Here is a 57,291-nt window from a genome sequence, read left to right on the forward strand (position 1 = left end):
AATACCTTGACGAACCATTTCAATATCAGCATCAAGCATTTCAGCAATATTGGCTATTTCATTCATAAAGCTAATTTTGGTGGCCAACATACAATTGGCCGCATACTTGGTTAATTCTGCACTGCGTACATCCATAACGATGATTTTTTCATGGCTCCGATTGAATGGTGCATAAAGCTCGCGCATGATTTCTTTTGCGTGCTCACTATCTGTGCCAATGATGATTCGGTCAGGGCGCATGCAGTCTGCTACCGCTGACCCTTCTTTCAAAAACTCTGGATTAGATACAATGTCGAAAGTGAGATTTTCCAATCCACGTTGAGCGAGAACCTCCGCTACACGGGTTCTAACTTTGTCAGCTGTACCTACAGGTACTGTAGATTTATCGATGATAACTTTGTGACTTTCCATATGACTGGCAATAGTCTTAGCAACCGCGAGCACATATTTCAAGTCGGCGGAACCATCTTCGTCTGGAGGAGTACCAACAGCGATAAATTGTACATCACCATGCTTGACTCCAACGTTCGCATCAGTAGTAAATTTAATGCGTCCTGCGGTCTGGTTTTCTTTGATCAGCGATTCTAGACCTGGTTCATATATTGGAATGATCCCTTGCTTTAGGCGCTCCACCTTGGTTGTGTCGACGTCAACACAGATAACATCGTGACCAACTTCGGCAAGCACAGCGCCTTGAACTAGACCGACATAACCAATACCAAAAATAGTAACCTTCATCTTTATTTCCTTTAAAAATAGCAAGGCCAGTTTATTACTTTTACTGGCAAATAATACAAGTTCTCAACATTGGAGGTGGTTATCTGTACAAAACAATATAAAAGACAGGATAGCGAGAGTTTTTAGTTGTGCCTAGTGAAGGATAGGGGGTTAGAGTTTATTTAGAGATGATCGGCTGATTACTAATTAAAAACGCTACCGCCCCAGGATTATTCGCTAGTCCCTGAAAGCGGTAATATTTAACAAATTTCTCAAGCCCGCTGAAACGGAGAGTGCTGAGGGTTCGGCTCTGGGCAGGTAAACTGCTCCAGTCAAGTGTTATCAGATTTGTATTCGTAGTGATAGTATCCATAGGCGCCATAACCATATTTGGCCGATGCGCGCCTTTCTACGCCATTGAAAATTGCACCTTTAAGGCTAATGCCATTTTGAGCAAAGCGGCGGATAGTCAACTCCACTTCGCGGGCTGGGTTGAGGCCAAAGCGCGTCACAATTAAGTTAGTTCCAGACTGACGACCTACAATCGCTGCATCGGTAACTGCCAGCAGTGGCGGTGTATCCAAGATAATCAAGTCATACAGCGAACTGACCTGCTCTAAAAAGTTGCTGAAATTTGCATGCATCAGCAATTCCGAAGGATTTGGCGGAATCTGGCCTCGGCTAATAAAGTCAAAATTTTCGATCTCGGTTTTATGAATAGCGGTTGCGAGATCACAGCGTTTGACCAAGAGATCGGACAGACCATTTTCAGCGGGAGCGCTCAGCACTTTATGTAGATAGCCTTTACGCATATCCACATCCACCAGCAATACTCGCACCCCAGTTTGGGCGACCACTGCGGCGAGGTTAGCTGATACAAAGGTTTTTCCCACTTGAGGGCTTGGGCCCGAAATCATCAATCGATTGTTGGTGGCTTCAAGCATGGCGAAGTGCAGACTGGTACGCAGGCTGCGCAGTGCTTCTACTGCGAGGTCGGTCGGGTGACTGATGGTAAGCAATGGCGCGGCTCTGTTTGAACGGCCACGACCTCGTTCACTCTTATCCTCTTCAGCTTTTTGCAAGCTACTGTAAGGAACAGAAGCATAGACCGGAAGCCCCATTTGTTCGATCGCATCCGGGTTTTCAATCCCCCGGTTCAGGGCTTTTCGCAGTAGGACCAGCGCTATAGAAAGGAATGCACCTAGCAAAGTCGCGATCAGCACAATCAGTGCTTTTTTCGGTTTGACTGGTTTGGTCAGGTCCACGTCTGCGCTATCGATCAGGCGAACGTTGCCCACGGTGCCTGCACGCATCACATCCAGCTCCTGTGATTTATTCAGCAACTGGGTGTAGATTTCTGTGCTTACTTGCACATCGCGTGTCAGACTCAGCAATTCCTGCTGGGTAGATGGCAGGTTTTCTATTTTTTTGGACAACCCATTCTGTTTGCCCGTTAGTTCACCGATTTGAGTCAGCAAAGCCTGGTATGCAGGGTGCTGACGGGTGAATTTGCGGTCCATCTCGGCTTGCTGCATCTTGAGTTCGGAGATGCTGGTATCCAGCGCGACAATCTGGTCGAGTATTGCTTTGGTTTCCAGGCTGATATCGACGGATTTGCTACGTGTCTGATACTGATTAAGAGCGTTTTCGGCTTTTTCCAGATCCTTACGGACCTGGGGTAGCTGATCCCTTAGGAATTCAAGGCTTTGGGCCGCCTCGGCAGATGTGCGCTCAACATTCTGGCGGACATAAAGCTTGGCAATTTCGTTCAGAATGTTGATTGCGAGTTCGGGGTTTTTGCTTTCAAGTGAAAGCCCGATAATTCCAGATTCTTTACCGCGCTCGGAAATATCTAGGTTCTTTTGATAGTCCAGGATGCTGGTGAGGCGAGGGTTACGTACAATGCTGAATTGGGTGCCAGGGTTAGCATGCAGTGTTTCAACTTGAACCTTAATGCCGTCCTGCTCGTAAGCTTGACCAACTTCGCTATCGGCTAACGTGTTTCCATCATCGTCTTGCAGCGTAAAGCGACCGTGTTCGCCTGCTGTCAATGTCAACTCTTTACCCAGCAGGTTGTTCGGCAAATCGAGTTGAAAAATTTCCAGTTTTTCGCCACCCCAAGCAAAGCTATTCATGCCAAGCAATGGGGTCGCAATCTCATTAGCCGATTGTGGCTTGAAGTGCCGGGCCAAGAATTCGCCGACTAGAGGGAAACGATTTGGCTCGATGGTAGTGTCGAGGTTCAAGTTGTCAACCGCCTTCCCAATTATGGCGCGCGATTTAATCAACTCGATTTCGGTCGCCGAAGGAGATTCTTTGCCCAACATGCTGCTGACATCAGAAAAACCTAACATGTCGTTCTTTTTGGCTTCGACCTGAACCATTGCACTTGCTTGGTAAACAGGTGTAGCCAACAGCGCACTAGCAACCCCGACAGCCATAAAAGCGCCAGTAATGCTGGCAATCAGCCATTTATGGTCGACCAGTGTTCCGAACAGCCCAAGCAGGTCAATTTCGTCATCACTATCGTTGTCACGTGCGAGTGTTACTGGCGCTTGCTGCATAAGTCAGTTTTCTTTACCTGTTACTGCAATTCGAGAAAATGGCTCTCAACGTACGAGACGTTGGGCCCAGGCGTTTACAGCTTCTTCGATCAACGCATAAGCATGAACGAATGCAGGCTTACCTCGTTTATACGGGTCGTTGATTTCACGGTTGTCTTGCCACTTGCCAAGCAGGAGCACCTTGCCCCGGGCCTCAGGAGCGATCCGCAGCACGCCATCAATATGGCGCTGTTCCATGACAAGTATGAGATCGGATTCGCTGACCAGTGACGATCGCAACTGGCGAGCCTTATGGTCCTTCGGCGGGTGGCCGCGTTCCTGGAGGACTTCTTGGGCGGTCGGTTCAAGGGCGTGATCGACGAGGGCTCCCAAGCCAGCAGAGCTGATCTGAATGTCAGAATCAGGCTTGGCTTTGAGGATTGCGCCACGCAACAGGTGCTCTGCCGTAGGGCTACGGCAGATGTTACCAATGCACACGATCAATACCCTTTTGAACAAAGCGACCTTCCTTGTGCGGAGTCATCGGCGAAAGTGAGAGGCGCGGGAATGTAAGGTTCTGTGACAAGAGTGTCAAGCTCGAAAGCCCGAAGTTGCGGGGGCTTTCACCTTCTTGAAGGCTTTTGGAGTAGTGAAAAGCGCCACCATATTGCCATCTTGTAGCGAATCTCCACGGTTGAGTGTTTCGTTGCTTTAGATCACAGGCTGTCCTTTTTTTTGCGCCAACCTAGCTGGGTAGCGGGTTGCAGGAAAAGCGAACCTTTCTTGACTCTCACGGTCTGTTTCACGCTGGCGGTTTCGGGCCAGAGTGGGCTGCAACTTTGTGGTGCGATCGAAGGGGGAAGGGTGTTTTGAACGAGGCATTTTTATTTTCGACGAGTGGCGAGGTGGCGCTGGTGGATGATCAGGACGCCGCTTCCGAATGTAATCGTTTGGGACTGGCATATACCTCATTGATTACTGGGTATTCTCTTTAGATAAAAAATTATATTTGGCGTCAATAAGTTGCTGTTGGGGGTGATGTGCTGTCAGGGTGAGTTACAAATATATGGCTGACTGGTAAAAAAATGTGTCGCTGGTATACTCCGGCCTCGCAAAAAATGTAGCTGTACGCCGATGGATATAAGGCGTATGTAGTATTGAAATGTTGGGGCGGAAGTAAGGAAATGGAATCTACAACCAAGGTTTGGTATTTGATTCAGTGCAAGTCCCGACAGGAAGAACGCGCGGAAGAAAATCTGGTGCGGCAAGGGTACATTTGTTTCCGGCCACAATATCTTCGTGAGCGTGTTGCCCAAGGTAAGCGTTCGGTGGTCAAAGAATCGTTGTTTCCGGGCTATCTGTTCATTCACTTGGATGATCAGGATAACTGGGGGCCTTTGCGTTCTACTCGTGGTGTGCTGCGGGTGGTGGCGTTTGGTAATCAGCCACTGGCGGTGGCGGATGCCTTGATTGAGCAGTTGCGGCTGCAGGAAGCTCAAGCGGGTGAAATTGAGTTGCAGTTGGTGAGCGGCCAGGCAGTGCAGATTGTCGAGGGGCCGTTTGCCGATTTGCAGGCTATCTACCTGCGCATGGACGGGGACGAGCGGGTGGTGTTGCTGCTGAACTTGTTGCACCGTCAGCATCAGGTCACCTTGCCATTGCGGGGCATCACTAAGCACTGATGCATCCATCTGAGTGTCCACTACCTCAGTGAACAGCTTATCAAATTCGGGATTTCTACCATTACCAGGACATCGCACCAGGACGGTGTGATTTTTGAGAGCTCAAATGCCAAAGATTACTAGCAACGAATTGCTCTACAAGTACAGCCGTTCGGCAACCGACGATACTGCGAGTGTCGTGAAACGGCCAAGGTTCTTCAACGCGCGTGAAGGGCATGAGGTCGCGGATTACCTCAATACTTTCACAGCGTCCGACGGCTCTGAACTGACCGTGCGGCGTCGACAGGTCATCGAGTGGATGCTCAATGAGCATTTGCCGGTGACTCATCAAGAGCCAGACCATGCCCGCAAATGGGTGTTTGTAAACTACCCGCGTCTCAGAAACTATTTTCCAAAATAGTTATTCAGGGCGCCTCTGTCTAAGAGATGCCCTACGCATCGCGAATGCTTCGAATGCTTGCTCGGCTAGACCCCGAGGCTTATAGTCCGCCCGTCGCCCTCATGGCGATCGGGTTTGGCGACCCAGTGATAAAGGAATGCAACGGTGAGCACACTGGTTCTGCAGTGCACGGTTGCACCCGCAAAGCTGCTTTATGGCAGCTGTGCGCGGGAGGCCTTCGGGCCTGCCGGTTTATCCTTTTCCGGTTCGCCAACCTGCGTACAGCTGCCACCCTCGTTTGGCGACGAGGTGGGTGGTTCTTGCTACCAAAAAAGGACTTCATTCATGACTCAGTACATTCCGTTAACGAACAACTGCGATCTCCCTTGCCTCGCTATCGACAGCCACGCCCCGCTGGCTGATCTCCACAACAATGCCCTCCTGCGTATCCGAGTGGCCACCGAGCTGCTGGAGAGTTTTGCGCGTAATGAAATGATGGGGGCCGATGGTCAGGATTTACAGTGCGTCAGCCAGGCGGCGGCGTTGTTGCTGCGGGATGGGTGTGATGTGTTGGATGTACTGGGGCGGCAATTGAGGCAGGGGAGCGAGTAGGCCAGGAGTGGCAGTCTCCACGAATGATTATTTGATCGTTGGTCAATGTGTATTGGTTAATTGAGGCCTGTAAAGCGGCGTTGGCATTAACTAAGGAGACGCTGCATAAATAGCCAACCGCCCCCGACCCTTGGCACACTACACACCTTCAGCCAGCCATCCTCTTCGTGAGCCTCGTTACCCGACATGCAGAAGCCCTTCTCCGAACTCGAATACGCCGGCAAGAAAAAGCGAACGCGCCACGATCGTTTCCTGACTGATATCGAGCAGTTGGTGCCCTGGGCGCAGTTGGAGGCGCAGGTGGCGCCGTTCTACGGCGACACCACAGGCAGGCGCGGGCGCCCCGCGATTGGGTTGTCGCGCATGCTGCGCATGTATGTCGTGCAGCAGTGTTTCGGTTTCTCCGATGAAGGTACCGAAGATGCTGTTTACGACAGCCAGGCCATTCGTGGATTTATGGGCATTGACCTGGGCCGCGAGTCGGCACCGGACGCCACTACCTTGCTGCGTTTTCGCCGCTTGCTGGAAACCCATCAGCTGACACGGGTGCTGTTTGAAACGATCAACCAGCATCTGGCCAATCGTGGTCTGTTGCTCAAGGAAGGCACCATTGTCGATGCCACCCTGATCGCCGCACCGCCCTCGGTCAAGAACCGAGAAGGCAAGCGCGACCCTGAGATGCATCAGGTCAAAAAAGGCAATCAGTGGCACTTTGGGATGAAGGCCCACGTTGGCGTCGACGCCACGTCGGGGCTGGTGCACAGCCTGGTGGGGACAGCGGCCAACGTGGCCGATGTCACCCAGGTCGACAAGCTGCTGCACGGTGCCGAAACCTATGTCTCGGGAGATGCTGGGTACACCGGCGCGGCCAAGCGATCGGAGCATGCTGGACGGGACGTTATCTGGTCGATTGCAGCACGGCCAAGCAGCTACCAGCATCACGGCAAAGACAGCGTGCTGTACAGTGCCAAGCGCAAGATCGAATACGCCAAGGCGCAACTGCGTGCCAAGGTAGAGCATCCGTTCCAAGTGATCAAAGTGCGCTTCAATCATCGCAAGGTGCGTTACCGCGGGCTGGAAAAGAACACGGCGCAGTTGTTTAGTCTGTTCGGGTTGGCCAATCTGATGCTGGCCAAGCGGTATTTCCAGCGCACGGCGGGATAAATCCGTCTGAAAGGCGGGGTTGGCCCGCTAATTAGCAAAATGGGGCCTGAAATCGACCCCAGAAACGTGGAATAAGACCGGTAGGGCGAAAAAACCGGTTTGAAAATGGGGCTCGGTATGAATCGGTGATTTGTTCAGCGTCTCCTTAATGGGCCAACGACGCATCAGTTAGCGTTCGAGGAGTGTCATTGTCCGTGTGCCTGAAAATCTCAGAGAACATGGGTACAAGCACTTTGTTGCCATACTCACTTAGATGGTCATCATCCCGATACAATGGTCGATTGTTTCTGGTCCCATAACAGCGTCCATCCGAGCATAGGTATGGTAGGGGATCTAGGATTTTCACGCCACACTGGTCACGCGCGGCATCTTGTGCACGCCATATGAACGACTGACGTTTACTGTAATCGGTAAGGGTAACGTATATATCTTTATGTGTGCCTGATAATTCAGCTCGCGCCATACTCGTGGGGACATCAATTCCCATTTCTGGAATTGGACGAACTAGGTATACCGTGCGATCCTTCGCAATCTGGCATGCTGTATTAGTTAAATTTCTAGCATACTCTTCGAGAAATTCTGGTTCTGACATCTGGTACGGCTTTGAAAAGTAAACTTGCGGAGTGTTTTTCTGGATTATATTTTCATTAGCACCGAAAGCAAATTGAGCGTGACGATTGATGATCACAACAGGGACATCGTGAGGCACTGTGCCCAGTTTTTGGATAGCCCAGTCTACGAATGCGCCACATTGCTTACGCTCTGAACTATGTACCCCTTGAATTATGGGGCAAGCGCTGTACGACCACTCCATTACTCCAATATTAGGCGATGGTGCTGCTGACACTACGGCAGAAATAGTCGCATTAGCATGGCTGTCTCCCAATACAATTGCTTTTAAATCGTTCCCTCCGAAGGTACAGGATGGCGATGCAACCCCTGTCATTAGTAGGCACTCATCCCTGCGAGGGTTTTTATTCAGGGATTCGAGGCTAATGGCTTCAATCCGTGGATCAAGTCGCCCATTTATACCCTGATTAAAACCAACACCAAAACCCACCACAGCTACCGTCATAGTACAAATAAATAGCATGGCAGTGCCTTTGCTCAGGCTAAGGCTGTTTAGGTAACGACGAGTTGGGGACTCAACGAGGTGATAAGAAAGATGACCGAGCACTAATGTCAGCCCTAATCCCATAGCGATGGATGCAGGATTTGTCTGGTGTCCTAAATAGGCTAGGGCCACCACTATTGGCCAGTGCCATAGATACAACGAATATGAACGCGTGCCCAGCCACTGTGTCACTTTGTGGCCTGTCCAGAATGAGCTGGAGCGAGCCGCCAACAATACCAGTAACGTCCCAATTACAGGTACCAAAGCTCGCCAGCCAGGCCAGCTTGATGAGGAATCAAATCCGACGATGGCTCCGATAATTAGTGCGAATCCGGCAGCTTCAATTGCAGCGCGCATGCTGGCAGTCAGGACTTGGCGGTTCGCTAGCAGATAGACCAGCCCTCCGGCTAACATTTCCCAAGCGCGAGTGGGTAGCAGGTAGAAGGCCGCACTTGGCTTAATTGGCGTGATGATTACAGATAGGGCAACTGATGCCATCAGGCCGACTAGCATTACCAAAGTTACGGCTTGACGGTTTGGCCGCCACTTCCATACAGCAAAAAGCACTAACGGAAGAAGTAGGTAAAACTGCCACTCCACCGCAAGCGACCACGTATGCAACAGCCATTTGTCGTGGGATTGAGTATCGAAGTAGCCGGCTTCCCGCCAGAATTGAATGTTGGAGAGGAAGGAAACGCCGAATAAAGAATGAGTTCCGAGCATTTTGTAATCAAGTGGCAGTAACGTCCACCAACCAAGCACTAGCAGCACCGCGCACAGTACGATTAGCGCTGGCAAAATTCGGCGCGCTCTCGCCATATAGAACTTAAAAACGGAAAAATTTGACGTCTTGCTTTGTTCCAGACCCTCTACGACTATGCCCGTCATAAGAAAGCCCGATATGGCGAAGAATATATCGACTCCGACAAAACCTCCGGTAAATCCATTTACCCCAAAATGGAAGAGGATGACGGCAAGCACGGCCCAAGCACGAAGTCCATTTATATCGTCCCTGAAATTTTTACCCTTGGTTTTCATATTTTGGTTACTTAGTGTTTGTGATTTGATATGGCGATCTGGTACCCGTCCGCGGCGAGCTATGATGCCCGAATGGGCGTGCGCGGTGAAGCTGACTTCGTCGTAAGTTTTAAAGGACACGCTTCGAACACGGGATGGCGACGCACGCCAATAGTCCGAGACGTGTGCTGTTCAGGTGGAAATGCCGGTGCAGATGCCGTGCCGCGCGCCAGCACAGGGGGCGCCATGGGCGAGGCATGTGGAGCAATCCTGACATCCTGGAGAGGGCGGGGAGCGAATGCCGGCAGCGTATGAGGCATGAGCGCAAGCTGATTGATCAATGAGGGAATTCCCGACAAACAAATCGAAACCATAAGTTCGATTTGGTCTGGTGGATGCCGTGTTGGTGCAATTTCGAAAATCTGCTTTCGCTGCTAGGGACCTATGCTGCTCTGACGAAGGAATAGGTGCAGGCTCACCCCGTAAGGTCAGTGTCAGGTAGTCATGGGGGCTGAAATCTAGGGAGACGCTGATTAATTCAAAATCACATAATTGCCACCCTTATAAATCAAGGCTTCCAGGGCACCTTGGTTGCTAAAAATTGAATTAATCAGCGCCTCCCTAGTGTGCTGTTTTCGAAATAGCTTACCCATTCATCTGCGCTTCCATCACATCGCGTGCTCGCCGGATCTTGTTCAAAATCTCCTCTCCCTTTGCGTTCCAAACGTACCGGGTCGGTTGCGCGTTTCGTAATGCCAGGAAGGTGGTAATCGAACTTTCCAACTCGCGTACAGAGCCGAAACTACCGTCGCGCAAGAACACGGTAGTGTCCCTGAAAAACCGCTCGACCATGTTCATCCAGGAGCTTGAGGTCGGCGTGAAGTGCACATGGAAACGCGGATGTTTCGCCAGCCAAGCCTTCACTTTTGCATGCTTGTGCGTCGCGTAGTTATCCACGATCAGATGCAGCTGGAGGTGTTTGGGAGTTTCCTTGTTGATTTTCTTGAGGAACGCCAACCACTCCTGATGGCGGTGCTGGCGCTCGATGCTACTGATCAGTTTGCCCTGGAGATAATCCAGCGCCGCGAACAGCGTGACCGTGCCGTGGCGAGTGTAATCATGGGATTTTGTTTGGATATGACCGATCCCCAAAGGCAGCCCGGGCTGGGTGCGCTCCAAGGCTTGAACCTGACTTTTTTCGTCGCAGCAGAGCACCAACGCCTTGTCTGGCGGGGCCAGATACAGCCCGATGACATCCCAGAATTTTTCCTCGAACTGCGGGTCGTTCGACACCTTGAAGGTACGTGTCAGATGAGGCTTCAAGTCATTGGCAGCCCATAGCTTGTGGACGGTGGTCGCCGAGATGCCAGCGGCACGGGCCATGCTTCGGCAGCTCCAGCGGGGCTCGCCAATACGGGGCTTGGTGACCTGTTCGAGTACGCGACGGACCGTGTCGGTAGGAAGGGAGGATTTGCGTCCGCGGCCGGGCTTGTCGAGCAGGCCTTCTAGACGCAGCGTCTGAAAACGTTGGCACCAACAGGTGATCGTGGGGAGTGAGAAACCGGTCAAACGAGCGATTTCCACCCTTGAACAACCTTGGGCTGCCAGCAGGATCACTCGGGCGCGACGGCCGTCGCGCTGACTGATGGTGGCTGAGCGTACACGGCGGTTCAGTTCGGCCTGCTCTTCTGGGCTGAGGACAATCTCTTGGACGTTCACTTGCGTTCCCCCGAGCGCTGGATGATAGGGAGAGTGTAGCCAAGACCGCAGAAAAATTATTTCGAAAACAGCACACTAGGGACAGCATCGACTGGTAGTTCCTGGCCAGTCGCTCGTACCGTGTTGCTATCCGGCGCAATTGCTTCAGCTTCTGGAAAAAGCGCTCCACCAAGTTGCGAGCCTTGTAGATGTGTCGATCAAGGCTGCGAGGGTTCAGGCGGTTCTTTTTCGAGGGGATGATCGCCTCAGCGCCACGACGCTGGATGACCTCAACAAAAGCGTCTGAGTCATAACCCTTGTCAGCCAATACGGCCTCGAAGGTGAAACCCTCGATCAACGCTTCAGCCTGGCCATATTCCGAGGCTTGTCCAGGCGTTAACAGCAAGCGTACCGGATTGCCCAGGGCATCGAACGCCGCATGAATCTTGGTGCTCAGTCCCCCTCGGGACTTGCCCGTGGCCTCGATGTCCTGGGTTGTTTTTTTGCCGCACCGTGCTGATGAACTCGCACTATGCTGCCATCCACCATCAAGTGCTCCAGGTCAGCGTCAGCAGCAAGTGCATCCATCATCTGTACCCAAACGCCTTTACGTGACCAGCGACTGTAACGCACATAGACTCTATGCCAATGACCATAGGTTTCCGGGAGATCACGCCACGGCGAACCCGTACGAGCAATCCAGAGTACCGCTTCGACAAACTGACGGTTATCGCGGGCAGTGACGCCTCGATCATGGGCCTTGCCCGGCAACAAATTCTTAATCCGCTCCCATTGATCATCATGAAGAAGCCTATGGCGGCTCATCCGCTGCTCCAAATCGACTGGAGGTTACGGACTTTACCTGCTCAGTTCAAATGAGAACGCCCCCCTAGTGCGCGACGACAACATGGGGCTCCCGGCACCGAAATTACGCAACGACTACTACGACAGCTTGGCCGGGGCGCTCGTGCGATACCCTGTGCCGGACGCTGGGTTGGTGCTCCACCCCTCGGGTATTCCCGGCGGCGTGATCAGGACCGAGCACTGGCTGGGCTCAGATGCCGGGTGGGACGCACTGCTCAAAGACATCGAGGAGATCGCCGACGACAGCGACTTTGACGATGATGTCATCTGGAGCGCGCTGACGCCGGCAAGGACAAACTACAAGAACGTCGGACAGGGCCGCGCCTATAGCGAAGACCAATTCATCATTGTGTGGCGTGACACCCACGCGGCTTTCGCCGCGCAAATGGGCTTGCCGGCGACCTTTGCCCACGAGCTCGGACATGCGCTCGGCTTCGGCCATGCCAACTGCGCCGACCCCGGCAGCAAGCTCGACGCAGACGCCATCGACAAGAACTTGACGACCCACACCGAAGACGTGGGCCTGGATGTCAGCACCGTCTGTCATACCAGTGGGAAGAGGGGACCTGATGAGCTATTGCGGCGCCCAGGGTCGATGGACGTCGATCGGCTTATGGAACCGCTTATTCGATCTCTAGCGGAGATAGGAAGATGCGTTACTGGTACGTGACGGGGCAACTGGCACCGACAATACGCTTACGCTGAGGCGAGGGTATCTTGATGAGCGTCCGCGGCGGTCGCCAGAGCAAACCAGCCCTCTGCGCATCGAGTTTCTCGATGCCCAAGACGCGCTGCGCCTGGCGCATCCCCTCACCCTGCGCAGCTCCTGCGTAGACGGGGAGAGGCGGCAGGACGTATCGCGTTCGTTCCGCGAATGGGTGCCCTATCCGCAGGGCGTGGCCAAGGCGCGGTTTGTCTTCGGTGAACCGTACGTACGGTGGCGTGAGAGGACGGCGGATGTGAATCCGCCTCCTACTCGATCCTGAAATCCAGCAAAATCAAGGAAGAACCGAATCAACATGGCACTCGGCACCTATCCCGAGCTGTCTCTGGGTCAGTGCTCAACTTTATAGCCTGGTGGAAACAGCCAAAGCCAACGGCCAAGAGCCTTATGCGTGGCTGCGCCACGCACTTGAGCGCTTGCCGCTGGCCACTTCGGTAGAAGACTACGAAGCCCTGTTGCCCGTGGAACTGCACGCCAGAGATGCCACGGTAAACAGAAAGCCCATCTCATAGAAGGTGGGGTTTATGGATCGCATTGTTATGCTCGCTCTTTGCGCTGGCGTGGGTTGCTGTGACTGCCGGCGAGCACGGCTATCGCACAGAGCACAACCAGGGTTGCCGCGTTGGCCGGGATCTGCAGGTTGAAGTCGGTGCTGGAGTGGATCAGCAGGGCGATGATGCCCATGCTTGCGCCGAAGCCCACCCCGCTGCGGTACACCGATTCGCGCCGCCATTGCGCCCTGAGGGCATACCACAAGGCCAGCAGGATGAAGACCGCCAGCGGTAGGCTGCCCAATAGACCGAACTCGATAGCGAATTGAAGGTAGTCATTGTGCGCATGGTCAAAGTGCAGTCGGATGTCCTCGCCAGGGTATTTGGGGAATACCGCTTCGAAGCTGCCTGCGCCTTGCCCTACCAGTGGCCGCTCCTGCAGCAGCGGTATGGCGTAGCTGAAGACGTCATCGCGGATTTCGTTGGCCTGCTGGACAACTTCGCCATTGACTACCACGTCGTTCAGGCGGGTGTTGAGCACGCGGTCTTTGAGCTTTTCCAGGCCGAAGTACTGGCTGATCACCAATACATCGATAAGGATGATGCTGGCGAGGATCAGGCTGTTGCGCAGACGGCGCTCCTTCTCCAGCAGTACAAACAAACCGCCCACTAGAAGCAGACTGGCGAAGAATGCGCTGTTGCCCATCCGCGAGTGGGTCATGACCAGCGCGATGACCATCACCACTAACGCCAGACGCAAGCGCGCCTTGGGGCCCATCAGCAGCTCCAGGAAGTTGACCCAACTGAAGGGGCGGCCATCACGCAAGGCAAGCAGCAGACCGATGCCGCAGGCCAGCGTCATTTCCAGGTAGCCCGCCAGGTGGTTACGGTTGACGAAGGTGCCTGTGGCATCTCCGACGTAACTGGTTTTAGGACCTGCCAGTAGCCATTCCACGCCGGACAGGGTCATGAACGCGCCAAAAAAAGCCTGCAGGGTGCCACTGACCACCAGTGTGCCAAGCAGCAGGCTGAGACGTTTGCGGGTATGGAACAGGCTGACCACCAGCAGGAACAGCAGGCAGTAGGCCAGGCCGAGCACCAGGTACTGCAAGGTCGCCCCGTTATCCACGCTCAGCCCAGCTAGCCATTGCACCGCGACCCAGGCTTGGCTGAGCAGGAGCAGTGCAAGCAGGGGCAGGGCGGCTCTAAGTGTCTTGTTCCGGCTGCCTTGCGCTGCCGCGCCGCGCAGCTGGCCGATCGCCCAGACGCCGCCCAGGCCGCCCATCAGCAGGGCGAACAGTCCAACTGCCCATTCGCGATTACTGCCTAGCGGCAGCGGCAGCCATACCAAAACAAAGAGAATTGCGGCAAGCAGGAACCGGTCGAGGTGGTTGGCGGGTTGGGGCATGGGTAGGGCTGATCCGTTAGGTTTCTGGCAAGTAGCAAAAGCGCGCGAGGCGGATTTAAAGGCCGTGATTGTAGGGACTTCTGCCGCTGATAACCATGGTTTGGCGGGGGTTGTCGCTTTGATGTAAGCGGCTGGCCAAGTCACCTACCTGAACAGCACGCTAAAGCAAAGTCTGAGGGGTGTCGTTCCCTTGGCGTCAATTCTCCAACGATGTATAGTCGCGCACGAAATGGACCGGGTAGCGGGTATAAGATAGCGCCCGAAAGGTTGCATACAAGCCTGGGGCCTTGCCATTTACTCTTTAGCTCAATTTGCCTTCTTCACAGCGTGCTGCGCAGTGAAGGGGCGGTAGCGTTTCTGGAGCCTGGACCTTTACTCTGGCAAGGCGAAAGTTGTAGAAGTTACCCAGGAGTCAGCAAGGCAAGATGCCGGGTAATAATGGATTAACCTGTCAAATTTCATGACCTCTCCCTCGATACCGCCCACTACGCCAGCCACTGCGGGCCTCAAGTCGTCAGGGCTACGTAGCGCTGTGCGCGCGGAATCTAGGGGGGCTTCTGCAGTTGCGCAGTGGATGCAGTCAGTGGCAGGGCATGAATAACAACTTTTACAACACCCAAAACTGCCCACTACTCTCAGCAGAAGAGGAGCAGACTCCATGCAACATCTAACGAGGACGTTCGATATGCGTAAAACTCTTTTCAGCCTTTCCCTGGCGGTAGCATTGGCCTCTGGTCAGGCCTTCGCGGACCAAGCCACTCGGGACTCCAAGGTAGCCGGCAACGCCAATGCTCCGGCTGCTACCAGCTCCGGCAAAGGGCATGGTGCCACTCCTGCCACTCCTGCCACTCCTGCCACACCTGGCGGTCCTGGCGGTCCTGCCACTCCTGCCACTCCTGCCACTCCTGCCAGCCCTAACTAATCGGCTGACCTTCAGCTGAATCAACACCAATGCTGGTGCCCCGTGCGCCGGCATTTTTTTGCCTTTTCCACCGGCAAAATCAAGGAATACTGGGTTCTCGCATGAGCAAGAAATTCAACGCAACTTCACCGGCTGCCGCCGTTTCGGCTGTGCTCTGTATCAATGCCTGGGCCATTGAGCCGCAAAGCGTCAAGCTGTCCGATGGCCTGACCTTCACCCCCACCCTGCAAGTGAGTGAAAGGTACGACGACAACTTCCGGGCCGTGGAAGACAGCGAGGAATCCTCCTGGATTACCGGCATCACCCCGACCTTCGTACTCGGTGCCGAGGGCCGCAAGAGCGCGTACGCGCTGACCTACTTGGCCAAAAGCGACATCTTTCATTCGAGCCACACAGACGACAACACCGATCACCATCTGACCGCAGATGCCGGGTTTGAATTCGATGCGCGCAACCGTCTGAAGCTGAACAGCGGCTATCACAAGGTTGAAGAGACGGTCTCGGAAGAGCAGAACATCGAAAACGACAAGTACAGCACCAGCAACCTTGGTGGCGTGTACACCTATGGCGCCGAGCGCGCCCGTACCCAGGTCGATTTCGGCGCTAAATATCAGGAGTTGCGATACCAGAACGGCAACCACCTCAATGCCGACAAAGAGCGCGACACCACCGCGCTTAGCAGCACGTTCTACTACCGCGTGGCTCCCAAGACCCGCGCCCTGGTTGAAGCTCGTTACACCGAGTATGACTACGTCTCCAACGACCGCCTCAACAGCAACAACGTCGCCCTGCTCGGCGGTCTGACTTTGGATGCAACCGCCAAGACCAGCGGTACCGTCAAGATTGGTGGCGAGAAGAAGCGTTTCGACGACTCCAGTATCGACGACAAGAGCGGCGGCATGTGGGAAGTGGGTGTCAGCTGGAAGCCACGCACCTACTCGACCTTCAACCTGAAGACGCGCCGCGGGCTCGACGAAGGTCAGGATAACGCCTCCGCCATCGAGTCCCAGAGCACCACTCTGAGCTGGGGGCACGAGTGGCTCGACCGCCTGAGCTCCGACTTCAGCTACACCTACAGTGACCGGGAATACCAGGACATCAAGCGCGACGACAAGTTCGATACTTTCGGCCTCGGTCTGACCTATGAAATGCGCCGCTGGCTGGATGTGGATGTCGGTTACAAGTATTCCGAAAACGACTCCAGCGCACCTAACGAAAGCTTCGAACGCAACATCTACACGCTCAGCCTCACAGCCAGCCTGTAACCTTGCGTCCGTAGAATATAGGGGGGCTTCGCCCTCTTTTTACCCCGAGATATTCAGGAGCAACCGAGCCACATGGTCATTCGCATTTTTTTCAGCCTGATCCTTGGCATGCTGCTGATCAACAGCAGCGTCGTGCAGGCAGAGGGCAACTCCAAATACAAACTGGCTTCGGGTGATGTCATCCGCATCAATGTCTTCGGCGAACAGGATCTCAGCTTCGAAGCGCTCCGCCTTACCGATGCCGGCACCTTCTCCTACCCCTTCATCGGTGAAGTCCAGGCCAAAGGTAAAACCGCTGCCGAGATCGAACAGATGATCATCGACAAGCTCAAGGGCGACTATTTGGTCGACCCGCGCGTATCGGTCAGCGTCCTGCTGTACCGCGAATTCTTCATCAGCGGCGAGGTGAAAAAACCTGGTGGCTTCCCGTTTCAGCCCGGCCTGACGCTGCGGCGTGCCGTTGCCCTGGCCGGCGGCCTTACCGAGCGCGCCTCGGAGGGCCAGATCACCATCATCCACGACCACGATGCCAACCGTACCCCAGAGGCAGCCACCCTCGACACCCACGTCATGCCCGGCGACACCATCACCATCGACCAGGGTTTCTTCTAAGCATCAATCCGTCCTCCCGGCGAGCCTGGGCACAGGTCGCATGGCGCGGCCTGCCCCCCATCGGTGCCTGAGCGCCCTCAACTTTTTCAGAGTTTCCCCAAGCATGGAAAGTAACACTCATATCATCGAGCGCAATCTGATCGCCCAGCGCCAGGATGAGGGCGACGACGAGATCGACCTGCTGAAGTTGTGGCAGACCATCTGGCTGAGAAAGTGGAGCATCCTCACCCTGGTGCTGGTCGTCAGCATGGTCGCGACTCTCGCGGTTTTCGCCATCACGCCCATCTACCGCGCCGTAGCTACCCTGATGATCGAGGAGAAAGCCGCCAAGGTGGTGTCTATCGAGCAGGTCTACGGCCTCGAAGGGACGGGCAGCGAATACCTGCAAACCCAGTTCGGACTGCTGAAGTCGCGCTCCCTGGCCGAGCGCGTGGTGCGTCAGCTGAACCTGACCACCCACCCCGAGTTCGATCCGCGGCAGCAGCCCGAACCGCTGATCGACATCGGCGGCCTGCTGGCCAACTTCGACTTCAACAAGATCGTGCCGGCAACCCTGCCCGGTGACTTGGAGGAGGGGGTCGACCTCACCGAAGCGGAAATCTTCGATACAGTCACCAAGGACTTGATGGAGCGCATCAGCATTGAGCCGCAAGGCAAGAGCCAGCTGGTCAAGGTGCTGGTGGACATGGCCGATGCGCGCACGGCTGCGCTCGCCGCCAATGCCCTGGCCAACGGCTTCATCGAAAGCCAGCTGGAATCGACCATGAACAAGTCCATGACCGCCACCAACTGGATGAATAGCCGCCTGGGCGAGCTGCGCACCAAATTGAAAGATGCAGAAGACCGCCTGCAGGCCTATCGCGAAACTGAAGGCCTGGTCGATGTGGATGGCGTAGGCACCATCAGCGCCGCCGAGCTGTCCCTCACCGGCGAGCGCATGATCGATGCGCGCCGCCAGCGCGCCGAAGCCGAAAGCCAGTACCGCCAGGTCCAGGCCATGCGCGGCGGTGGCTGGGAACGTCTGGCCAGCGTTCCGGCTGTGCTGGGTCATCCGCTGATCCAGCAGTTCAAGGCGGAAGAAGCCAAGGCCAAGGCCAAGTTCGAAGAGTTGTCGCGCCGCTATGGTGCGCGCCACCCGGCCTTGGATGCCGCCCGCTCCGATCTGAACGCCGCCTCCGCCAGCCTGCGCGGTCAGGTCGAGCAGGTGGTCGCCGGTATCGAGCGCAACTATCAGCTGGCCGCCGCCAACGAAAATTCCCTGCAGGCCTCGTTCAACGCCAACAAGTCGCAGATCCAAGACATCTCGCGCAAGGAGTTCAAGCTGCGTGAACTGCAGCGTGAGGTGGATGGCAATCGCACGCTCTACGACACCTTCATGACCCGACTGAAGGAAACCGCCGCCACCTCCGACCTGGACAGCGCCAATGCCCGGGTGGTGGATCAGGCCGTAGTGCCGTCTGAACCAATCAAGCCGAAGAAATCGCTGATCGTCGCCATCGCCGCCCTGCTGGCCGGCTGCATCGGTGTGGGCCTGGCCCTGCTGCTGGACATGCTGAACAATACCTTCAAGAGCACCGAGCAGGTTGAAGGCCGCCTGAACATTCCGGTGCTTGGCATCCTGCCGTTGATGAAGAGCCAGGAGCGCAGCGACCTCGCGCGGCTGTTCACCACCGACAAGGACAAGACCTTCTCCGAGTCGGTCCGCACCATTCGCACGGGCGTTGTGCTCTCCGGCATCGACCACCCGCACAAGGTCACGGTCATCACCTCCTCCATCCCCGGCGAAGGCAAGAGTACCGTCTCGGTCAACCTGGCCTTCGCCCTCGGCCAGATGGAAAAAGTGCTGCTGATCGATGCCGACCTGCGCCGCCCGACCTTGGCCAAGAGCTTCGAGTTCCCGGTTGGTACTCCCGGCCTGGCCAACCTGATCGCCGGCACCGCCACGCTGGAGGAATGCATCAAGCATGTCGACGGCATTGACATGATCAGCGCCGGCACCGTGCCGCCAAACCCGCTGGAACTGCTCTCGTCGCCACGCTTCGCCAAGGCCATCGAAGTGCTCAAGAGCAAATACCAGCGCATCATCATCGACTCGCCGCCGACCCAAGCGGTGAGCGACGCGGTAGTTCTGTCGACCTTTGCCAACTCGCTGATCTACGTGATCAAGTCAGACTCCACGCACATCCCGTTGGTGGAGAAGGGCGTCGGCCAGTTGCTGCAGAACAATGCGCCAATCAACGGCATCGTGCTCAACCAGGTCGATATCAAGAAAGCCAAGAAGTATGGCTATACCTACGGCGGTTATTACGACTACTACGGCTACAGCAACGCCAAGAAAGCCTGAGTGACAGCCTGCCCTGGGAAAACTCTGAATTAGTCGTCATCCCCGCGTAGGCGGGGATCCAGAAGCAGCGTGGCACCTGGGTTCCCGCTTTTGCGGGAACGACGAGCAACCCGCACCACCCTGTAGAAACGCCACCCTGGCGCGAGACAACCAAGGGTTTCAATAGCAACCATGATCGACCTTCACAACCACCTGCTCCCCGGCATCGATGACGGTGCGCCTGACCTCGACGCCTCGCTGGCACTGGCGCGCATGGCCGTTCAGGACGGCATCACCCACCTGGTCTGCACACCGCACATCCACCCCGGCCGCTACGACAACAGCCCCGCCAGTATCCAGGCGGCGTTGGCTTTGTTTGTCGCTGCCTTGCAAGGGGCAAACATCTCTCTGCAGGTTGCTGCTGCAGCAGAAGTGCGCTTTGGCGTGGAGTTGATGGTCGGCATTGGCCAGGGAGCTATTCCTTTCTTGGGCGAATGGCGGGGCAAGAAGGTGCTGCTGCTCGAGTTCCCCCATGGTGAAGTGCCCTTCGGCGCCGAACGCCTGATCGCCTGGCTGCTGCAACGCAACATCGTGCCGATGATCGCCCACCCGGAACGCAACAAGGGCATCATGCGCACGCCGTCCAGCCTCAAGCCGTTCCTGAAGCAGGGCTGCCTACTGCAAGTCACGGCCTCATCGGTGGCGGGCCGCTTTGGCCCGGCCGCCCAAGAAGTTGCCCATGAGCTGCTGGCGCAAGGTGTAGTTACCATACTCGCCACCGATGCCCACAACCTGCAGCATCGCCCACCCATGCTCAGCGAGGGCATGCAACATGCCGCTCGCATCGTTGGCGATGCCAAAGCAGAAGCCCTGGTCAAACAGATCCCCTGGGAAATCGCCCAGAGCCATTTCGCATGAACCCCAGCCTATCCATCGACCGGCTCAGCCGCCGGAAACAGCACTCGCCCGCAGGCGAGCAAAGTGTGAGCGTCATCACACAAAAAGTGTCTGCCGTGCTGGTGTTGCCGTTGGCCATGGTCCTGTTATTTGCAGGGGCCTGCATGATCGTGGCTGGTATCGCCAGCTACCAGGCTGAAGCCTTTATCAGTGACTGGGAAAAGGCCGGCAACGAGCCCGAAGCCCGTGCCTGGCAAATCGCCCACGATGCCGCCCAGCGAGCTACCAGTCTGTACCCGGTTGCCAATGGCGATTACCTCGACCGCCTCGGGCGTATCCACAGCTGGCAGCAATTCCGCCAGCCCTATGCGGCCCCTACCGCAGCAAGCTCGCGCCATGCCGCCCTCGATGCTTTCCGCGCCGCGGTCGCCGCACGCCCCAGCTGGCCCTATACCTGGGCGCGCTTGGCCCACAGCAAACTCTACCTGCAAGAGTTCGATGACGAGTTTGCCCACGCCCTGAGCCAGGCCTTTCAGCTTGGCCCCTGGCGCATCGGCGTCAATCGCGAGCTGGCGGAAATCGGCTTCAGCGCCTGGCCCCATCTGAGCGAAAGCCAGCGCCAGGCCGCTCTCGAATCGGCCCGGCGCAGCATTGCCTATGGGCACGCGGAAGCCCAACGCCTGCTCAAGATTGCCCAACACACCGGCAAGCTGCCGCAGCTGTGCGGCAGCTTGAGCCGCGAACTGATCAACAACCGCAAGCTTTCGCCATGCCTGAATTAACGTTTGCAGAGCGGCTTCCAGCCCCGCCGTCCCTGTAGGCGTCCGCCCGCCGCCCCGGCGCCGCGCTGTCGCGCAGCAAACTTGGGGGCGTACGGCTCAAGTTCTGGGGTGAGTCTCAATTCCTAAAAGCCTGTGGCGGCTGTCCCGAAGGGGCAGCCGCCACAGGCTTTTTGCTAGGATAAGTACGCGCGGGACAGAGGCCGTAGCCCGCACTGGTGTATCAGCACCCGCGTAGGAGAGTGGCCCGCACGGTATCGGCGTGGAGTCCCTGTCGGCACGGCTAGCCAGAACGCCCCCTAGGTGGTATTGCCGCTGTAGATCTGATGCACGTAGTGTCTGTATCGCTGGCAGACCGTGCTGGCCGGTGGAGGTCGTTAGGAAGAGATGATGCCTGATCAACATTACATTGCCATTCAGCCACACGTCAGTGAATACCCTGAGCCGATCACCTTGAAGGCTGGCGACAGGGTTTCAGTGGGTGAGCAATACGACGGGCCTGAAGGCTGGGATAAATGGTATCTGTGTTCGGCACCAGGGCAGAAGGCGGGTTGGGTGCCGGGGCAGATTATCGATAGCGGGATGGTCACGCAGGATTACACGGCCAGGGAGTTGGAGGTTGTCATCGGTGATCACCTGATCGGTACGCGTCAATTGAATGGTTGGCTTTGGGCTACTCGGGTCTCGGATGGTGTGTCTGGTTGGGTGCCTTTGAATAACATTCGTATTGCTGAGGCTTTGTAGGGTTTAGCTGTGCGGGGAGTTGGCGTTGGAGGCTTCGCGCTGAATGACCTTTGTGCCTCTTTCGCGCAAGAAATCAAAATCTGCCGCTGCTGATGGGCTGCGATTGAGCGGCAAGCGGGTGTGGGATTCTGAGGTTCGTATTGGCGCCCCTTACGGGCCGCATCGCAGCCTTCGGCAGCGGCTACGGGGCGATCAGTTGGGCGGCTGATAAACAGTCTTACTTTCCACTTCGATGCAGGTCGGGCACGTGTCCCATCATGCAATCATGACGGCATGCGCCTCGCTGACGCCTTCTCCGGCGAGCTGCTGCATCTGCTGATCCATCTTCGTGGCCAGTCGGCGGAATTCATTTATGCTAATCAGTCGCCCGCCTCTTTCTGGTGTCGGAATGCCAAGATATACACCGCATCAGCGGTCGGCTCGTGGCGGTACAGGGCCACATAGCCAGAATCCCCGAAAGAAATCACCAACTCGCGCAGTTCTGGCATTTCAGGGAATGGCCGGCCAATATCGGGGGCTGTTTCCAGTAGCAAGAGTTGCCGTTCGATGGTCTGACCGGCCCGCTTCGCGGCTTCTGGGGCCTTTGCGGCCAAGAACCGTCGGCATCGCTCCAATCCTTGCGCCGCGCCTTCGGTGACGATTACTTGTGGCACTCAGGCACCGCCTTTTCGTCTTCGGTGCCCCAGGTGTTCAGCCAGGTACGCACTTCCTGGCCGGTCAGGTGACGCCCGGTTTCCTGATAGGCCGCCCAAGATGCCAAGGCTTCCTTCTTGAAGCTCTCGCGGGCTTCCTCCCGCTCGACGTATTGCTGGATGGCTTCGAGCATAATCCAGTGGGGCGAACGGCGGCGCTGGCTGGCGAGGTGCTGGACGCGAGCTTTTAGCGTGTCGTCGATCTTGAGAGACGTTGCCATAGTTGACTCCTTATCACATGGTAATACCTAGTGATACTTTAGTTCTCCCGTCCCTGTCCGTCAAACGTAGGTTTGTTGGACAGTCGGCGGTGATCGGGTTACCTGGCGGTCGCCTGGTGTTTCACCTGTTTGGTGCCTTGGCCGAGTTTGAGCGTGACCTGATCCGTGAGCGCACCCAAGCAGGTCTCTGCGCCGCACGAGCACGCGGGCGCAAGGGTGGACGCAAGAAACGGCTCGATCCCGCCAAGCAATAACTGGCCCTGCGCCTTTACCACGAGCGAAAACACACCTCTTTCGCGCAAGAAATCCAAATATGCCGCTGCCGGTAGGCTGTGATCGACCGCAAAGCGGGTGGGAATACTGAGATTAGTGTTGGCGCCCCTAGCGGGCCGCATCGCAGCCTTCGGCAGCGGCTATGGGGCGATCAGTCGGCCGCCTGATAAACAGTCTTACTTTCCATGATCGCCTCCAGCAACCGAGGAATGGGAATGGTAGGAATCAAGCTTGTCGGGGTGCCGAACCGTCGTGATACAGGCGCTGTGGTGCATCTGGCTCACTTGGCTGAATTCATCGCAGGCAAGCGTGGTTCTAAGATTAAAAGCCCACTACTCGAGATGAGTTCAGATCGGCGTGGCAGAGCTTGCAGCGATTCAGGCGTCGCGGCGAACCCGTTATACCGTGGTGATTTCATCGCTAGCAAGCTTTGCTCCCACAAGATCAAAAGCTCCCACAGGATCAAAAGCTCACGGCTCGATATCGAGGTGAACGGAGATCGGCGTGGGAGTGAAGCTTGCTCACGATAGCTTCACCGCGCTCTGCCAGATGCACCATGGTGTCTGCATCGCGACGGTTCGGCGCCCCGACAAGCTTGGCCCCACAAAAGCGATCCGCGCAGCCCCTCAAGTTGCTGTCAAGCCAGGCGCGGATTGCAATTGCCCGATGAGGGGCAAGTTGGTATCTACAGAGTTTCGTAAGTGGCCTTGGCATTAAAGGTAAGACAGGCCTATCGCGGGCGGCGGGGAGTATGGGGCGGTTGTGGTGGCTGCATCGCTGGCGAGCCAGGCTCCTACAGGAAGCTGCGGCGGTCTATGGGGGGACCGCCGCGGCGGTGTCGTCGGTAAGCCGAGTATCTGCACAGTGCAAAGTGGCTGGTTGGCGAGGTTACTTGATGACGTATTTCGGGGCTTCGGGTGGGTGTAGCTTCGCTTGCAGGATCACCCATTCTCGCTGGATGACGGCATAGGGCAGGAACACGCTGATGCGCTGTGCGTCCTTGATGCCGGCGTGTTTGGCTTGTTCTTCGGGGGTGATGCTGTGGTAGCCGATGTTGATGCCGACCACGCTACCGTCTGCGGCTATGACCGGGCCACCGGACATGCCTTTGATCAGCGGCGCGTCGTGGATGGCGTAGCGGTCGCCGCTGTTGTCGTTGGTGTTGAAGAAGGGCGTGGAGTACACCCGGCCCTGGCCGCTGGCACTGGCGAGGTACGGAGAGGCACCTTCGGCGGTGATGCGTTCGCCGGTTTTTGGGGCTCGCCAGTGGGGGAGGTAGCCGCGGGCTTTGTGCTTGAAAAACACCAGGTCGCAGCCGGTGCTGCAGGTGTGTTGCACATTGGCGAGCAAGGGGACGTGGCTGGCCGTGACGGCGTAGTCTTCGTTCCACTGCACGGCCGAAGCCAAGAAGACGTAGGGAAGGGGGAAGCCTGAATGGACCTGGAAGTAAGCATCGCTACCCACGAGTTCGGGTTTTACAATGCCGTTGCATCCTGCTGTTAACGCTCCTAGAAATACGATTGCCATGATCTTCGTCATGAGCTTCACCGTCTTGTCTGGAGTAGGTTTGCGGGGGGGAGTAGAGCGCGCTCTCTCGGCGGGCTGAAATGGCCCGTTGTTATCACTTAAGAAGGTTAAAGATTTTGCCGTTAGAACGAATGGCTCTAGGAATAATTACTTTTATATAGTCACAAAGTATAGGGAGCTGGCAGCTATTTAAGGGTGGGCTGCTTCAGGCGGTATTTTTGCTGGAGGCCTTGATATTAAAGGCTTAGGAGCTAATAAGGCTCCTATGTAGCGGCGAGATATATCGTTATTAAACCTGGCGCCAGACTATTGTCGCGCGCCAAGGCGTTATTGCATTTTTTGATCGCCGGGTTTTACTCGGCGATTTGCAGTTTGCGCGCTTCGGTATACACATAACGCACTTTTTCATATTCAAACGGCGAGTTCGTTTGCCCGTATTTGAATGTGGTGCTGTAGCGCCGGTCGATGGCGCGCAATACCCAGACTTCCGGGTGGTCGGTGCTCACGTCCGATACGTTCAAAAAGTTGATGGCCGACTCTGCGCTGAAGTCGACCGCCAGGCCGCCGGTGTCGCGCAGGTTGGAGGGGCCCAGGATCGGCAGCATCAGGTAAGGACCACCCGGCAGGCCGTAGAAGCCCAGGGTTTGGCCGAAGTCTTCGGTCTGGCGCGGGATGCCCATCTTCGCGGCGGGGTCCCACAGGCCGGCGACGCCGACGGTGGTGTTGAGCAGCAATCGGGCGGTGATGTCCAGCGAGCGTTGGCCCTTGAGCTGCAGCAGGCTGTTGAGCAGGTTGGTGACGTCGCCCAGGTTGTTGAAGAAATTGCTGACGCCTTTGCGCAAGAGTTCTGGGGTGACGTAGGTGTAGCCATGCACCACCGGCAGGAACACCCATTGATCGAAGCGGTAGTTGAAGTGGTACACGCGCCGGTTCCACGACTCCAGGGGGTCGTAGACGTTGAGGGCGGTGAGGGTTGAGCGTTCGAATTCGCGCTGGTCCAGGCCGGGGTTGAATTTGAGTTGCTTGAGCGGGTCGGTGAAGCCATCGGCCTCGACGGTGCGCTGTGGCAAGGTGTTTACCGGTTCGCCGGAGCGTGATTGGGGCATGGCGGTGGCACTGGGGCCGGTGGTGTCTTCGGCCAGGGCATTGCCTGCGCACAGCAGGCTTGCGAGCAGCAGAGAGTAGGTTGACGTCCTAACCACGGAAAAACTCCAGCATCGCGTCGCTGTTGACACGGTAATTGATATTGCCGCAGTGCCCGCCATACGGATAAAGGGTCAGGCGGTCGCCAAAGGTTTTGCGCAAAAAGCCAAGGTCGCCAGGGCCGAGGATCATGTCGTCGACGTTGTGCATCACGGCGATTTTCTGGCTGGTGTGCAGGTAGTCCTTCAGGGCGTAGAGGCTCACCTGGTCGACCAGTTGCAGCACGCTGCCGCCGTCGGTGCGCGCGCGCCACATGGGGATTACTTGATCGGTCAGGTAGCACTCGAAGTCGCACTGCAAGGCACGTTTGAAAAACGGCGCGAGGCTGGTGCCTTCACTGATCGGGAACTTGGGCGGGGTGATCAGGCCGCGGCGGTTGATCAAGTCTGAGGTAAAGGCGATGTCGGCGGCCGAGAAGCGGAACGAGGTGCCGATCAGCATGGCCATCTGCTCGTTGGACAGGTGCTGGCGCGACTGTTGGAAGTCGTAGAGCAGGGCGTCGTTGAGGTCGACGTAGCCTTTTTGCTGGAAGTAGCGCGTGAGCTTGGCCAATACCAGTTCATAGAAGGTGGTGGAGTTGTCGATGCCCTTCACCTGGGTTTGCACCAGTTTGTCCAGGTTGCTGATCGAGGTGTAGAGGTTGACCGGCGGGTTGAGCAGCAATACGCGCTTGAAGTTGAAGCTGCGCCGGGTTTCGTCCAGGTGCGCGACAAAGGCGGCGTCCAGGGCGCCGAGGCTGTAGCCGGTCAGGTAGTACTCGCTCACGGGCAGGCGGGGGTGCTGGGCGCGCACGGCTTGCATCACGCGGTAGAGGTCTTCGGCGTCTTCCTTGGTGATGCCGGGAGTGGCGAAGCGCGAGGCGCTGCTCATGAAGTCGTAGCTGGTGGGCGAAGACAGCTGCACCACGTGGTAGCCGGCCTTGTAGTAGAGCTTTTTCAGGTATTCGTTGAGGCTGCTGGTGTAGGGCGCACCGGTGCCGGCGATGAGGAAGATCAGCGGGGCTTCGTGGTTTTGCTGGGCCAGGCGGTAGCGCAGTTTTTTCACGGGCCAGAAGTTATCGGGCAGGATAAACGCGCGTTCTGGACGCAGGTTGAGGCTGTAGTCGGACTGGTTGATGTCTTCATCGCGCGGCAGTTCCGGGCGCAGCTCGGGCGGAGTGGAGGCGATGGTGGCCTCGAAAGGGTTGGTGAGGGGGTAGCCGTAGCTGGCGGCATCGACCTCCACCGCCGCTGCGGACGCACTCAGGATTAAGCCGCCGAGAAAGGCAGCCAAGCGTAGGGTTCGGAGCATTTCGGTGTCCCCAAAATAGGCAAATGCCAAAGTAAATACGCAGGCTCTGACAACCAGCAGTACACCAAAGTGCCCGGCGGCCCTGCATTTAGTGCCTTAAACGCTCTGTTTGGCTAGTTTGAAGGTAGCAGTTTATTGCTGCAAAGTTGTTCGGCGCGGCGGTTTTGCCTTGCATCAAGGGGCTGGATGCTTATGCTGGGCCGTTTATTGATTCGGAGTGCGACATGACTCGCCGTTTGCCGCTGATTGCCTTGCTTGTGCTACTGCCGTTGTGGTTGGCGGCGAGCTACGGGTTGCGCTATGCCCTGATGGAAGACCCGCAGTGGGTGGGCGTGTGCGTCGATGCCGCCACGCGCTGGGAATGCCAGATGCGTTCGGGGCTGGGGTTGCTGATTCACTTTCGGGTGATTGCCTGGGTGGGGTTGGTGGCGTCGGTGGTGGCGTTTGTGGCACCGGGGCGGGCGGGGTGGTGGCTGGCGGTGTTGGCGTTGGTGTTTGCGATCCCGGCGTTGGTGTTGTACAGCGCGAGTTTGGCGGTGTTTGCGGTGGTGATTGCGGGGTTGCGGTTGGTGCGGCGTTAACCGCCTCCTACCCGCATGGGCTTGGCGCAATCGCGCAATCCCCTCCACCGACCCCACGAAAATCCAAAGCCGAACCACCAAGGCTAACAACCCCGACCCCACAGGCCATGGCACGTTGCAACCAATGTAGGAGCCGGCTTTAGCCGGCGATGCGCCGCGCGGGCGGCGCTCGATTTACGCAACAGCGCAAAACCCAAGGCAAGCGCCTGGAGGCCTTGATGCGATCCTCTTCATTCTCATGGTGCACCTCTAGAGTGCCTGGCAACAGATCGCATGAGCCGCATGGTGCCCGCCTTGGTTTTTCTTTTGCTCTTGAGATCGAGCGCCGCCCGCGCGGCGCATCGCCGGCTAAAGCCGGCTCCTACATTGGTTGCAACGTGCCATGGCCTGTGAGAGTGGAGGTGTCAGCCACGCGCCCCCCCGAAACCACAAAAATCCAAAGCCGAACCACCAAGGCTAACAACCCCGACCCCACAGGCCATGGCACGTTGCAACCAATGTAGGAGCCGGCTTGAGCCGGCGAATGCGCCGCGCGGGCGGCGCTCGATTTAGGCAACAGCACAAAACCCAAGGCAAGCGCTTGGAAGCCTTGATACGGCCTTCCCCCTTTCATTCTCAGGGTGAACCCGTAGGGTGCCTGTCAACAGATTGCATGAGCCCCACATGGTGCCTGCCTTGGTTTCTCCTTTGCTCTTGAGATCGAGCGCCGCCCGCGCGGCGCATCGCCGGCTAAAGCCGGCTCCCACATTGGTTGCAACGCGCCATGGCCTGTGAGAGTGGAGGTGTCAGCCACGCGCCCCCCCGAAACCACAAAAATCCAAAGCCGAACCACCAAGGCTAACAACCCCAACCCCACAGGCCATGGCACGTTGCAACAAATGTGGGAGCCGGCTTGAGCCGGCGAATGCGCCGCGCGGGCGGCGCTCGATCTAGGCAACAGCACAAAACCCAAGGCAAGCGCTTGGAGGCCTTGATACGGCCTTTCCCCCTTCATTCTCAGGGTGAACCCGCAGAGTGCCTGTCAACAGATTGCATGAGCCCCACATGGTGCCTGCCTTGGTATCTCCTTTGCTCTTGAGATCGAGCGCCGCCCGCGCGGCGCATCGCCGGCTAAAGCCGGCTCCCACATTGGTTGCAACGTGCCATGGCCTGTGAGAGTGGAGGTGTCAGCCACGCGCCCCCCCGAAACCACAAAAATCCAAAGCCGAACCACCAAGGCTAACAACCCCGACCCCACAGGCCATGGCACGTTGCAACCAATGTAGGAGCCGGCTTGAGCCGGCGAATGCGCCGCGCGGGCGGCGCTCGATCTAGGCAACAGCACAAAACCCAAGGCAAGCGCTTGGAGGCCTTGATACGGCCTCCCTCCCTTCATTCTCAGGGTGAACCCGCAGAGTGCCTGTCAACAAATCGCATGAGCCCCACATGGTGCCTGCCTTGGTATCTCCTTTGCTCTTGAGATCGAGCGCCGCCCGCGCGGCGCATCGCCGGCTAAAGCCGGCTCCCACATTGGTTGCAACGTGCCATGGCCTGTGAGAGTGGAGGTGTCAGCCACGCGCCCCCCCGAAACCACAAAAATCCAAAGCCGAACCACCAAGGCTAACAACTCCGACCCCACAGGCCATGGCACGTTGCAACCAATGTAGGAGCCGGCTTGAGCCGGCGAATGCGCCGCGCGGGCGGCGCTCGATTTAGGCAACAGCACAAAACCCAAGGCAAGCGCTTGGAGGCCTTGATACGGCCTCCCTCCCTTCATTCTCAGGGTGAACCCGCAGAGTGCCTGTCAACAGATTGCATGAGCCCCACATGGTGCCTGCCTTGGTATCTCCTTTGCTCTTGAGATCGAGCGCCGCCCGCGCGGCGCATCGCCGGCTAAAGCCGGCTCCCACATTGGTTGCAACGCGCCATGGCCTGTGAGAGTGGAGTTGTCAGCCACGCGCGCCCCCGAAACCACAAAAATCCAAAGCCGAACCACCAAGGCTAACAACCCCGACCCCACAGGCCATGGCACGTTGCAACCAATGTAGGAGCCGGCTTGAGCCGGCGAATGCGCCGCGCGGGCGGCGCTCGATTTAGGCAACAGCACAAAACCCAAGGCAAGCGCTTGGAGGCCTTGATACGGCCTCCCTCCCTTCATTCTCAGGGTGAACCCGCAGAGTGCCTGTCAACAGATTGCATGAGCCCCACATGGTGCCTGCCTTGGTATCTCCTTTGCTCTTGAGATCGAGCGCCGCCCGCGCGGCGCATCGCCGGCTAAAGCCGGCTCCCACATTGGTTGCAACGCGCCATGGCCTGTGAGAGTGGAGTTGTCAGCCACGCGCGCCCCCGAAACCACAAAAATCCAAAGCCGAACCACCAAGGCTAACAACTCCGACCCCACAGGCCATGGCACGTTGCAACCAATGTAGGAGCCGGCTTGAGCCGGCGAATGCGCCGCGCGGGCGGCGCTCGATTTAGGCAACAGCACAAAACCCAAGGCAAGCGCTTGGAGGCCTTGATACGGCCTCCCTCCCTTCATTCTCAGGGTGAACCCGCAGAGTGCCTGTCAACAGATTGCATGAGCCCCACATGGTGCCTGCCTTGGTATCTCCTTTGCTCTTGAGATCGAGCGCCGCCCGCGCGGCGCATCGCCGGCTAAAGCCGGCTCCCACATTGGTTGCAACGCGCCATGGCCTGTGAGAGTGGAGTTGTCAGCCACGCGCGCCCCCGAAACCACAAAAATCCAAAGCCGAACCACCAAGGCTAACAACTCCGACCCCACAGGCCATGGCACGTTGCAACCAATGTAGGAGCCGGCTTGAGCCGGCGAATGCGCCGCGCGGGCGGCGCTCGATTTAGGCAACAGCACAAAACCCAAGGCAAGCGCTTGGAGGCCTTGATACGGCCTCCCTCCCTTCATTCTCAGGGTGAACCCGCAGAGTGCCTGTCAACAGATTGCATGAGCCCCACATGGTGCCTGCCTTGGTATCTCCTTTGCTCTTGAGATCGAGCGCCGCCCGCGCGGCGCATCGCCGGCTAAAGCCGGCTCCCACATTGGTTGCAACGCGCCATGGCCTGTGAGATTGGAGGTGTCAGGGCACATCCCTGTGATCCCTGTTACCGCAGACTGTCACCCCACCCTCGCAAACCGGGTAACGCGGAAACAAATCGTCAGGATTTTTTTGCGTCGGCCGCGGAGCTTTTGGCTGAAACCCCCGTTTTCATTGGGTTTCTAAAAGTTGGCACGGGACCTGCTATAGGTTCTGTACAACAAAAACAATAAATGCGACACACCCAATAAAAACAACATGAAACGACTCTGACATAACAAGAACAAGCACGACAGAGACGAAGCTAACAGATTTTTTTGGAGAGGATGTGCGTTTCAGGGGCTAGCCCCGCAGCCGGACAGAGAACAACAAAACTACCCCCAGGTAGCTCCCGAGTCGGTTGGACCAGCGATGGTGAAGGCAGATCAGCGATCAAAAAAATACGTTTGCTCTTGACCCCGAATGGGGGTCGCCAAGAACGCGGTAAAGGGTCACGGCCGACAAAAACAACAACAGGCCGCCCCTCAATAAAAATAAAGAGCACGCGACAATCTTTGAGGGGAGCCTAGGCTCCCCTCGGTGCTTTCTGGGATTTGGAAAGCCTGCCCTCGTTCGGTTGCAATGCTGACCGGAATGCCGGACCACCCCGATGCAGACGCCACGGTGCATCTGGCAGAGCGCGGTGAAGCTACCGGTCGCCGGTAGCTGCAGAGAAGCTGGCGGCATGAAGACCTAAACGGGTGTCCAAAATCTCTTGACCGGTTCAAAGCCGCACAGGGTTTCGTGCCGTTCAATGCCTTAACTGACCGGCATTACGACTTGCCGGCGATGCCGGCAAGCCGAACCGCGTGTTCCTACCCGCGCAGGCACTCGAGCAGGGCGGTGTGCCAGTCAGCCTGGCTCACTTGCCATTCCCGTTGCAGGCGGCGGCAGTCCAGGCGTGAGTTCAGCGGCCGCTGGGCGGGCGTTGGGTATTCACTGGACGGAATCGGTAACAGCTGTGCACAGGGCTTGCCCTGGGCTTTCAGTTGTTCGCCAATGGCTTGGGCAAAACCAAACCAGGAGGTTTCGCCTTGTGCCGTCAGGTGGTAGGTGCCCCACGCGCCTGCCTGGCCATCACGCCAGCGCTCGATCAGTTGGCGGGTGCTCTGCGCGATGGCGCCGGCCCAGGTCGGTGCACCGATCTGGTCGGCAACGATGCGCATTTCTGGCTTCTCTTGCAGCAGGCGCTGCATGGTCAGCAAGAAGTTGCGACCGTGCAGTGAGTACACCCAGCTGGTGCGCAGAATCAGATGGTCGCAGCCTGTCGCGGCAATTGCCTTTTCACCGGCCAGTTTGCTGGCCCCGTAAACGCCCAACGGGTTGGTTGGGTCGTCTTCGGTGTAGGCCCCGTCCTTGCTGCCATCGAACACGTAGTCGGTGGAGTAATGGATCAACGGCACGCCCAGCGCCTTGGCTTCTTCAGCGAAGATGCCCGGTGCGGTGGCGTTGATGGTGAAGGCCAGTTCTGGCTCGCTTTCGGCCTGGTCCACGGCGGTGTGGGCAGCGGCGATGATGATCAGGTCCGGCTTGATGGCACGGACCTGCTCGCGGATGCGCTCCGGGTGGGCAAGGTCGAGTTGGTCGCGACCCAGCACATGCAGGGTGCCCAGGTCGCCGAGCTGCTTTTGCAGCTCGTGCGCGACCTGGCCATGGCGGCCGCTGATCAGGATGTTCAGGGGTTTGCTCATGGGAACAGGCTGGCCTCTTTCAGCAGGCTGCCAGCCTGGTCTTTGCCGGACAGCAGTGGCTGGCCTTCAAGTTCCCAGTCGATCGCCAGGTCCGGGTCGTTCCAGCGCACGCAGCGTTCGGCGCTCGGGGTGTAATAGTTCGTGGTTTTGTACAAGAACTCAGCCGATTCACTGAGCACCACAAAACCATGGCCAAACCCTTCCGGTACCCACAGCTGGCGCTTGTTCTCGGCAGACAACCGCACGCTGGTCCACTGGCCGAAGGTTGGCGAGCTTTTACGCAGGTCAACAGCCACGTCCAAGACTTCACCGACCGTGACGCGGACCAGTTTGCCTTGCGGGTTTTCGATCTGGTAATGCAGGCCACGCAGCACGCCGTGGGCGGAGCGTGAGTGGTTATCTTGCACGAACTCGGTTTTTACGCCGGTGGCCTCGGCAAACGCCTTGGCATTGAAGCTTTCATAGAAGAAGCCACGATCGTCACCGAATACCTTCGGCTCGATAATCATCACGCCCGGGAGTGATGTCTCGATGACATTCATTTGCTTTCCTCAGCGATTGCGAACAGGTACTGGCCATAACCCGTCTTGCCGAACGCTTTTGCACGCTCAAGCAGCAGCTCGTGGCTGATCCAACCGTTGTGGTAGGCGATTTCTTCCAGGCAGGCGACTTTCAAGCCTTGACGGTGCTCGATGGTCTGCACGTATTGGGACGCTTCCAGCAGGCTGTCGTGGGTGCCGGTATCGAGCCAGGCAAAACCACGGCCAAAACGCTCAACCTGCAGGTCGCCGCGCTTGAGGTAGGCATTGTTGACGTCGGTAATTTCCAGCTCGCCGCGTGGCGATGGCTGAACATCCTTGGCGATTTGTACGACATCGTTGTCGTAGAAATACAGCCCGGTCACGGCGTAGTGGGATTTTGGCTTTGCCGGTTTTTCTTCAATGGACAAGGCTCGGCCCTGGTCATCGAAGTCAACCACGCCGAAGCGCTCAGGATCTTTCACCCAGTAGCCGAACACGGTAGCGCCCTTGGGTTGGGCGACAGCGCGCTTGAGCTGGCTGCTGAAAGCCTGGCCGTGGAAGATGTTGTCGCCAAGGATCAGGCAGACAGGGTCGTTGCCGATAAACTCTTCGCCGATCAGGAAGGCTTGCGCCAGGCCGTCCGGGGAAGGCTGCACGGCGTAGCTGATGTTGACGCCGAACTGGCTGCCGTCGCCCAGCAGCTGGCGATATTGCGGCAGGTCTACTGGGGTAGAGATCAGCAGGATGTCGCGAATGCCGGCCAGCATCAGTACCGAGATCGGGTAGTAGATCATCGGTTTGTCATACACCGGCAGCAGCTGCTTGGAGACGCCCAGGGTGATGGGGTGCAAACGGGTGCCTGAGCCCCCGGCTAGAACGATACCTTTAGTCATGCAATCAAATCCTTATGGTTGGTGTTGCCCAGGCGTTCGCCCTGATAGCTGCCATCCTGGACGCGGCCGCACCACTCCAGGTTATCGAGGTACCACTGCACGGTCTTGCGCAGGCCGGTCTCGAAGGTTTCTTCCGGTACCCAGCCCAGTTCGCGCTCGATCTTGCTGGCGTCGATGGCGTAGCGCTGGTCGTGGCCGGGGCGATCTTTTACAAAAGTGATCAAGTCGGCATAGTTCGCAACGCCGGTTGGGCGCTGTGGTGCCAGCTCTTCGAGCAGCGCGCAGATACCGCGTACCACGTCGATGTTTTTCTGCTCGTTATGGCCGCCGATGTTGTAGGTCTCACCCACCACACCTTCGGTCACTACTTTGAACAACGCGCGGGCATGATCTTCTACAAACAGCCAGTCACGCACTTGCAGGCCATTGCCGTATACCGGCAGCGGCTTACCGGCCAATGCATTGAGGATCACCAGTGGGATCAACTTCTCAGGGAAGTGGAACGGCCCGTAGTTGTTCGAGCAGTTGGTGATCAGCACAGGCAGGCCGTAGGTGCGCTGCCAGGCGCGAACCAAGTGGTCCGAGGCGGCCTTGCTGGCCGAGTACGGCGAGCTTGGCGCGTACGGGGTGGTTTCGGTGAACAGGTCATCGACGCCGTGCAGGTCGCCGTACACTTCGTCAGTCGAAATATGGTGGAAGCGGAAGGCTTCGCGAGCCGCTGGCTCCAGGCCCTGCCAGTAGGCACGGGTGGCTTCCAGCAGGCTGTAGGTGCCGACGATGTTGGTTTGGATGAAATCCGAAGGGCCGTCGATGGAGCGGTCAACATGAGACTCGGCTGCCAAGTGCATGATGGCGTGCGGTTGGAAACGCGCCAGTAAGGCACTCACGGTTGCCTGATCGACAATGTCGGCTTGCACGAACTCATAGCGGCTATTGGAGGCGATGGAACTCAGCGATTCCAGGTTGCCGGCGTAAGTTAGCTTGTCGAGGTTGAGAACTTCGTGCTCGGTGTTTTCAATCAGATGGCGAACGAGCGCCGAACCGATAAAGCCGGCGCCGCCGGTAATTAGGATACGCATGAGTTGTGCCTTTTTCCCTAAGGACAATGGGCCGTTTGGCCCGGGTGTGATTCGAGAAGGCGGGATTTTACCTACATCAAACTTCTTTTATCCAATTTGTATGTCAGAAATATGGAATAAATCATTTTTATTGCACTTATGGGTGATAGCCAACTAATGGCATTTATGGGCTTTGGAACTACCGCACCCGCAAACAACGCCACAATGCCACTACCATCACCACACTCACCACCGCCCACCCCCAGGCCTGCGCATTCTCAAGCCCTTCGCGATACAGCTGCGGCGCAATCCCCGCGCCAATAATAAACGTCAGCAACGCCACCTCTGCCCGCAGCACCCTGACCGGCCGCACGAGATAAACCACCGCCGGCAACACCAACGCCACACTCGGAAAGCTGCGATACCGCGGGTCGAACACCAGCGCCAGCATCATCACCGCCCCGGCAAACCCCGCGGCCGCTACCCACCAGCCGGCCCGTGCCTCTAGCCAAGCAAAGGCGCGTTCACGCCACCCCACACGCGTACTCAAGGCCAGCGCGCCGTGCGCCAGCACCAGCAGGTTCAAGCCCACCAGCAACAAGGCCCACAGCCATTCGCCGGCAAAGCGGCTGGTCACGCGGGTCAGCTCACCCCACAGCCCCAGGCTGCCGGCGCCCAATGCGGCCAGCAGCGGCAGGGCCAAGGCGGCGCGGGTGCTGCGAACGCGGCCGGCAAACAGCAAGGTGGCGATGAACATTGCGCCACACGCCGCCAGCCACTGCGGCCAGAACTTGAGGTTGGACACTGGCCCTTCCAGCACGGCCTTGTCCTGGCGGTCGGCGTCATACAGGCCCCAGTAGCCGCCCACCGCGCCTTCGCTGGCGCGTTTCCAAGGTTGGTCGAAGGCTTCGATCAGGTTGTAGTGCCAGCCGTGTTGCTCGGCCATGGCCACGAACCCACGGATAAACCGCGCCTCGTTCACTGGGCTCGGCAGGGCGGTTTCGCGTTGGCGGCCTTCGCTCGGCCAGCCGGTTTCACCAATCACGATGTCTTTGGGCGCGAAGCGGTTGCCGAACACCTGGCGAATCTCGCCCACATGGGCCAAGGCATCGTCGATGCTCCTGGGGTCGTCTTCCCAGTACGGCAGCAGGTGAATGGTCAAAAAGTCTACGGCTGGGGCCACTTCCGGGTACTGCAGCCAGAATTCCCATACATCGGCGTAGGTGACTGGCTGTTTGATCTGGCTTTTGACCTGCTCGATCAGCTTGACCAACTGGGCGCCGGTGATCTCTTTGCGCAGCAGGGTTTCGTTGCCGACGATCACCGAGGTGACGATGTCCTGGTTGGCATTGGCTGCGGCGATCAGTGCCTGCACTTCCTTGGCGGTGTCGACAGGGTTGCCGTTCACCCAGGCGCCCAGCATCAGCTTCAGGCCGTGCTTGCGGGCGATGGCGGGGATGTCTTCAAGGCCGGTCATCGAGTAGGTGCGGATGCACTCGAAGCGCTGGGACAGCAACGCCAGGTCCGCGTCGATGCGTGCCGGGCGCAGCTTGAACGGTTGGTCGAAAGGGGATTGGTCCTTGTCGAACGGGGTGTAGGAGGCGCATTGCAGTTTATGCGAAGCGCTGGCCGCGTCCGGCAGCACCACCGGCCGCCCCAGGCCATACCAAACGCCAGCGAGGGCAAGCAGGCCAAGCAGGCAGGCGAACAGGTAAGGCACAAGCGGGAAGCGCACGGTCGTCGACATGGATCAGGCCATCAGGGAACAAAGCGGGCAATACTACCTGCAAATCTCTGGCGCTTGAGCATTGGCATGCAAAGTTTGGGCGCAGGCGCGGCCAGGGCCCGCGAAGAGAGGGGGCTGCTGGCGGTGTGACGTCGTTTCTCGATGTTTCGATGTCGCCCACGGAGCAGGGCGCATTGCTGGCGGAGTTGATTATTGGTGCTATCAGTACTCCGCTGGTGAGGGTTTTGCAGGGGGCGTGATGGAGGCGCCATGCACCAGAACAACACGCGGCGTGCAAGGCCCTGGGCCTGGCACCGCACTTTCCGTGAAGTGACGAGGGGATGCTTGGATGAAAATGCGACGACTCCTGGGGGCGGGTACCGCTCTGGTACTGGCAATGAGCGCAGCAGTAGCCTCAGCCAAAGAAGTGAGCATCGGTTACGTTGATGGTTGGTCCGACAGTGTCGCCACCACCCATGTGGCGGCAGAAGTGATCAAGCAAAAGCTCAACTACGACGTCAAACTGCAAGCGGTGGCGGCCGGCATCATGTGGCAGGGGGTGGCCACCGGTAAGCTCGACGCCATTCTCTCGGCCTGGCTGCCGGCAACCCACGGGGAATACTGGGCCAAGAACAAGGATAAGGTGGTCGACTACGGCCCTAACTTCAGGGATGCCAAGATCGGCCTGATCGTACCGGAATACGTCAAGGCCACTTCCATCCAGGACCTCGCCAGCGACACGTCGTTCAACAATAAAGTCGTCGGCATCGATGCGGGTTCCGGCGTGATGATAAAGACCGACCAGGCCATCAAGGACTATGACCTCAAGGGTTACAAACTGCAGGCAAGTTCAGGGGCGGGGATGATTGCCGAGCTGACCCGTGCCGAGAAAGACAAGAAGTCGATTGCGGTGACGGGTTGGGTACCGCACTGGATGTTTGCCAAGTGGAAGCTGCGCTTCTTGGACGACCCGAAGGGTGTGTATGGCGCGGCTGAAACCGTCAACAGCATCGGCAGCAAGCAGCTGGACACCAAGGCCCCGGAAGTCGCGGCCTTTCTGAAGAAGTTCTCCTGGAAAGACAAGGATGAGATTGGCGAAGTGATGCTCGCCATCCAGGACGGCGCCAAGCCAGAAGCCGCGGCCAAGGATTGGGTGGCCAAGCACCCGGATCGCGTGGCCGAGTGGACCGGTAAATAACCAAACCCGCCCCATCGCGCGGCTACTACCGACCTCTGTAGGAGCCGGCTTTAGCCGCGATAAACACGCCGCGGTCTGTCTGAGGTACCGCGGTGAGGCTTGCTGTAGGAGCCAGGCTTGCCTGCGATGGCCATAGGTATCTACACAACTCTGGGGCAGCGCGGCTCTTGTAGCCGCTGCCGAGGTACGAGGCTGCGATCGGCGGCGAAGCCGTCGTAAATTCAGGCCCTTCGGTGTGCCTGATGGATTATGGTCTCAGGTTTTACGGCCGCTTCGCTGCCGATCGCAGCCTCGTACCTCGTCAGCGGCTACATTCGTAGCAGTACGCCAAAAGATGTGTAGATACCTATGCTGCGATGGCCGCACCGCGGTACCTCAGACAGACCGCGTGGCCTTCATCGCGGGTAAACCCGGCTCCTACAGCAGCCAACCCACACCGCGGTACTTCTGCCCGGCAACGGCGTTTTCAAGAGGCATTTCGGCCATTGAACATATTGCATCTAAGACTAAGGTCGTCTGGAGCGCGGCCTTAAGCAGCCTAAAGTGATGACGGTGTCATCCAATCTGTGCTGCGAGGACAAAAACAATGAACGACAGCATTTACCTCTCTATCCAGAACAGCCCGCGCTTCAAGGAGCTGGTCAGCAAGAGGGAACGATTCGCCTGGATTCTCTCGGCAATCATGCTTGGGCTTTACTCCGCTTTTATCTTGTTGATCGCCTACGGGCCGCACGTTCTAGGGGCCAAAATCAATCCCGAATCTTCCATCACCTGGGGTATTCCCATCGGTGTCGGGCTGATTGTCTCCGCCTTTATTCTCACGGCGCTTTATGTACGCCGCGCCAATGGTGAGTTTGATGACCTGAACAATGCGATTCTCAAGGAGGCTCAGCAATGATCCGGCGCCTACTCACCACCTTAGGGCTACTGGCCTTCGCCCCGGCACTCTTTGCAGCCGAGGCCTTGACCGGCGAAGTGCATAAACAACCCTTGAACGTCTCGGCCATTGTGATGTTCGTTGTGTTTGTCGGTGCCACTCTGTGCATTACTTACTGGGCTTCCAAACGCAATAAGTCGGCCGCGGACTACTACGCGGCAGGCGGTCGTATTACCGGTTTTCAGAACGGCCTGGCGATTGCCGGCGACTACATGTCGGCCGCTTCTTTTCTCGGCATTTCCGCGCTGGTATTTACCTCCGGCTACGACGGCCTGATCTACTCGATCGGCTTTCTGGTGGGCTGGCCGATCATTCTGTTCCTGATCGCCGAGCGGCTTCGTAACCTGGGCAAATACACCTTTGCCGACGTGGCGTCCTATCGCCTGAAGCAGAAGGAAATCCGTACCCTGTCAGCCTGCGGTTCGCTGGTGGTGGTGGCGTTCTACCTGATCGCCCAGATGGTCGGTGCCGGTAAGTTGATCCAGCTGCTGTTCGGCCTGGACTACCATGTGGCGGTGATTCTGGTCGGTATCCTGATGTGCCTGTACGTGCTGTTTGGCGGCATGTTGGCCACCACCTGGGTGCAGATCATCAAGGCGGTATTGTTGCTGTCCGGTGCCTCCTTCATGGCGCTGATGGTGATGAAACATGTCAACTTCGACTTCAACACGCTGTTCTCCGAAGCCATCAAGGTTCACACCAAGGGCGAAGCGATCATGAGCCCAGGCGGCCTGGTCAAGGACCCGATTTCGGCGTTCTCCCTGGGCCTGGCGCTGATGTTCGGCACCGCGGGCCTGCCGCACATCCTGATGCGCTTCTTCACCGTGAGCGATGCCAAGGAAGCGCGTAAAAGCGTGCTGTATGCCACTGGTTTCATCGGCTACTTCTATATCCTGACCTTCATCATCGGGTTTGGCGCGATCCTGTTGGTCAGCACCAACCCGGAGTTCAAGGACGCAGCCGGCGCGCTGCTCGGTGGCAACAACATGGCGGCGGTGCACCTGGCCAACGCGGTGGGTGGCAGCATGTTCCTGGGCTTTATCTCGGCCGTGGCGTTCGCAACCATCCTTGCGGTGGTGGCAGGCCTGACCCTGGCTGGCGCTTCGGCGGTGTCTCATGACCTGTACGCCAGCGTGATCAAGAAGGGCAAGGCCAACGAGAAAGATGAGATCCGCGTGTCGAAAATCACCACCATCGCCCTGGGCGTGTTGGCGATCGGCCTGGGTATCGCGTTCGAAAGCCAGAACATCGCGTTCATGGTGGGCCTGGCGTTCTCCATCGCGGCCAGTTGCAACTTCCCGGTGCTGCTGCTTTCGATGTACTGGAAGAATCTGACCACTCGTGGCGCCATGATCGGCGGCTGGCTGGGCTTGATCAGCGCCGTGGGCCTGATGGTGCTGGGCCCGACCATCTGGGTGCAGATCCTGGGGCATGAGAAGCCGATCTACCCTTACGAGTACCCGGCGCTGTTCTCGATGTTGATTGCCTTTGTCGGGATCTGGTTCTTCTCGGTCACCGACAAGTCCAAGGCAGCCGATGACGAACGCGCGCTGTTCTACCCGCAGTTCGTGCGCTCGCAAACCGGGCTGGGTGCCAGTGGGGCGGTGGCTCACTAACTTGGCTTTACATAGGGGTGAAATCCTATCCCAGGGTAGGAGCCAGCCTTGGCTGCGATGGCCGCGCCGCGGTGTAACTGGCACACCGCGGTGATGCCATCGCGGGTAAACCCGGCTCCTACATAAACAATCCCCCGCACCTGAAAAATGTGGGGGATTTTTTTATGTTGTAGGAGCAGGGTTTACCCGCGATGTTTTAAGGCCCCTATATTTTCCCAAGCAACAACAAGATCAACAGAATAATCAACACGGTGCCGATAATCCCTGAAGGCCCGTAGCCCCAACTTCTAGAGTGCGGAAAGACCGGCAAACCACCGATCAGCAAGAGGATCAGGATGATGATGAGTATTGTGCCCATGGCGTTGTCCTTATAAGACGTTGGGAAACGAGTCTGCCGCTCAAGCCATTCGCGCCAATCCAAAATATTGAACGCTTATAGGTCCGACTCTGGGGGTGTGTAAAAAGTCCTTCTTTTTAAAAATCTCATTAACGTGCCAGTTTGCCTGCGCCATTCAGCAACCTGATGGTGCATTCGGGCGCAAGGCCCCTTCGCTACACTCGGGGCAACTTCCCAGCACTAAGGCAATAGCTATGCAAAACCGTATGATGATCACCGGCGCCGGTTCCGGCCTTGGCCGTGAAATTGCCCTGCGTTGGGCCCAGGAGGGTTGGCAACTGGCGCTGTCGGATGTCAACGAACCCGGCCTGCAGCAAACCCTGCAATTAGTGCGCGAGGCCGGTGGCTCGGGCTTTACCCAGCGCTGCGATGTGCGCGACTACAGCCAGTTGACGGCTTTTGCCCAAGCCTGCGAAGAAAAGCTCGGCGGCATCGATATCATCGTTAACAACGCAGGCGTCGCCTCGGGCGGTTTTTTCAACGAGTTGTCGTTGGAAGACTGGGACTGGCAGATCGCAATCAACCTGATGGGGGTGGTCAAAGGCTGCAAGGCCTTCTTGCCTTTGCTTGAGAAAAGCCGCGGCAAGATCGTCAACATCGCGTCCATGGCCGCGTTGATGCAGGCGCCGGCCATGAGCAACTACAACGTCGCCAAGGCCGGTGTGGTGGCTTTGTCTGAAAGCCTGTTGGTTGAGTTGGGTGAGCAGGGCATTGGTGTGCATGTGGTCTGCCCGTCGTTCTTCCAGACTAACCTGCTCGACTCGTTCCGTGGCCCAACGCCGACCATGAAGGCTCAGATCGGCAAGCTGCTGGAAAACTCGCCCGTCAGTGCCGCCGATATTGCCGATTACATCTACCGGCAGATCGCCGAAGGCCAATTCATGATCCTGCCCCACGAGCAGGGCCGCGAAGCCTGGAAGCTCAAGCAGAAAAACCCACAGGCGCTCTACGACGAAATGGCCGCCATGACCGTAAAAATGCGCGCCAAGGCTCGTCAACCCCAAGGCTAGAGGCTGCCTGAGGTATCCTGCGGGCCTTAGTCCGGCTTGGTGATAGACACGTGCTCAACTACCTGTGGTTTTTTCTGGCAGCGGTCTTCGAAATTGGCGGCTGCTACGCCTTTTACATGTGGCTGCGGCTGGGCAAGAGCGCCTGGTGGATTGCCCCGGCGCTGCTCAGCCTGACGCTGTTCGGGCTGCTGCTGACCAAGGTCGAGGCGGCCTACGCCGGGCGCGCCTATGCAGCCTATGGGGGGATCTACATCGTGACGTCACTGGGGTGGCTGGCGCTGGTGGAGAGGGCGCGGCCATTGGCATCGGACTGGCTCGGCGCGGCGTTGTGCGTGGTGGGCGCAACCATTGTGTTGCTGGGGCCACGCTTCCATTCAGCCTGATATTCAGGGCTATTCCGTAGGAGAAATTACCTACAAAGGTAGGGTTCATCTATTTCTCGGTAGGCGCGTTGAACCATGGATCGTGGCCGGGCAGGCTTCGGGTTTGTTGAAAACTCAGAGGCTGCACCCATGCTGATATTGACGCGGGAAATCGGTGAAGTGATTGCCATCAACGACGACATTACGGTGAAGGTTTTGTCCATCCAGGGCGGCGCCGTGCGCTTTGGCGTGATTGCACCGCGAGAGGTGGAGATACACCGGGAAGAGATCTATCAGCGCATTCTTCAGGCCTTGGCCGAACCCTCGCGATGAGCATGCCTCAGTCGAACAGTTGCTTGGGGATATCGTGCTTGAGCATCAGCTGGCATTGCTGGCTTTCGGGGTCGAACACGATAAGCGCCTGGCCCTTTTCCAGCGCATGGCGTACCCGTTGCACACGGGTTTCAAGCGGGGTTTCATCGCCATTGTCGGTGCCGTCGCGGGTGACGAAGTCTTCGATCAGGCCGGTGAGGGTCTCGGGGCTTAATTGGTCGTGAGGGATCAGCATGGCGGGTCTCGTCTGTAATCGGCGCGATTCTACACTGTAGGAGCGACGGGGGCGCCTAGCCCTTGGTCGCGATGGCATCACCGCGGTTTACCCGATGAACCGCGCAGCTCTTACGCGCGTAGGAGCAGACCTTGGTCGCGATGATATCACCGCGGTTCATCGACGACCGCGGTGATGCCATCGCGACCAAGGTCGGCTCCTACAGTCGAGCGAGCTGTTTTCAGGCTTGGCATCGCAGCCGAAGGCCAGCAGGGCGCCGAATTTTCAGAGTTTTAGATCGATCTGTTATAAGCGCTGAGCTAGCGTCGTTTACCCCGGATCAATTCACGCAGCATAAAGCGATTCGGGTGACAGGCTTCAGCGACGCTACGCGGCAGCGGCAGCGGCTCGTTTTCAAGCCACGCGGCGATCAGTTCGCCTGACAGCGGGGCGGTGATCAACCCACGAGAACCGTGGCCGCTGTTGATGTACAGGCCATCAAGCCAGGGGCAGGGCTGCTCGGGAATCTGGCGGGCATCCTTGGCCAGTACGGCATAGCGGTCCTTGAACACGGTGCTGTCGGCCAAAGGCCCAACGATTGGCAGGTAATCAGGGCTGGTGCATCGGAATGCGGCGCGGCCTAGCATCTGCTCGGCGGGCCATTTATCGACGTGCAGGCGCTGGGCCAGGTCGGTGGAGATTTCCTTGAGCATCTCAAGGTTGCCCAGGTGTTCGGCGGTGGTGGGGGCAAGGTCGTCGCTGTGAAAGTCAAAGCTGGCGCCCAACGTGTGCTCGCCTTCGTGGGGCGGTGCCACATAGCCTTCTGCACACACTACCGTGGCCAGGGCCTGGCTGGCGTCGGTGGCTGGCAGGTAGGTGATTTGCCCGCGAATACGCTTGAGCGGCAGTTCGGCAGCGGCTGGGAAGCGGCGAATGTCGGCGGCGCCGGTGAGGATGGCGACCGGTGCGCTGGCCAGTAATTGTTCGCCATCGTAGGCGTGCCACTGGCCGTCAATGCGCTCCAGTCGGGCCACGTCGTGCAGCGTCAGCAGGCGAATATTCGGGTGAGTGGCGTGGTGCTGGCACAAGGCGGGCGGATGAACCCAGCCGCCTTCGGGGTAGAACAGGCCGCCGCTGTTCAGGGCGATACCGGCCACCGATTCTGCCTGGGCGCGGTCCAGCACTTTGAGCAGACCGTCGCTGAAGGCAACATCCAGCACGGCTTGGCGCTGCTGCTCTTTTTCATCGAAGGCCAGCTGCAATACACCGCAGGCATCCCAGTCGCGGCCGCGCTGCAGGTGTTCAAGCTGGCGGCGAGTGTGGCCAAAGCCTGCCACGATCAATTGCGACAGGGCGGTGCCGTGGGCCGAAAGCTTGAGGTAAAGCACGCCCTGCGGGTTGCCGGAGGCCTCAAAGGCAAGCTGGGGGTGGCGTTCCAGCAGGCTCACTTGCCAGCCCCGTGTCGCCAGGCTATGGGCCGTGGCACAACCGGCCAGGCCAGCCCCGATCACCAGTGCATGGCGTTCGGTAAAGGGCGTTTGCGGGCGGGCGTACCAAGGCGCGGTCGCGGGCAATGGTTCCGGGTGTCCGAGAAACAGCCCACGGCCGACTTCCCATTTTTTCCCAAGGCCTGGGATGCGTTTGATCTGGAAACCCACCGCCTTCAAGCCCCGACGCACAAAGCCTGCGCTGGTAAAGGTGCCGAGGGTGGTGCCGGGCACGCTCAGGCGACCGAGTTCGGCGAACAACTCCGGGGTCCACATGTCGGGGTTCTTGGCCGGTGAAAAACCGTCCAGAAACCAGGCATCGACCGTGGCATCGAGCAGCGGCAGTTGCTCCAGCACATCACCGATCAGCAAGGTCAGGCTCACCCGGCCGCTATCGAACACCAGGCGCTGGAAGCCTGGGTGGATGGCCAGGTACTGATCCAGCAATTGCTGTGAAAACGCCGCCAGTTCCGGCCACAGGCGCGTGGCTTGGGCGAGGTCGTCACGGCTGAGCGGGTATTTTTCCACGCTGACAAAATGCAGGCGCGCACCCTTGGGCGCCAGTCGCTCGAACTGCTGCCAGGCACACAAAAAATTGAGCCCGGTGCCGAAGCCGGTTTCGCCAATCACCAACTGCCCATCGGCGGGCAATTCGCTAAAGCGGCGGGTCAGGTCGTTCTGGTCGATAAAGACATATTGGGTTTCGATCAGCCCCGAATCCTTGGAGAAATACATGTCATCGTACACCCGTGAATGCGGGCGACCCTGTTCATCCCAGTCGATCTGGGCGTGGGTGACGGGGGAGGAGGGGGTTGTACTCATGTTCGGCTCGGCAACGGCAGGTGGTGCATTCTACCTATTTGCCGGTGGCCAGTGACGGGTGACGGGTCATTGATGATCGGTAGGAGCAGACCTTGGTCGCGATGGCATCACCGCGGTGTTTGCGATGAACCGCGGTGATGCCATCGCGACCAAGGTCTGCTCCTACCGGGGATTGGCTTTGGTGTAGGAGCCGGCGGTTCGGCGCTCCGATTTACCCGCGATGGCCACACCGCGGTCTGCAGCCACCAATCACCGATCACCGACTAGTCTTGAACATTCAATGAAAGGGATCTTGTTTATGTTCGAATCCGCCGAAATCGGCCACGCCGTCGATAAAGACACCTATGAAGCCGAAGTCCCGGCCCTGCGCGAAGCCTTGCTCGAAGCCCAGTACGAGTTCAAGCAGCAGTCGCGCTTCCCGGTAATTGTGTTGATCAACGGTATCGAAGGCGCGGGCAAGGGCGAGACGGTCAAGCTGCTCAATGAATGGATGGACCCGCGCCTGATCGAGGTGCGCACCTTCGATCAACAAACCGATGAAGAATTGGCCCGGCCACCGGCCTGGCGTTACTGGCGCCACCTTCCGGCCAAGGGCCGCATGGGGATTTTTTTCGGCAATTGGTACAGCCAGATGATCCAGGGGCGGGTGCATGGGCGCTTCAAGGATGCGGTGCTGGATCAGGCCATCAATGGCGCCGAGCGGCTGGAGCAGATGCTGTGCAACGAAGGCGCGCTGATCTTCAAGTTCTGGTTTCACTTGTCCAAGAAGCAGATGAAGGCACGCCTCAAAGCCTTGAAGGACGACCCCCTGCACAGCTGGCGGATCAGCCCGCTGGACTGGCAGCAATCGCAGACCTACGACCGCTTTGTGCGATTTGGTGAGCGGGTGCTGCGCCGCACCAGCCGCGACTATGCGCCCTGGCATGTGATCGAAGGTGTCGACCCGAATTACCGCAGCCTGGTGGTGGGGCGCTTGCTGCTCGAAGGCATGCAGGCCGCGTTGAAAAACATGCCGGCCAAGGCGCAACCCAGCATTCCACCGCTGAGCGAAGCCATCGACAAGCGCACCTTGCTCGACAGCCTGAAGATGGACCTGCACCTGAGCAAAAAGGCTTATCAGGAGCAACTGATCAACGAGCAGGCCCGGCTGGCCATGCTGCTGCGCGACAAACGCATGCGCAAGCACTCGCTGATCGCCGTGTTCGAAGGCAATGATGCGGCCGGCAAGGGTGGTGCGATCCGCCGCATGGCCGCCGCCCTGGACCCACGCCAATACGCCATCGTGCCCATCGCCGCACCCACCGAAGAAGAGCGTGCCCAGCCGTACCTGTGGCGTTTTTGGCGACATATCCCGGCACGCGGCAAGTTCACCGTCTTTGATCGGTCCTGGTATGGCCGGGTGCTGGTGGAGCGGATCGAGGGCTTTTGCAGCCGGGCCGACTGGATGCGCGCCTATGGCGAGATCAACGATTTCGAAGAACAGATCCGCGACGCTGGCGTGGTGGTGGTGAAGTTCTGGCTGGCCATCGATGAGCAAACCCAGCTGCAGCGCTTCAAGGAGCGTGAACAGATCCCCTTCAAACGCTACAAGATCACCGAGGAAGACTGGCGCAACCGCGAAAAATGGGGCCAGTACCGCGATGCCGTGGGCGACATGGTCGACCGCACCAGCACCGAGATCGCGCCTTGGACTTTGGTGGAGGCCAACGACAAGCGCTGGGCCCGGGTCAAGGTTTTACGCACCCTCAACGACACGCTGGAAGCTGCCTTCAAACAAGACGAGTAGGAGCAGGGTTTACCCGCGATGAACACGCCGCGGTTTGGCGGGTGTATTGCGGTGTGGCCATCGCGGTGGTCCGGCATTCCGGTAAACCCTGCTCCTACGCGGGCGCACGCATTCTGCTGATGTAGGTTTGGGTCCCCATCTCGGCCATCTTCCGGTTCAGAAACGGCCCCTCTTGCGTATTTTCCCGCGTGCTGAAAAAGAACTGGCCATTGATCAGGATGATCCGATCGCTGCGAAAGTGCGTGGTGGAGCAGGGGTCCTGAGCTCGTTTGCCGTACATGGCGGTCTCCGCACGGAGGAAAGGTTTCTCAAGAATAATAGGGCTCGGCCCGCAAGCCGAGTTTCCCGATAAGTGGCAGTGGCACACAATCGGGCCTCGATATGCATCCCAACTGTGTCTGTGAGCGCATCCGGTGCGCCCTTATAATGCAGACTTCCCCATTACAGGGCTATCGAGGCGGGTATGCATATTTCGTCGGGACGCTGGGCGTTCGGCTTTTCTCTGGCCTTAGTGACGGCTGTTCTGTGGGGCGTCCTGCCGATCCAGCTCAAGCAAGTGCTGCAAGCCATGGACCCGATAACCGTCACCTGGTTTCGCCTGGTCGGCGCAGGCGGCGTGCTGGCGCTTTACTTGACCGCGACCGGTCGCCTGCCGGATTTCCGAGCCTTGGGCCGCAAAGGGATCGCGTTGGTGGTGGTGTCGGTGGCAGGGTTGGTCGGCAACTATGTGCTTTATCTGTTTGGCTTGCGCCTGCTTAGCCCAGGTACCGCCCAGTTGGTGATCCAGATGGGGCCGATCCTGTTGCTGCTGGGTAGCCTGTTTGTCTTCAAGGAGCGCTTCAGCCTGGGCCAGGGTTTCGGCTTGGCGGTGCTGCTGGTGGGCTTCGGGCTGTTTTTCAACCAGCGCCTGGAGGAGTTGCTCGGCTCGATGAGCCAGTACACTGCCGGGGTCTTGATTACCCTCGGTGCATCGGCCGTCTGGACCTTTTATGCGCTGGGCCAGAAACAGCTGCTGACGGTGTGGAATTCAGTCCAGGTAATGATGGTGATCTACCTGTTGTGCGCGCTGTTGCTGACGCCTTGGGCGCATCCGATGGAAGCCCTGCAACTGAGCCCGCTGCAAGGTTGGCTGCTGCTGGCCTGCTGTCTCAACACCCTGGTGGCTTATGGTGCATTTGCCGAAGCGCTGGCCCACTGGGAAGCCTCGCGGGTGAGTGCCACCCTGGCCATTACCCCCTTGGTGACCTTTGTCGCGGTCGCGCTGTCGGCGTGGCTTTGGCCAGATTATGTGCAAGCCGAACAAATCAACGGCTGGGGATACCTGGGCGCGCTGCTGGTGGTAGCCGGCTCGGCCTTGACCGCCTTGGCGCCTTCACTGCTAGCCAGCTGGAAGGCCCGGCGCCGAATGTCCGTGGCTATTTGAACGGCATTCGCAGGCAATCCGGAATGCCGGACCACTGCTTCCACATTCAATCAAAAGCCCAGGTGCATGTAGGAGCACGGCTTGCCGGCGATGGCCATAGGTATCTACACAACTCTGGGGCAGCGCGGCTCTTGTAGCCGCTGCCGAGGTACGAGGCTGCGATCGGCGGCGAAGCCGTCGTAAATTCAGGCCCTTCGGTGTGCCTGATGGATTATGGTCTCAGGTTTTACGGCCGCTTCGCTGCCGATCGCAGCCTCGTACCTCGTCAGCGGCTACATTCGTAGCAGTACGCCAAAAGATGTGTAGATACCTATGCGGCGATGGCCTCACCGCGGTCTGCCTGATGTACCGTGGTGATGCCATCGCTGGCAACCGTGCTCCTACAGGTCAGAGCATATTCTGCGGCTGCACCCACTCATCAAACTGCTCATCCGTCAGGTACCCCAGCGCCAACGCGGCCTCGCGCAGGGTGCGGTTTTCCGCATAAGCCTTCTTGGCAATCTCGGCTGCCTTGTCATAGCCGATATGCGGGTTAAGCGCCGTCACCAGCATCAAGCCACGCTCTAGGTGCATCGCCATTTGCACCGGGTCCGGTTCCAGCCCGGCAATGCAGTGCTTCTGGAAGTTGCTGCAGCCGTCGGCCAGTAAGCCGATCGATTGCAACAGGTTGTGGATGATCACAGGCTTGAACACGTTCAGTTGCAAGTGCCCTTGGCTGGCGGCCATGCCGATCGCCACATCGTTGCCCATCACTTGGCACGCCAGCATCGACAGCGCTTCGCATTGGGTCGGGTTGACCTTGCCGGGCATGATCGAACTGCCCGGCTCGTTGGCCGGCAAGCGCACTTCAGCCAAGCCGCCCCGTGGCCCGGAGCCCAGCAGGCGCAGGTCGTTGGCGATTTTCATCAAGGCCACGGCCAGGGTTTTCAGCGCGCCGGACAAGGTGGTCAGCGGCTCATGGCCGGCGAGGGCGGCAAACTTGTTGGGCGCCGTCACGAAAGGCAAACCCGACAACGCCGCCAATTCCGAGGCAATCGCTTCGCCAAAGCCTTTGGGTGCGTTCAGGCCGGTACCCACAGCGGTCCCGCCCTGGGCCAGCTCGCACACCGCCGGCAAGGCCGCCCGGATCGCGCGCTGGGCATAATCAAGCTGCGCCACATAGGCCGAGACTTCCTGGCCGAAGGTAACGGGCGTGGCATCCATCATGTGGGTGCGACCGGTCTTGACCAGCGTCATGTTGCGCGCCGACAGTTCCGCAAGCCCGGCCGACAGCTCAGCGATGGCCGGCAGCAGATCCTGATGAACGGCCTTGGCCGCGGCAATATGCATGGCCGTCGGGAAGCAGTCATTGGAACTCTGTGAGCAATTGACGTGATCGTTGGGGTGGACGGGCACCTTGCCACCACGACCCTTGCCGGCCAGTTCGTTGGCTCGCCCGGCAATCACTTCATTGACGTTCATGTTGCTTTGCGTGCCGCTGCCGGTCTGCCAGACGACCAACGGAAACTGCTCGTCATGCTGGCCTGTGAGGATCTCGTCAGCGGACTGTTCGATCAACCTGGCGACGTCGGCCGGCAGGTCTCCATTGCGGTCGTTGACGCGTGCGGCGGCTTTTTTGATCAGCGCCAGGGCGTGCAAGACGGCCAGTGGCATCCGTTCGTTACCGATCGCAAAGTTGATCAGTGAGCGCTGCGTCTGGGCACCCCAGTAGGCCTGTTCAGGAACTTCGACCTGCCCGAGGCTGTCAGTTTCGATACGGCTCATGCTGCTCTCACTCCTTTTGTGGTCTGAATCCGCAGTTTAGGTCGTGAATCGGCACACAGGTTCCTTCGAACGTGCAATGCCGATTATCACAGTGCCAGCATGGGCTTGAGCCGTGCGCCCGAACGGGCGCAGAATGACAATCCCTGGGGTCTAGGCCTCGCCTGTACTACTAAAGGAAACCCGATGACTCGTCTTCGCGCCCTCTTTACCGCGGCCGCCCTGGTTTGCGCCAGCGGCCAGGTGTTCGCTGACACCGCAAGTCACAATGCCAGTGCCGAAGCCTTCCTGATGATGGCGCACGCCGATAAGCTCGGAACCCCGGTCTACATGCAAGTGCAGCAGATGTTCGCCCAGCGCTTCGAGCAAACCCAGGCACCCGCCTCTAAAAAGACTGTGCTCGACAGCTACCAGGCCAAGGCCAATGCCGCTCTTGATTCAGCTATCGGCTGGAACAAGCTCAAACCAGACATGATCAAGCTGTACACCGCCAACTTCACCGAAACCGAACTCAAGGACCTGGTCGCCTTCTACAAGTCGCCACTGGGCAGGAAAGTCCTGGAAAAAATGCCGGTGGTCACCCAGCAATCCGCCCAGTTGACCCAGAAGAAACTGGAAAGCGCGGTGCCGGTGGTCAACAAACTGCTGGCCGACATGACCAAAGAGCTTGACCCGGCCGGTGCTGCCAAGGCCGCTGCCGGCGCTGCGAAAAAACCTTAAGGCGTCGTGATCATGTCCATGCAGCAACGAATCGAACAATCCCTGGCAGCCCTGGCCCCCGAGCACCTGCACGTGCTGGATGAAAGCCATATGCACAGCCGCGGCCTTGAAACCCACTACAAGGCTGTGCTGGTCAGCGAGCAGTTCGCGGGCCTGAGCAGCGTCAAGCGCCACCAAAAGGTCTACGCCACCCTGGGTGAGCTGATGAGCGAGTTCCATGCGCTGGCGCTGCACACCTACACCCCCGAGGAGTGGGCAAAAATCGGCGCAGCTCCCGCATCGCCGACATGCGCCGGTGGCAGCAGCCACTGATTCCTCGCCAGGTTTTTGGTAGAATCCGCAACGCGCCGCCCGTCGGCGCGTTTTTTTTGCCCCCGGTTCACCCTTTACGAGGGTAGCCACCTGGAGATTTACCATGACACAACCGATTGTCGTGGCGGCCTTGTACAAGTTCGTCACCCTCACCGATTACGTTGAACTGCGCGAGCCGCTGCTGGCCGCCATGGTCGAGAACGGCATCAAAGGCACCTTGCTGATCGCCGAAGAAGGCATCAACGGCACCGTTTCCGGCACCCGTGAAGGCATTGATGGCCTGCTGGCCTGGCTGCGCAACGACCCGCGCATGGTCGACATCGACCACAAAGAATCCTACTGCGACGAGCAGCCGTTCTACCGCACCAAGGTCAAGCTCAAGAAAGAGATCGTGACCCTGGGCGTGGCGGGCGTCGATCCCAACCAGGCTGTTGGCACCTATGTCGACCCCAAGGATTGGAACGCACTGATCAGCGACCCTGAAGTGCTGCTGATCGATACGCGCAACGACTATGAAGTCTCGATTGGCACCTTCGAAGGCGCCATCGACCCGAAGACCACCAGCTTTCGTGAGTTTCCCGACTACATCAAGGCCAACTTCGACCCGTCCCGGCACAAGAAAGTCGCAATGTTCTGCACCGGTGGCATCCGCTGCGAAAAAGCTTCCAGCTATATGCTCGGTGAAGGCTTCGAGGAGGTCTATCATCTCAAGGGTGGCATTCTCAAATACCTCGAAGAGGTGCCGCAGCAGGAGACCCGCTGGCAGGGCGACTGCTTCGTGTTCGACAACCGCGTCACGGTCCGTCACGACCTGACCGAAGGCGACTACGATCAGTGCCATGCCTGCCGCACGCCGATCAGTGTGCAAGAGCGCGAGTCGGAGCACTATTCGCCCGGTATCAGCTGCCCGCATTGCTGGGACAGCCTGAGCGAAAAGACCCGCCGCAGCGCCATCGACCGGCAGAAGCAGATCGAGTTGGCCAAGGCTCGCAACCTGCCACACCCGATCGGCCACAATTACCGCAATACCACAGAGGCCTGAGTATGTCTGCACGCCTGCTTTATGTGATGGACCCGATGTGTTCCTGGTGCTGGGGTTTCGCGCCAGTCGCACAGGCCTTGATGGAACAGGCGCGCGAGGCGGACGTTGCAGTGCATCTGGTGATGGGCGGGCTGCGCACCGCCAGCAGCGCACTGGACGCGTCGACCAAGCGCTACATCCTTGAACACTGGAAGGCTGTGACCGAAGCCACCGGGCAGCCGTTCACGGTCGAAGGGGCCTTGCCGGACGGTTTTGTCTACAACACGGAGCCTGCTTGCAGGGCCGTGGTGGTGGCGCGCAGCCTCGATCCGGCGTGCGCCTGGCCGCTGGTGCAATTGATCCAGCAGGCCTTTTACGTCCAGGGGCGTGATGTGAGCCGGGCCGCTGTGCTGGTGGAGCTTGCCGAGCAGGCTGGCTTGGTGCGTGCCGAGTTCGCCGCAGCGTTCGACAGCGCAGAGCAGCAGCTCGCCACGGCCGCCGACTTCAGTTGGGTGCAGGACTTAGGCATTGCCGGTTTCCCAACCCTGCTCGCCGAGCGCAATGGCCAACTGGCGCTGTTGACCAACGGTTACCAACCCTTGTCCCAGCTATCGCCGCTGCTGGCGCGCTGGCTGGAGCGCGCTGCCTATGCTTGATGTGTCCGGCTCACCGGAGCTGCCGCCGGTCAAAGAGCCGTCACACACGGATAAACTGAGTTGGGCCGAAATCAGGCGCCTGGCTCTGCATCACAAAAAGGCCCTGTGGATTGCCAACGGCGTTGCCGTGCTGGCGACTCTCTGCAGTGTGCCGATCCCCTTGCTGTTGCCGCTGTTGGTCGATGAAGTGTTGCTTGGCCATGGCGATGCCGCGCTCCAATGGATGAACCACTTCCTGCCTCAGGGGTGGCAGGTCGCGGCCGGTTACATCGGCCTGATGCTGTTGATGACCTTGACCCTGCGCCTCGGCGCCCTGGCTTTCAACGTGGTCCAGGCGCGGCTGTTCGCGGGGCTGGCCAAGGACATCGTCTACCGCTTGCGCATTCGCCTGATCGAACGGCTCAAGCGCATCTCCCTGAGCGAGTACGAAAGCCTGGGCAGCGGCACGGTCACCACCCACCTGGTCACCGACCTGGACACCCTGGACAAGTTCGTCGGCGAAACCCTCAGCCGGTTTGTGGTGGCCATGCTGACGCTTGCCGGCACCGCGGGCATCCTGATGTGGATGCACTGGAAGCTGGCGCTGCTGATTCTGTTGTTCAACCCGCTGGTGATCTTTGCCACGGTGCAGTTAGGCAAGCGCGTCAAGCATCTGAAGAAGCTGGAAAACGACAGCACTTCGCGCTTTACCCAAGCCTTGAGCGAAACCCTGGAGGCCATTCAGGAAGTGCGCGCGGGCAACCGCCAGGGTTACTTTCTCGGGCGCCTCGGCCTGCGTGCCCAGGAAGTGCGGGACTATGCCGTGGCGTCGCAATGGAAAAGCGACGCGTCAGGGCGGGCCAGCGGGCTGTTGTTCCAGTTCGGTATTGATATTTTCCGCGCGGCGGCCATGCTGACCGTGCTGTTTTCCGACCTGTCCATCGGCCAGATGCTGGCGGTGTTCAGCTACCTGTGGTTCATGATCGGCCCGGTTGAGCAACTGCTGAACCTGCAATACGCCTACTACGCGGCCGGTGGTGCGCTAACCCGCATCAATGAGCTGCTGGCACGGGCCAATGAGCCGCAGTACGTGGGCAGCGTCAACCCGTTCAAGGGGCGCGATACGGTGGGGATCGACGTGCGCGGCTTGCGCTTTGCCTACGGCGACGAGCCGGTGCTCGACCAGTTGAATCTGTCGATTGCGCCGGGCGAGAAGGTCGCCATCGTGGGGGCCAGCGGCGGGGGCAAAAGTACCTTGGTGCAACTGATGCTGGGGCTCTACAGCGCCCAGGCTGGCAGTATCCGTTTTGGCGGTTGTACGTTGCAGGAAATTGGCCTGGAGACGGTACGCGACAACGTCGCCGTGGTGCTGCAGCATCCATCGCTATTCAACGACACGGTGCGCGCCAACCTGACCATGGGCCGCGAGCGCAGCGATGACGCCTGCTGGCGTGCCCTGGAAATCGCCCAGCTCGACGCCACCATTGGCGCATTGCCCCAAGGCCTGGACAGCGTGGTCGGCCGCTCCGGCGTGCGTCTCTCCGGGGGCCAGCGCCAACGGCTGGCGATTGCCCGAATGGTGCTGGCCGAGCCTAAGGTGGTGATTCTCGATGAAGCTACATCAGCCCTGGATGCGGCCACCGAATACAACCTGCACCATGCCTTGACGCGATTTCTCAGTGCCCGTACTACCCTGATCATCGCCCACCGCTTGTCGGCGGTGAAACAAGCTGATCGGGTGCTGGTGTTTGACGGCGGGCATGTGGCCGAAGATGGCGGCCATCAACAGCTGATTGCAGAGGGTGGCCTGTACGCCAAACTCTATGGGCACTTGCAGCAAATTTAATAATTTTGCATGTCTCAGACTTGAAACAGACCCTTGCGCCAGCCGGTTTTCGCCTAGGCTGATCAAGGGTGGGTGGCGCTTGCCTTTGTTGCCTCGGATCAAGGGACCTCATGAACTCGATACGGACGCTGAAAACGCCAAGGCTGCTGGGCATCATCTGGCCCTTTGTTGCCGTCGTACTGCTTCAGGCCCTGTTGGGCTGCCTGAGCCTGTATGCCTTGTCTGCTGTCAGGGCCTACGTGGGGGGGGAAAGCCTGTGGTCGAAAAGCCAGAAGGACGCGATCTACTACCTCAGCCTGTACGCCGACACCCGCAGCCAAGTGGTCTATGACCGTTACCTGCGCGCCATCGCCGTGCCCGAGGGCGACCACGCCATGCGCATCGCGCTGGACCAGCCCGAGCCGGACCTTACGGCGGCGCGCGAAGGCATCCTGAAAGGCGGCAACCACCCCGAAGACGTCGACAGCCTGATCTGGCTGTATCTGAATTTTCGCCATTTCAGCTACCTGGAAAAGGCCATCGACCTCTGGATGGTCGGTGACCAATACCTGCAGCAATTGGATGCGGTTGCCCGACAAATGCACGAAAGCGTGGCCCGTGGCGAAGTGAGTTCAGCCGATGTCGCGCGCTGGAAGCAGCAGATCAACGCCATTGACGAGGGCGTCACCCCCGCCGCCAAGGCCTTCAGCGATGCGTTGGGCGCAGGCTCCCGGGTGCTGTTGCGGCTGCTGATCGTGGTCAACCTGGCCACGGCGCTGTTTCTGATTGCGCTGGCGGTTTGGCGAACTCACAAACTGCTGACCCAGCGCCAGGCATTCGCCAATGCGCTGCAACATGAGAAAGAGCGCGCGCAGATCACCCTGCAGTCCATTGGCGATGGGGTCATTACCACTGACGTCGACGGTTCGATCGCCTACATGAACCCGGCCGCTGAGCAAATGACCCACTGGAATGCCGAGCAGGCCCAAGGGCTGCCGCTCTCGGCGCTGTTCAATGTGATGGATGAGGTTGCCCAGAGCGACGGCGTGACCCTGATCGAGCATATTCTGACCGGTCGCCTGAAAAGTGGCAGCGAGCAGGCCAAGCTGATCCAGCGCCTGGATGGCAGCACGGTCTCAGTGAGCCTGGTGGGGGCAGCCATCGAGAATGCTGGAGCACTCAGCGGCGCAGTGCTGGTGCTGCACGACATGACCCAAGAGCGCCAGTACATTGCCAACCTGTCCTGGCAAGCCACCCATGATGCCTTGACCGGCCTGGCCAACCGCCGCGAATTCGAATTTCGGCTGGAGCAGGCACTCACCGGTGTTGTACGCCAGGGCGGCCGGCACGCGCTGATGTTCCTGGACCTGGATCAGTTCAAGTTGGTCAACGACACCTGTGGGCATGCCGCCGGTGATGAGCTGCTGCGTCATATCTGCACGCTACTGCAGGCGAACCTGCGTGATGGCGACACCCTGGCACGCCTGGGCGGCGATGAATTCGGCGTGCTGCTGGAAAACTGCCCGCAGGAGGTGGCCGAAAAAATTGCCGAAATCCTGCGCCAAACCGTGCATAACCTGCATTTTGTCTGGAAGGGCAGGCCGTTCGTGACCTCGGTCAGCATCGGCCTGGTCCATATCACCCAGGTGCCGACCACCCTGGAAGCGTCGCTGCGGGCCGCCGACATGGCCTGTTATATGGCCAAGGAAAAAGGCCGTAACCGCGTGCAGGTCTACCACGCCGATGACTCCGAGCTGTCCATGCGCTTTGGCGAAATGGCCTGGATCCAGCGCCTGCACGTGGCGCTCGAAGAAAACCGCTTCTGCTTGTATGCCCAGGAAATCGCCTCCCTCGGGGTGCCGCTGCACAGCGCCGGGCATGTGGAAATACTGCTGCGCCTGCAGGACGAAAATGGCCGGCTGATCCTGTCCGACAGTTTTATCCCGGCCGCCGAGCGTTATGGCCTGGTGACCTCCCTGGACCGTTGGGTGGTACACCATGTGTTCAAGTTAATCCGCGATGGGCTGGACAACGGCGTGGAAGGGCCACTGGCGATGTGCGCCATCAACCTGTCGGGCGGCAGCATCGGCGATGAAAACTTCCTGGAGTACCTCAAGGCCCAGTTCCGAACCTTTGATATCCCTCCAGAATTAATTTGTTTTGAAATTACCGAAACCAGCGCAATCGCCAATCTGGGCAGCGCCATTCGTTTCATCAATGAATTGAAAAGCTTGGGTTGTCGCTTCTCTTTGGATGATTTTTGCGCCGGAATGTCGTCGTTTGCATACCTCAAGCATTTGCCTGTAGATTTTCTGAAGATCGACGGCAGCTTCGTCAAGGACATGCTCGATGACCCGATCAACCGGGCGATGGTGGAAGTGATCAACCATATTGGCCATGTCATGGGCAAGCGCACCATTGCCGAGTTCGTCGAGACCCCATTGATCGAACAGGCATTGTTGGAAATTGGTGTGGATTACGCTCAGGGCTACCTGATCGAGCGGCCACAACCCTTTACGATTGAAAGCCTTCAGCGCCGGGAACCAAGGATGCGACCGCTGCTGTTCAAGGCGCCGGGCACTTTTCGCTGAGTCGTCAGGCAGACGAAGTACACACACACAAGGAGGCGACAGTGATCGAGCCGTTCAACCGTACGGGGCCGTTGAGAGAGCCCACCAGTTACCCTCTGTGGGCGCAGCTGTTGATTCAGGCCTGCGCGCCGCGCAAGGCGCG

48 protein-coding genes and 3 pseudogenes (2 of these 51 only partly in view) are annotated in these 57,291 nt (G+C 58.4%); 29 read left to right on the forward strand and 22 right to left on the reverse strand.

The genetic code is table 11. The features are described 5' to 3' along the window. The 3 genes from AC3IX4_RS06965 to AC3IX4_RS06975 all read right to left on the reverse strand — a co-directional run. Window positions 1-738 carry the 5' portion of a UDP-glucose dehydrogenase family protein gene (locus AC3IX4_RS06965; RefSeq protein ID WP_489259847.1) on the reverse strand. Its footprint begins 594 nt before the window's first position, so the window shows 738 of its 1,332 coding nt (coding positions 1-738); the start codon lies at window positions 736-738; the stop codon falls past the left edge of the window. Window positions 739-1,049: 311 nt separating this feature from the next. Further along, on the reverse strand, window positions 1,050-3,281 hold the full coding sequence (locus AC3IX4_RS06970) for a polysaccharide biosynthesis tyrosine autokinase (protein ID WP_489259848.1): 2,232 nt from the start codon (window positions 3,279-3,281) through the stop codon (window positions 1,050-1,052). A 45-nt stretch (window positions 3,282-3,326) separates the two neighbouring features. Then, complete coding sequence (locus AC3IX4_RS06975) at window positions 3,327-3,779, reverse strand: low molecular weight protein-tyrosine-phosphatase (protein WP_489259849.1); 453 nt, start codon at window positions 3,777-3,779, stop codon at window positions 3,327-3,329. 665 nt (window positions 3,780-4,444) lie between these two features. Here AC3IX4_RS06975 and rfaH point away from each other — a divergent pair. The 4 genes from rfaH to AC3IX4_RS06995 all read left to right on the forward strand — a co-directional run bounded on the left by rfaH (window position 4,445) and on the right by AC3IX4_RS06995 (window position 7,097). After that, window positions 4,445-4,942, forward strand: a complete 498-nt coding sequence (gene rfaH / locus AC3IX4_RS06980; protein WP_489261235.1) for a transcription/translation regulatory transformer protein RfaH — start codon at window positions 4,445-4,447, stop codon at window positions 4,940-4,942. 106 nt (window positions 4,943-5,048) lie between these two features. Beyond that, window positions 5,049-5,342: a hypothetical protein gene (locus tag AC3IX4_RS06985; protein ID WP_489259850.1), complete on the forward strand. Its 294-nt coding sequence runs from the start codon at window positions 5,049-5,051 to the stop codon at window positions 5,340-5,342. 324 nt (window positions 5,343-5,666) lie between these two features. Next, complete coding sequence (locus tag AC3IX4_RS06990) at window positions 5,667-5,933, forward strand: short-chain dehydrogenase (protein WP_489259851.1); 267 nt, start codon at window positions 5,667-5,669, stop codon at window positions 5,931-5,933. A 186-nt stretch (window positions 5,934-6,119) separates the two neighbouring features. After that, window positions 6,120-7,097, forward strand: a complete 978-nt coding sequence (locus tag AC3IX4_RS06995) for an IS5 family transposase (RefSeq protein WP_489259852.1) — start codon at window positions 6,120-6,122, stop codon at window positions 7,095-7,097. A gap of 145 nt (window positions 7,098-7,242) precedes the next feature. On the opposite strand, the gene AC3IX4_RS07000 is transcribed toward AC3IX4_RS06995, so the two are convergent. The 3 genes and pseudogenes from AC3IX4_RS07000 to AC3IX4_RS07010 all read right to left on the reverse strand — a co-directional run. Beyond that, entirely contained in the window at window positions 7,243-9,249 is a 2,007-nt protein-coding gene (locus AC3IX4_RS07000; RefSeq protein WP_489259853.1) for an acyltransferase family protein, read from the reverse strand. Between the two features lie 624 nt (window positions 9,250-9,873). Next, window positions 9,874-10,947: an IS630 family transposase gene (locus tag AC3IX4_RS07005; RefSeq protein ID WP_489259854.1), complete on the reverse strand. Its 1,074-nt coding sequence runs from the start codon at window positions 10,945-10,947 to the stop codon at window positions 9,874-9,876. A gap of 73 nt (window positions 10,948-11,020) precedes the next feature. Next, a pseudogene (locus AC3IX4_RS07010) lies at window positions 11,021-11,751 on the reverse strand (IS5 family transposase); the annotation flags it as partial. Window positions 11,752-11,818: 67 nt separating this feature from the next. On the opposite strand from AC3IX4_RS07010, the gene AC3IX4_RS07015 reads away from it, so the two are divergent. Together AC3IX4_RS07015 and AC3IX4_RS07020 are read left to right on the forward strand one after the other, a co-directional pair. Further along, window positions 11,819-12,460, forward strand: a complete 642-nt coding sequence (locus AC3IX4_RS07015) for a hypothetical protein (protein WP_489259855.1) — start codon at window positions 11,819-11,821, stop codon at window positions 12,458-12,460. Window positions 12,461-12,843: 383 nt separating this feature from the next. Next, window positions 12,844-13,006, forward strand: a pseudogene (locus tag AC3IX4_RS07020) (transposase domain-containing protein); the annotation flags it as partial. A 45-nt stretch (window positions 13,007-13,051) separates the two neighbouring features. Here the strand turns inward: AC3IX4_RS07020 and AC3IX4_RS07025 are convergent. Then, window positions 13,052-14,413 carry an O-antigen ligase family protein gene (locus AC3IX4_RS07025; RefSeq protein ID WP_489259856.1) on the reverse strand — a complete coding sequence of 454 codons (1,362 nt, stop codon included), beginning with the start codon at window positions 14,411-14,413 and terminating at the stop codon, window positions 13,052-13,054. Between the two features lie 1,023 nt (window positions 14,414-15,436). On the opposite strand from AC3IX4_RS07025, the gene AC3IX4_RS07030 reads away from it, so the two are divergent. The 6 genes from AC3IX4_RS07030 (at window position 15,437) to AC3IX4_RS07055 (ending at window position 21,955) form a co-directional block, all read left to right on the forward strand. Then, complete coding sequence (locus tag AC3IX4_RS07030) at window positions 15,437-16,600, forward strand: outer membrane beta-barrel protein (RefSeq protein WP_489259857.1); 1,164 nt, start codon at window positions 15,437-15,439, stop codon at window positions 16,598-16,600. A 72-nt stretch (window positions 16,601-16,672) separates the two neighbouring features. Next, window positions 16,673-17,212, forward strand: a complete 540-nt coding sequence (locus AC3IX4_RS07035; RefSeq protein WP_489259858.1) for a polysaccharide biosynthesis/export family protein — start codon at window positions 16,673-16,675, stop codon at window positions 17,210-17,212. 103 nt (window positions 17,213-17,315) lie between these two features. Further along, complete coding sequence (locus AC3IX4_RS07040) at window positions 17,316-19,556, forward strand: GumC family protein (RefSeq protein WP_489259859.1); 2,241 nt, start codon at window positions 17,316-17,318, stop codon at window positions 19,554-19,556. A 171-nt stretch (window positions 19,557-19,727) separates the two neighbouring features. Further along, window positions 19,728-20,453 (forward strand): tyrosine-protein phosphatase, encoded by a 726-nt coding sequence (locus AC3IX4_RS07045; protein ID WP_489259860.1) that lies wholly within the window; start codon window positions 19,728-19,730, stop codon window positions 20,451-20,453. Continuing rightward, window positions 20,450-21,214: a hypothetical protein gene (locus AC3IX4_RS07050; protein WP_489259861.1), complete on the forward strand. Its 765-nt coding sequence runs from the start codon at window positions 20,450-20,452 to the stop codon at window positions 21,212-21,214. Before AC3IX4_RS07045 ends, AC3IX4_RS07050 begins: the two co-directional genes overlap by 4 nt. 387 nt (window positions 21,215-21,601) lie before the next feature. After that, a complete protein-coding gene (locus AC3IX4_RS07055; protein ID WP_489259862.1) occupies window positions 21,602-21,955 on the forward strand; it encodes an SH3 domain-containing protein in 354 nt (117 codons plus the stop codon). Between the two features lie 359 nt (window positions 21,956-22,314). Here the strand turns inward: AC3IX4_RS07055 and AC3IX4_RS07060 are convergent, their stop codons facing one another. Both AC3IX4_RS07060 and AC3IX4_RS07065 read right to left on the reverse strand, forming a co-directional pair. Further along, window positions 22,315-22,608: a type II toxin-antitoxin system RelE/ParE family toxin gene (locus AC3IX4_RS07060; RefSeq protein WP_489259863.1), complete on the reverse strand. Its 294-nt coding sequence runs from the start codon at window positions 22,606-22,608 to the stop codon at window positions 22,315-22,317. Next, window positions 22,596-22,868 (reverse strand): CopG family ribbon-helix-helix protein, encoded by a 273-nt coding sequence (locus tag AC3IX4_RS07065; RefSeq protein ID WP_489259864.1) that lies wholly within the window; start codon window positions 22,866-22,868, stop codon window positions 22,596-22,598. Before AC3IX4_RS07065 ends, AC3IX4_RS07060 begins: the two co-directional genes overlap by 13 nt. Before the next feature lie 104 nt (window positions 22,869-22,972). Between AC3IX4_RS07065 and AC3IX4_RS07070 the strand changes: the two are divergent. Then, a pseudogene (locus AC3IX4_RS07070) lies at window positions 22,973-23,197 on the forward strand (recombinase family protein); the annotation flags it as partial. Window positions 23,198-24,029: 832 nt separating this feature from the next. Here the strand turns inward: AC3IX4_RS07070 and AC3IX4_RS07075 are convergent. The 3 genes from AC3IX4_RS07075 to AC3IX4_RS07085 form a co-directional block, all read right to left on the reverse strand. Next, on the reverse strand, window positions 24,030-24,680 hold the full coding sequence (locus tag AC3IX4_RS07075) for a trypsin-like peptidase domain-containing protein (protein ID WP_489259865.1): 651 nt from the start codon (window positions 24,678-24,680) through the stop codon (window positions 24,030-24,032). Between the two features lie 341 nt (window positions 24,681-25,021). Next, complete coding sequence (locus AC3IX4_RS07080; protein WP_489261236.1) at window positions 25,022-25,774, reverse strand: MlaA family lipoprotein; 753 nt, start codon at window positions 25,772-25,774, stop codon at window positions 25,022-25,024. Between the two features lie 88 nt (window positions 25,775-25,862). Next, window positions 25,863-27,161: a serine/threonine protein kinase gene (locus tag AC3IX4_RS07085; protein WP_489259866.1), complete on the reverse strand. Its 1,299-nt coding sequence runs from the start codon at window positions 27,159-27,161 to the stop codon at window positions 25,863-25,865. Window positions 27,162-27,385: 224 nt separating this feature from the next. On the opposite strand from AC3IX4_RS07085, the gene AC3IX4_RS07090 reads away from it, so the two are divergent. Further along, entirely contained in the window at window positions 27,386-27,742 is a 357-nt protein-coding gene (locus tag AC3IX4_RS07090; RefSeq protein WP_489259867.1) for a hypothetical protein, read from the forward strand. Window positions 27,743-31,625: 3,883 nt separating this feature from the next. Here AC3IX4_RS07090 and rfbD read toward each other — a convergent pair. The 5 genes from rfbD to AC3IX4_RS07115 form a co-directional block, all read right to left on the reverse strand. Then, entirely contained in the window at window positions 31,626-32,501 is an 876-nt protein-coding gene (gene rfbD, locus AC3IX4_RS07095; RefSeq protein ID WP_489259868.1) for a dTDP-4-dehydrorhamnose reductase, read from the reverse strand. Beyond that, a complete protein-coding gene (rfbC, locus tag AC3IX4_RS07100; protein WP_489259869.1) occupies window positions 32,498-33,043 on the reverse strand; it encodes a dTDP-4-dehydrorhamnose 3,5-epimerase in 546 nt (181 codons plus the stop codon). Before rfbC ends, rfbD begins: the two co-directional genes overlap by 4 nt. Then, a complete protein-coding gene (gene rfbA, locus AC3IX4_RS07105; RefSeq protein ID WP_489259870.1) occupies window positions 33,040-33,915 on the reverse strand; it encodes a glucose-1-phosphate thymidylyltransferase RfbA in 876 nt (291 codons plus the stop codon). Before rfbA ends, rfbC begins: the two co-directional genes overlap by 4 nt. Continuing rightward, window positions 33,912-34,994: a dTDP-glucose 4,6-dehydratase gene (rfbB, locus tag AC3IX4_RS07110; protein ID WP_489259871.1), complete on the reverse strand. Its 1,083-nt coding sequence runs from the start codon at window positions 34,992-34,994 to the stop codon at window positions 33,912-33,914. The genes rfbA and rfbB overlap by 4 nt, the downstream gene beginning before the upstream one ends. A gap of 178 nt (window positions 34,995-35,172) precedes the next feature. Further along, window positions 35,173-36,720 (reverse strand): glycoside hydrolase family 17 protein, encoded by a 1,548-nt coding sequence (locus AC3IX4_RS07115; RefSeq protein WP_489259872.1) that lies wholly within the window; start codon window positions 36,718-36,720, stop codon window positions 35,173-35,175. Between the two features lie 328 nt (window positions 36,721-37,048). Between AC3IX4_RS07115 and AC3IX4_RS07120 the strand changes: the two genes are divergently transcribed. The 3 genes from AC3IX4_RS07120 (at window position 37,049) to AC3IX4_RS07130 (ending at window position 40,450) form a co-directional block, all read left to right on the forward strand. Next, entirely contained in the window at window positions 37,049-37,897 is an 849-nt protein-coding gene (locus tag AC3IX4_RS07120; RefSeq protein WP_489259873.1) for a glycine betaine ABC transporter substrate-binding protein, read from the forward strand. 586 nt (window positions 37,898-38,483) lie between these two features. Further along, window positions 38,484-38,795 (forward strand): DUF485 domain-containing protein, encoded by a 312-nt coding sequence (locus AC3IX4_RS07125; protein ID WP_489259874.1) that lies wholly within the window; start codon window positions 38,484-38,486, stop codon window positions 38,793-38,795. Beyond that, window positions 38,792-40,450, forward strand: coding sequence for a cation acetate symporter (locus tag AC3IX4_RS07130; RefSeq protein ID WP_489259875.1), 1,659 nt, complete (start codon window positions 38,792-38,794; stop codon window positions 40,448-40,450). Before AC3IX4_RS07125 ends, AC3IX4_RS07130 begins: the two co-directional genes overlap by 4 nt. 205 nt (window positions 40,451-40,655) lie before the next feature. Here AC3IX4_RS07130 and AC3IX4_RS07135 read toward each other — a convergent pair whose 3' ends face one another. After that, a complete protein-coding gene (locus tag AC3IX4_RS07135) occupies window positions 40,656-40,808 on the reverse strand; it encodes a DUF3309 family protein (RefSeq protein ID WP_010224169.1) in 153 nt (50 codons plus the stop codon). A 233-nt stretch (window positions 40,809-41,041) separates the two neighbouring features. On the opposite strand from AC3IX4_RS07135, the gene AC3IX4_RS07140 reads away from it, so the two are divergent. The 3 genes from AC3IX4_RS07140 to csrA all read left to right on the forward strand — a co-directional run bounded on the left by AC3IX4_RS07140 (window position 41,042) and on the right by csrA (window position 42,552). After that, the gene (locus tag AC3IX4_RS07140) at window positions 41,042-41,857 is read left to right on the forward strand and encodes an SDR family oxidoreductase (RefSeq protein ID WP_489259876.1); all 816 of its coding nucleotides are present in this window, start codon (window positions 41,042-41,044) and stop codon (window positions 41,855-41,857) included. 50 nt (window positions 41,858-41,907) lie between these two features. Beyond that, window positions 41,908-42,240 carry a YnfA family protein gene (locus AC3IX4_RS07145; protein WP_489259877.1) on the forward strand — a complete coding sequence of 111 codons (333 nt, stop codon included), beginning with the start codon at window positions 41,908-41,910 and terminating at the stop codon, window positions 42,238-42,240. A gap of 129 nt (window positions 42,241-42,369) precedes the next feature. After that, a complete protein-coding gene (gene csrA, locus AC3IX4_RS07150) occupies window positions 42,370-42,552 on the forward strand; it encodes a carbon storage regulator CsrA (RefSeq protein WP_489259878.1) in 183 nt (60 codons plus the stop codon). A 7-nt stretch (window positions 42,553-42,559) separates the two neighbouring features. On the opposite strand, the gene AC3IX4_RS07155 is transcribed toward csrA, so the two are convergent. Both AC3IX4_RS07155 and mnmC read right to left on the reverse strand, forming a co-directional pair. Continuing rightward, a complete protein-coding gene (locus tag AC3IX4_RS07155) occupies window positions 42,560-42,787 on the reverse strand; it encodes a YheU family protein (RefSeq protein WP_489259879.1) in 228 nt (75 codons plus the stop codon). Between the two features lie 299 nt (window positions 42,788-43,086). Further along, a complete protein-coding gene (gene mnmC / locus AC3IX4_RS07160) occupies window positions 43,087-45,075 on the reverse strand; it encodes a bifunctional tRNA (5-methylaminomethyl-2-thiouridine)(34)-methyltransferase MnmC2/FAD-dependent 5-carboxymethylaminomethyl-2-thiouridine(34) oxidoreductase MnmC1 (RefSeq protein WP_489259880.1) in 1,989 nt (662 codons plus the stop codon). A gap of 298 nt (window positions 45,076-45,373) precedes the next feature. Here mnmC and pap point away from each other — a divergent pair, with 298 nt between their 5' ends. Beyond that, entirely contained in the window at window positions 45,374-46,861 is a 1,488-nt protein-coding gene (pap, locus tag AC3IX4_RS07165; RefSeq protein ID WP_489259881.1) for a polyphosphate:AMP phosphotransferase, read from the forward strand. Between the two features lie 94 nt (window positions 46,862-46,955). Here pap and AC3IX4_RS07170 read toward each other — a convergent pair whose 3' ends face one another. After that, the gene (locus AC3IX4_RS07170) at window positions 46,956-47,141 is read right to left on the reverse strand and encodes a DUF6316 family protein (protein WP_489259882.1); all 186 of its coding nucleotides are present in this window, start codon (window positions 47,139-47,141) and stop codon (window positions 46,956-46,958) included. A 183-nt stretch (window positions 47,142-47,324) separates the two neighbouring features. On the opposite strand from AC3IX4_RS07170, the gene AC3IX4_RS07175 reads away from it, so the two are divergent. After that, a complete protein-coding gene (locus AC3IX4_RS07175) occupies window positions 47,325-48,284 on the forward strand; it encodes a DMT family transporter (protein WP_489259883.1) in 960 nt (319 codons plus the stop codon). 387 nt (window positions 48,285-48,671) lie between these two features. Here the strand turns inward: AC3IX4_RS07175 and AC3IX4_RS07180 are convergent, their stop codons facing one another. Next, window positions 48,672-50,048: a class II fumarate hydratase gene (locus AC3IX4_RS07180; protein ID WP_489259884.1), complete on the reverse strand. Its 1,377-nt coding sequence runs from the start codon at window positions 50,046-50,048 to the stop codon at window positions 48,672-48,674. Window positions 50,049-50,231: 183 nt separating this feature from the next. On the opposite strand from AC3IX4_RS07180, the gene AC3IX4_RS07185 reads away from it, so the two are divergent. The 7 genes from AC3IX4_RS07185 to AC3IX4_RS07215 all read left to right on the forward strand — a co-directional run. Then, the gene (locus AC3IX4_RS07185; protein WP_489259885.1) at window positions 50,232-50,765 is read left to right on the forward strand and encodes a DUF2059 domain-containing protein; all 534 of its coding nucleotides are present in this window, start codon (window positions 50,232-50,234) and stop codon (window positions 50,763-50,765) included. 12 nt (window positions 50,766-50,777) lie between these two features. Then, window positions 50,778-51,077: a BolA family protein gene (locus AC3IX4_RS07190; protein WP_489259886.1), complete on the forward strand. Its 300-nt coding sequence runs from the start codon at window positions 50,778-50,780 to the stop codon at window positions 51,075-51,077. Between the two features lie 103 nt (window positions 51,078-51,180). After that, window positions 51,181-52,119, forward strand: coding sequence for an oxygen-dependent tRNA uridine(34) hydroxylase TrhO (gene trhO / locus AC3IX4_RS07195; protein WP_489259887.1), 939 nt, complete (start codon window positions 51,181-51,183; stop codon window positions 52,117-52,119). Between the two features lie 2 nt (window positions 52,120-52,121). Next, window positions 52,122-52,754 (forward strand): DsbA family protein, encoded by a 633-nt coding sequence (locus AC3IX4_RS07200; protein ID WP_489259888.1) that lies wholly within the window; start codon window positions 52,122-52,124, stop codon window positions 52,752-52,754. Further along, the gene (locus tag AC3IX4_RS07205; protein ID WP_489259889.1) at window positions 52,747-54,579 is read left to right on the forward strand and encodes an ABC transporter ATP-binding protein; all 1,833 of its coding nucleotides are present in this window, start codon (window positions 52,747-52,749) and stop codon (window positions 54,577-54,579) included. Before AC3IX4_RS07200 ends, AC3IX4_RS07205 begins: the two co-directional genes overlap by 8 nt. 110 nt (window positions 54,580-54,689) lie before the next feature. Further along, window positions 54,690-57,149, forward strand: a complete 2,460-nt coding sequence (locus AC3IX4_RS07210; RefSeq protein ID WP_489259890.1) for an EAL domain-containing protein — start codon at window positions 54,690-54,692, stop codon at window positions 57,147-57,149. A 41-nt stretch (window positions 57,150-57,190) separates the two neighbouring features. Further along, window positions 57,191-57,291: the beginning of an iron-containing redox enzyme family protein gene (locus AC3IX4_RS07215; protein WP_489259891.1), read on the forward strand. It continues 688 nt past the right edge of the window; 101 of the gene's 789 nt are visible here — the first part of the coding sequence; it begins with the start codon at window positions 57,191-57,193; the stop codon falls past the right edge of the window.

This window comes from Pseudomonas sp. KH_021 (assembly GCF_057838865.1).

Coding starts and splice junctions, on each gene's coding strand:
- AC3IX4_RS06970 (WP_489259848.1), bottom strand. CDS start 3,281: ATGCAGCAAGCGCCAGTAACACTCGCACGTGACAACGATAGTGATGAC.
- rfaH (WP_489261235.1), top strand. CDS start 4,445: ATGGAATCTACAACCAAGGTTTGGTATTTGATTCAGTGCAAGTCCCGA.
- AC3IX4_RS06985 (WP_489259850.1), top strand. CDS start 5,049: ATGCCAAAGATTACTAGCAACGAATTGCTCTACAAGTACAGCCGTTCG.
- AC3IX4_RS06990 (WP_489259851.1), top strand. CDS start 5,667: ATGACTCAGTACATTCCGTTAACGAACAACTGCGATCTCCCTTGCCTC.
- AC3IX4_RS06995 (WP_489259852.1), top strand. CDS start 6,120: ATGCAGAAGCCCTTCTCCGAACTCGAATACGCCGGCAAGAAAAAGCGA.
- AC3IX4_RS07000 (WP_489259853.1), bottom strand. CDS start 9,249: ATGAAAACCAAGGGTAAAAATTTCAGGGACGATATAAATGGACTTCGT.
- AC3IX4_RS07025 (WP_489259856.1), bottom strand. CDS start 14,413: ATGCCCCAACCCGCCAACCACCTCGACCGGTTCCTGCTTGCCGCAATT.
- AC3IX4_RS07030 (WP_489259857.1), top strand. CDS start 15,437: ATGAGCAAGAAATTCAACGCAACTTCACCGGCTGCCGCCGTTTCGGCT.
- AC3IX4_RS07035 (WP_489259858.1), top strand. CDS start 16,673: ATGGTCATTCGCATTTTTTTCAGCCTGATCCTTGGCATGCTGCTGATC.
- AC3IX4_RS07040 (WP_489259859.1), top strand. CDS start 17,316: ATGGAAAGTAACACTCATATCATCGAGCGCAATCTGATCGCCCAGCGC.
- AC3IX4_RS07045 (WP_489259860.1), top strand. CDS start 19,728: ATGATCGACCTTCACAACCACCTGCTCCCCGGCATCGATGACGGTGCG.
- AC3IX4_RS07050 (WP_489259861.1), top strand. CDS start 20,450: ATGAACCCCAGCCTATCCATCGACCGGCTCAGCCGCCGGAAACAGCAC.
- AC3IX4_RS07055 (WP_489259862.1), top strand. CDS start 21,602: ATGCCTGATCAACATTACATTGCCATTCAGCCACACGTCAGTGAATAC.
- AC3IX4_RS07065 (WP_489259864.1), bottom strand. CDS start 22,868: ATGGCAACGTCTCTCAAGATCGACGACACGCTAAAAGCTCGCGTCCAG.
- AC3IX4_RS07075 (WP_489259865.1), bottom strand. CDS start 24,680: ATGACGAAGATCATGGCAATCGTATTTCTAGGAGCGTTAACAGCAGGA.
- AC3IX4_RS07080 (WP_489261236.1), bottom strand. CDS start 25,774: ATGCCCCAATCACGCTCCGGCGAACCGGTAAACACCTTGCCACAGCGC.
- AC3IX4_RS07085 (WP_489259866.1), bottom strand. CDS start 27,161: ATGCTCCGAACCCTACGCTTGGCTGCCTTTCTCGGCGGCTTAATCCTG.
- AC3IX4_RS07090 (WP_489259867.1), top strand. CDS start 27,386: ATGACTCGCCGTTTGCCGCTGATTGCCTTGCTTGTGCTACTGCCGTTG.
- rfbD (WP_489259868.1), bottom strand. CDS start 32,501: ATGAGCAAACCCCTGAACATCCTGATCAGCGGCCGCCATGGCCAGGTC.
- rfbC (WP_489259869.1), bottom strand. CDS start 33,043: ATGAATGTCATCGAGACATCACTCCCGGGCGTGATGATTATCGAGCCG.
- rfbA (WP_489259870.1), bottom strand. CDS start 33,915: ATGACTAAAGGTATCGTTCTAGCCGGGGGCTCAGGCACCCGTTTGCAC.
- rfbB (WP_489259871.1), bottom strand. CDS start 34,994: ATGCGTATCCTAATTACCGGCGGCGCCGGCTTTATCGGTTCGGCGCTC.
- AC3IX4_RS07115 (WP_489259872.1), bottom strand. CDS start 36,720: ATGTCGACGACCGTGCGCTTCCCGCTTGTGCCTTACCTGTTCGCCTGC.
- AC3IX4_RS07120 (WP_489259873.1), top strand. CDS start 37,049: ATGAAAATGCGACGACTCCTGGGGGCGGGTACCGCTCTGGTACTGGCA.
- AC3IX4_RS07125 (WP_489259874.1), top strand. CDS start 38,484: ATGAACGACAGCATTTACCTCTCTATCCAGAACAGCCCGCGCTTCAAG.
- AC3IX4_RS07130 (WP_489259875.1), top strand. CDS start 38,792: ATGATCCGGCGCCTACTCACCACCTTAGGGCTACTGGCCTTCGCCCCG.
- AC3IX4_RS07135 (WP_010224169.1), bottom strand. CDS start 40,808: ATGGGCACAATACTCATCATCATCCTGATCCTCTTGCTGATCGGTGGT.
- AC3IX4_RS07140 (WP_489259876.1), top strand. CDS start 41,042: ATGCAAAACCGTATGATGATCACCGGCGCCGGTTCCGGCCTTGGCCGT.
- csrA (WP_489259878.1), top strand. CDS start 42,370: ATGCTGATATTGACGCGGGAAATCGGTGAAGTGATTGCCATCAACGAC.
- AC3IX4_RS07155 (WP_489259879.1), bottom strand. CDS start 42,787: ATGCTGATCCCTCACGACCAATTAAGCCCCGAGACCCTCACCGGCCTG.
- mnmC (WP_489259880.1), bottom strand. CDS start 45,075: ATGAGTACAACCCCCTCCTCCCCCGTCACCCACGCCCAGATCGACTGG.
- pap (WP_489259881.1), top strand. CDS start 45,374: ATGTTCGAATCCGCCGAAATCGGCCACGCCGTCGATAAAGACACCTAT.
- AC3IX4_RS07170 (WP_489259882.1), bottom strand. CDS start 47,141: ATGTACGGCAAACGAGCTCAGGACCCCTGCTCCACCACGCACTTTCGC.
- AC3IX4_RS07175 (WP_489259883.1), top strand. CDS start 47,325: ATGCATATTTCGTCGGGACGCTGGGCGTTCGGCTTTTCTCTGGCCTTA.
- AC3IX4_RS07180 (WP_489259884.1), bottom strand. CDS start 50,048: ATGAGCCGTATCGAAACTGACAGCCTCGGGCAGGTCGAAGTTCCTGAA.
- AC3IX4_RS07185 (WP_489259885.1), top strand. CDS start 50,232: ATGACTCGTCTTCGCGCCCTCTTTACCGCGGCCGCCCTGGTTTGCGCC.
- AC3IX4_RS07190 (WP_489259886.1), top strand. CDS start 50,778: ATGTCCATGCAGCAACGAATCGAACAATCCCTGGCAGCCCTGGCCCCC.
- trhO (WP_489259887.1), top strand. CDS start 51,181: ATGACACAACCGATTGTCGTGGCGGCCTTGTACAAGTTCGTCACCCTC.
- AC3IX4_RS07200 (WP_489259888.1), top strand. CDS start 52,122: ATGTCTGCACGCCTGCTTTATGTGATGGACCCGATGTGTTCCTGGTGC.
- AC3IX4_RS07205 (WP_489259889.1), top strand. CDS start 52,747: ATGCTTGATGTGTCCGGCTCACCGGAGCTGCCGCCGGTCAAAGAGCCG.
- AC3IX4_RS07210 (WP_489259890.1), top strand. CDS start 54,690: ATGAACTCGATACGGACGCTGAAAACGCCAAGGCTGCTGGGCATCATC.